Source organism: Streptomyces griseoviridis (assembly GCF_005222485.1).
Taxonomy (GTDB): domain Bacteria; phylum Actinomycetota; class Actinomycetes; order Streptomycetales; family Streptomycetaceae; genus Streptomyces; species Streptomyces hintoniae.
In genome coordinates, this window is sequence record NZ_CP029078.1 from 7,475,488 (window position 1) to 7,530,958 (window position 55,471).

Annotated in this window: 52 protein-coding genes, 1 tRNA gene and 2 pseudogenes (2 of these 55 running past the window's edge); 32 read left to right on the forward strand and 23 right to left on the reverse strand. The window is 72.3% G+C overall.

Annotated features, from left to right (window positions below):
* The 7 genes and pseudogenes from DDJ31_RS32375 to DDJ31_RS32405 all read left to right on the forward strand — a co-directional run.
* A protein-coding gene (locus DDJ31_RS32375) for an SCO3242 family prenyltransferase (RefSeq protein WP_253302960.1) crosses the window boundary here: on the forward strand, nt 1-892 show its 3' portion. Its footprint begins 254 nt before the window's first position; only the last 892 of its 1,146 coding nucleotides appear in the window; the start codon falls outside the window, past its left edge; the stop codon is at nt 890-892.
* Nucleotides 889-1,824, forward strand: a complete 936-nt coding sequence (locus DDJ31_RS32380; protein ID WP_127176863.1) for a sugar phosphate isomerase/epimerase family protein — start codon at nt 889-891, stop codon at nt 1,822-1,824. Before DDJ31_RS32375 ends, DDJ31_RS32380 begins: the two co-directional genes overlap by 4 nt.
* Nucleotides 1,825-2,054: 230 nt before the next feature.
* Nucleotides 2,055-2,768, forward strand: a pseudogene (locus DDJ31_RS32385) (EboA domain-containing protein); the annotation flags it as partial.
* On the forward strand, nt 2,768-3,616 hold the full coding sequence (locus DDJ31_RS32390; RefSeq protein WP_127176861.1) for a TatD family hydrolase: 849 nt from the start codon (nt 2,768-2,770) through the stop codon (nt 3,614-3,616). The pseudogene DDJ31_RS32385 and the gene DDJ31_RS32390, both read left to right, overlap by 1 nt.
* 3 nt (nt 3,617-3,619) lie before the next feature.
* Complete coding sequence (gene eboE, locus DDJ31_RS32395; RefSeq protein WP_127176860.1) at nt 3,620-4,789, forward strand: metabolite traffic protein EboE; 1,170 nt, start codon at nt 3,620-3,622, stop codon at nt 4,787-4,789.
* Nucleotides 4,786-6,183, forward strand: coding sequence for a nucleotide pyrophosphatase/phosphodiesterase family protein (locus DDJ31_RS32400; RefSeq protein WP_127176859.1), 1,398 nt, complete (start codon nt 4,786-4,788; stop codon nt 6,181-6,183). The genes eboE and DDJ31_RS32400 overlap by 4 nt, the downstream gene beginning before the upstream one ends.
* A 60-nt stretch (nt 6,184-6,243) precedes the next feature.
* The gene (locus tag DDJ31_RS32405) at nt 6,244-7,320 is read left to right on the forward strand and encodes a sugar phosphate isomerase/epimerase family protein (protein ID WP_127176858.1); all 1,077 of its coding nucleotides are present in this window, start codon (nt 6,244-6,246) and stop codon (nt 7,318-7,320) included.
* A gap of 72 nt (nt 7,321-7,392) precedes the next feature.
* On the opposite strand, the gene DDJ31_RS32410 is transcribed toward DDJ31_RS32405, so the two are convergent.
* The 5 genes from DDJ31_RS32410 to DDJ31_RS32430 form a co-directional block, all read right to left on the reverse strand.
* On the reverse strand, nt 7,393-8,799 hold the full coding sequence (locus tag DDJ31_RS32410) for an OFA family MFS transporter (RefSeq protein ID WP_127176857.1): 1,407 nt from the start codon (nt 8,797-8,799) through the stop codon (nt 7,393-7,395).
* Between the two features lies 1 nt (nt 8,800).
* Nucleotides 8,801-10,189 (reverse strand): MFS transporter, encoded by a 1,389-nt coding sequence (locus tag DDJ31_RS32415; protein WP_127176856.1) that lies wholly within the window; start codon nt 10,187-10,189, stop codon nt 8,801-8,803.
* Between the two features lie 121 nt (nt 10,190-10,310).
* Nucleotides 10,311-12,455 (reverse strand): acetate--CoA ligase family protein, encoded by a 2,145-nt coding sequence (locus DDJ31_RS32420; protein WP_127176855.1) that lies wholly within the window; start codon nt 12,453-12,455, stop codon nt 10,311-10,313.
* Between the two features lie 4 nt (nt 12,456-12,459).
* Nucleotides 12,460-13,701, reverse strand: a complete 1,242-nt coding sequence (gene frc / locus DDJ31_RS32425) for a formyl-CoA transferase (RefSeq protein ID WP_127176854.1) — start codon at nt 13,699-13,701, stop codon at nt 12,460-12,462.
* Between the two features lie 10 nt (nt 13,702-13,711).
* Entirely contained in the window at nt 13,712-15,394 is a 1,683-nt protein-coding gene (locus DDJ31_RS32430) for a thiamine pyrophosphate-binding protein (RefSeq protein WP_127176853.1), read from the reverse strand.
* Between the two features lie 143 nt (nt 15,395-15,537).
* Between DDJ31_RS32430 and sucC the strand changes: the two genes are divergently transcribed.
* From sucC to DDJ31_RS32460, 6 genes are all read left to right on the forward strand, one after another.
* On the forward strand, nt 15,538-16,668 hold the full coding sequence (gene sucC / locus DDJ31_RS32435; RefSeq protein ID WP_127176852.1) for an ADP-forming succinate--CoA ligase subunit beta: 1,131 nt from the start codon (nt 15,538-15,540) through the stop codon (nt 16,666-16,668).
* A 14-nt stretch (nt 16,669-16,682) separates the two neighbouring features.
* The gene (gene sucD, locus DDJ31_RS32440; protein ID WP_127176851.1) at nt 16,683-17,582 is read left to right on the forward strand and encodes a succinate--CoA ligase subunit alpha; all 900 of its coding nucleotides are present in this window, start codon (nt 16,683-16,685) and stop codon (nt 17,580-17,582) included.
* A gap of 365 nt (nt 17,583-17,947) precedes the next feature.
* Nucleotides 17,948-19,540 (forward strand): aldehyde dehydrogenase family protein, encoded by a 1,593-nt coding sequence (locus DDJ31_RS32445; RefSeq protein ID WP_127176850.1) that lies wholly within the window; start codon nt 17,948-17,950, stop codon nt 19,538-19,540.
* Between the two features lie 188 nt (nt 19,541-19,728).
* A tRNA-Leu gene (locus DDJ31_RS32450) sits at nt 19,729-19,816 on the forward strand.
* A 294-nt stretch (nt 19,817-20,110) separates the two neighbouring features.
* Nucleotides 20,111-21,211, forward strand: a complete 1,101-nt coding sequence (locus DDJ31_RS32455) for a helix-turn-helix domain-containing protein (RefSeq protein ID WP_127176849.1) — start codon at nt 20,111-20,113, stop codon at nt 21,209-21,211.
* Nucleotides 21,212-21,413: 202 nt separating this feature from the next.
* Nucleotides 21,414-21,860: an RICIN domain-containing protein gene (locus DDJ31_RS32460; RefSeq protein ID WP_127176848.1), complete on the forward strand. Its 447-nt coding sequence runs from the start codon at nt 21,414-21,416 to the stop codon at nt 21,858-21,860.
* A 140-nt stretch (nt 21,861-22,000) separates the two neighbouring features.
* Here DDJ31_RS32460 and DDJ31_RS32465 read toward each other — a convergent pair whose 3' ends face one another.
* Entirely contained in the window at nt 22,001-22,939 is a 939-nt protein-coding gene (locus DDJ31_RS32465; protein ID WP_127176847.1) for a GlxA family transcriptional regulator, read from the reverse strand.
* A 211-nt stretch (nt 22,940-23,150) separates the two neighbouring features.
* On the opposite strand from DDJ31_RS32465, the gene DDJ31_RS32470 reads away from it, so the two are divergent.
* The 3 genes from DDJ31_RS32470 to DDJ31_RS32480 all read left to right on the forward strand — a co-directional run bounded on the left by DDJ31_RS32470 (nt 23,151) and on the right by DDJ31_RS32480 (nt 25,002).
* On the forward strand, nt 23,151-23,840 hold the full coding sequence (locus tag DDJ31_RS32470) for a DJ-1/PfpI family protein (RefSeq protein WP_127176846.1): 690 nt from the start codon (nt 23,151-23,153) through the stop codon (nt 23,838-23,840).
* A gap of 57 nt (nt 23,841-23,897) precedes the next feature.
* The gene (locus DDJ31_RS32475; RefSeq protein WP_127176845.1) at nt 23,898-24,224 is read left to right on the forward strand and encodes a hypothetical protein; all 327 of its coding nucleotides are present in this window, start codon (nt 23,898-23,900) and stop codon (nt 24,222-24,224) included.
* A 391-nt stretch (nt 24,225-24,615) separates the two neighbouring features.
* Complete coding sequence (locus tag DDJ31_RS32480; RefSeq protein WP_127176844.1) at nt 24,616-25,002, forward strand: hypothetical protein; 387 nt, start codon at nt 24,616-24,618, stop codon at nt 25,000-25,002.
* A 107-nt stretch (nt 25,003-25,109) separates the two neighbouring features.
* Here the strand turns inward: DDJ31_RS32480 and DDJ31_RS32485 are convergent, their stop codons facing one another.
* The 3 genes from DDJ31_RS32485 to DDJ31_RS32495 form a co-directional block, all read right to left on the reverse strand.
* Nucleotides 25,110-26,201: an ArsR/SmtB family transcription factor gene (locus DDJ31_RS32485; RefSeq protein WP_127176843.1), complete on the reverse strand. Its 1,092-nt coding sequence runs from the start codon at nt 26,199-26,201 to the stop codon at nt 25,110-25,112.
* A gap of 929 nt (nt 26,202-27,130) precedes the next feature.
* On the reverse strand, nt 27,131-28,396 hold the full coding sequence (locus tag DDJ31_RS32490; protein ID WP_127176842.1) for a M20 family metallopeptidase: 1,266 nt from the start codon (nt 28,394-28,396) through the stop codon (nt 27,131-27,133).
* Complete coding sequence (locus tag DDJ31_RS32495) at nt 28,380-29,111, reverse strand: trimeric intracellular cation channel family protein (protein WP_127176841.1); 732 nt, start codon at nt 29,109-29,111, stop codon at nt 28,380-28,382. Before DDJ31_RS32495 ends, DDJ31_RS32490 begins: the two co-directional genes overlap by 17 nt.
* A gap of 709 nt (nt 29,112-29,820) precedes the next feature.
* Between DDJ31_RS32495 and DDJ31_RS32500 the strand changes: the two genes are divergently transcribed.
* The gene (locus tag DDJ31_RS32500; RefSeq protein WP_164784852.1) at nt 29,821-30,549 is read left to right on the forward strand and encodes a methyltransferase domain-containing protein; all 729 of its coding nucleotides are present in this window, start codon (nt 29,821-29,823) and stop codon (nt 30,547-30,549) included.
* A gap of 249 nt (nt 30,550-30,798) precedes the next feature.
* The gene (locus DDJ31_RS32505) at nt 30,799-31,011 is read left to right on the forward strand and encodes a hypothetical protein (protein ID WP_127176839.1); all 213 of its coding nucleotides are present in this window, start codon (nt 30,799-30,801) and stop codon (nt 31,009-31,011) included.
* Nucleotides 31,012-31,051: 40 nt separating this feature from the next.
* Here DDJ31_RS32505 and DDJ31_RS32510 read toward each other — a convergent pair whose 3' ends face one another.
* Nucleotides 31,052-31,906, reverse strand: a complete 855-nt coding sequence (locus DDJ31_RS32510; RefSeq protein WP_127182495.1) for an alpha/beta fold hydrolase — start codon at nt 31,904-31,906, stop codon at nt 31,052-31,054.
* A 132-nt stretch (nt 31,907-32,038) separates the two neighbouring features.
* On the opposite strand from DDJ31_RS32510, the gene DDJ31_RS32515 reads away from it, so the two are divergent.
* Nucleotides 32,039-32,452 (forward strand): winged helix-turn-helix transcriptional regulator, encoded by a 414-nt coding sequence (locus tag DDJ31_RS32515; protein ID WP_127176838.1) that lies wholly within the window; start codon nt 32,039-32,041, stop codon nt 32,450-32,452.
* Between the two features lie 392 nt (nt 32,453-32,844).
* Here the strand turns inward: DDJ31_RS32515 and DDJ31_RS32520 are convergent, their stop codons facing one another.
* Nucleotides 32,845-33,222 (reverse strand): hypothetical protein, encoded by a 378-nt coding sequence (locus DDJ31_RS32520; protein ID WP_240677989.1) that lies wholly within the window; start codon nt 33,220-33,222, stop codon nt 32,845-32,847.
* Nucleotides 33,223-33,872: 650 nt separating this feature from the next.
* Entirely contained in the window at nt 33,873-34,307 is a 435-nt protein-coding gene (locus tag DDJ31_RS32525) for a hypothetical protein (RefSeq protein WP_127176837.1), read from the reverse strand.
* Between the two features lie 285 nt (nt 34,308-34,592).
* Here DDJ31_RS32525 and DDJ31_RS32530 point away from each other — a divergent pair, with 285 nt between their 5' ends.
* Nucleotides 34,593-34,970, forward strand: coding sequence for a nuclear transport factor 2 family protein (locus tag DDJ31_RS32530; protein WP_127176836.1), 378 nt, complete (start codon nt 34,593-34,595; stop codon nt 34,968-34,970).
* Between the two features lies 1 nt (nt 34,971).
* Here the strand turns inward: DDJ31_RS32530 and DDJ31_RS32535 are convergent, their stop codons facing one another.
* Together DDJ31_RS32535 and DDJ31_RS32540 are read right to left on the reverse strand one after the other, a co-directional pair.
* Nucleotides 34,972-35,202: a hypothetical protein gene (locus tag DDJ31_RS32535; protein WP_127176835.1), complete on the reverse strand. Its 231-nt coding sequence runs from the start codon at nt 35,200-35,202 to the stop codon at nt 34,972-34,974.
* Between the two features lie 123 nt (nt 35,203-35,325).
* Nucleotides 35,326-35,691 carry a hypothetical protein gene (locus DDJ31_RS32540; RefSeq protein ID WP_127176834.1) on the reverse strand — a complete coding sequence of 122 codons (366 nt, stop codon included), beginning with the start codon at nt 35,689-35,691 and terminating at the stop codon, nt 35,326-35,328.
* Nucleotides 35,692-36,136: 445 nt separating this feature from the next.
* On the opposite strand from DDJ31_RS32540, the gene DDJ31_RS32545 reads away from it, so the two are divergent.
* Nucleotides 36,137-36,694, forward strand: a complete 558-nt coding sequence (locus DDJ31_RS32545; protein ID WP_127176833.1) for a DUF3291 domain-containing protein — start codon at nt 36,137-36,139, stop codon at nt 36,692-36,694.
* 139 nt (nt 36,695-36,833) lie between these two features.
* On the opposite strand, the gene DDJ31_RS32550 is transcribed toward DDJ31_RS32545, so the two are convergent.
* Nucleotides 36,834-37,319, reverse strand: a complete 486-nt coding sequence (locus DDJ31_RS32550) for an RICIN domain-containing protein (RefSeq protein WP_127176832.1) — start codon at nt 37,317-37,319, stop codon at nt 36,834-36,836.
* Nucleotides 37,320-37,537: 218 nt separating this feature from the next.
* Here DDJ31_RS32550 and DDJ31_RS32555 point away from each other — a divergent pair, with 218 nt between their 5' ends.
* Together DDJ31_RS32555 and DDJ31_RS32560 are read left to right on the forward strand one after the other, a co-directional pair.
* The gene (locus tag DDJ31_RS32555; RefSeq protein WP_127176831.1) at nt 37,538-38,218 is read left to right on the forward strand and encodes an AfsR/SARP family transcriptional regulator; all 681 of its coding nucleotides are present in this window, start codon (nt 37,538-37,540) and stop codon (nt 38,216-38,218) included.
* Between the two features lie 21 nt (nt 38,219-38,239).
* A pseudogene (locus tag DDJ31_RS32560) lies at nt 38,240-38,422 on the forward strand (tetratricopeptide repeat protein); the annotation flags it as partial.
* Nucleotides 38,423-38,719: 297 nt separating this feature from the next.
* On the opposite strand, the gene DDJ31_RS32565 reads toward DDJ31_RS32560, so the two are convergent.
* Entirely contained in the window at nt 38,720-39,655 is a 936-nt protein-coding gene (locus DDJ31_RS32565) for an SDR family oxidoreductase (RefSeq protein WP_127176829.1), read from the reverse strand.
* A gap of 230 nt (nt 39,656-39,885) precedes the next feature.
* On the opposite strand from DDJ31_RS32565, the gene DDJ31_RS32570 reads away from it, so the two are divergent.
* Together DDJ31_RS32570 and DDJ31_RS32575 are read left to right on the forward strand one after the other, a co-directional pair.
* Complete coding sequence (locus DDJ31_RS32570; protein WP_127176828.1) at nt 39,886-40,623, forward strand: VOC family protein; 738 nt, start codon at nt 39,886-39,888, stop codon at nt 40,621-40,623.
* A gap of 3 nt (nt 40,624-40,626) precedes the next feature.
* Nucleotides 40,627-41,481: an alpha/beta hydrolase gene (locus tag DDJ31_RS32575; protein WP_127176827.1), complete on the forward strand. Its 855-nt coding sequence runs from the start codon at nt 40,627-40,629 to the stop codon at nt 41,479-41,481.
* Nucleotides 41,482-41,504: 23 nt separating this feature from the next.
* Here DDJ31_RS32575 and DDJ31_RS32580 read toward each other — a convergent pair whose 3' ends face one another.
* Both DDJ31_RS32580 and DDJ31_RS32585 read right to left on the reverse strand, forming a co-directional pair.
* Nucleotides 41,505-42,740, reverse strand: a complete 1,236-nt coding sequence (locus tag DDJ31_RS32580; protein ID WP_127176826.1) for a metal-dependent hydrolase family protein — start codon at nt 42,738-42,740, stop codon at nt 41,505-41,507.
* A gap of 38 nt (nt 42,741-42,778) precedes the next feature.
* Nucleotides 42,779-44,284 (reverse strand): glutamate--cysteine ligase, encoded by a 1,506-nt coding sequence (locus DDJ31_RS32585; protein ID WP_127176825.1) that lies wholly within the window; start codon nt 44,282-44,284, stop codon nt 42,779-42,781.
* A gap of 189 nt (nt 44,285-44,473) precedes the next feature.
* On the opposite strand from DDJ31_RS32585, the gene DDJ31_RS32590 reads away from it, so the two are divergent.
* From DDJ31_RS32590 to DDJ31_RS32610, 5 genes are all read left to right on the forward strand, one after another.
* Complete coding sequence (locus DDJ31_RS32590; protein WP_127176824.1) at nt 44,474-45,436, forward strand: polysaccharide deacetylase family protein; 963 nt, start codon at nt 44,474-44,476, stop codon at nt 45,434-45,436.
* 189 nt (nt 45,437-45,625) lie between these two features.
* Nucleotides 45,626-46,303, forward strand: a complete 678-nt coding sequence (locus DDJ31_RS32595) for a GNAT family N-acetyltransferase (protein ID WP_127176823.1) — start codon at nt 45,626-45,628, stop codon at nt 46,301-46,303.
* Between the two features lie 2 nt (nt 46,304-46,305).
* Nucleotides 46,306-47,760 carry a pyridoxal phosphate-dependent decarboxylase family protein gene (locus DDJ31_RS32600; protein ID WP_164784851.1) on the forward strand — a complete coding sequence of 485 codons (1,455 nt, stop codon included), beginning with the start codon at nt 46,306-46,308 and terminating at the stop codon, nt 47,758-47,760.
* Nucleotides 47,761-47,830: 70 nt separating this feature from the next.
* The gene (locus DDJ31_RS32605) at nt 47,831-48,523 is read left to right on the forward strand and encodes a M24 family metallopeptidase (RefSeq protein WP_127176821.1); all 693 of its coding nucleotides are present in this window, start codon (nt 47,831-47,833) and stop codon (nt 48,521-48,523) included.
* A gap of 257 nt (nt 48,524-48,780) precedes the next feature.
* Nucleotides 48,781-49,578, forward strand: a complete 798-nt coding sequence (locus tag DDJ31_RS32610; protein WP_127176820.1) for an SAM-dependent methyltransferase — start codon at nt 48,781-48,783, stop codon at nt 49,576-49,578.
* 24 nt (nt 49,579-49,602) lie between these two features.
* On the opposite strand, the gene DDJ31_RS32615 is transcribed toward DDJ31_RS32610, so the two are convergent.
* Nucleotides 49,603-50,943, reverse strand: coding sequence for an MFS transporter (locus DDJ31_RS32615; protein ID WP_127176819.1), 1,341 nt, complete (start codon nt 50,941-50,943; stop codon nt 49,603-49,605).
* 120 nt (nt 50,944-51,063) lie between these two features.
* On the opposite strand from DDJ31_RS32615, the gene DDJ31_RS32620 reads away from it, so the two are divergent.
* On the forward strand, nt 51,064-51,423 hold the full coding sequence (locus tag DDJ31_RS32620) for an ArsR/SmtB family transcription factor (RefSeq protein WP_127176818.1): 360 nt from the start codon (nt 51,064-51,066) through the stop codon (nt 51,421-51,423).
* Nucleotides 51,424-51,599: 176 nt separating this feature from the next.
* Nucleotides 51,600-51,815 (forward strand): twin-arginine translocase TatA/TatE family subunit, encoded by a 216-nt coding sequence (locus tag DDJ31_RS32625; protein ID WP_127176817.1) that lies wholly within the window; start codon nt 51,600-51,602, stop codon nt 51,813-51,815.
* 58 nt (nt 51,816-51,873) lie between these two features.
* Here DDJ31_RS32625 and DDJ31_RS32630 read toward each other — a convergent pair whose 3' ends face one another.
* The 4 genes from DDJ31_RS32630 to DDJ31_RS32645 form a co-directional block, all read right to left on the reverse strand.
* Nucleotides 51,874-52,527, reverse strand: coding sequence for a hypothetical protein (locus tag DDJ31_RS32630; RefSeq protein WP_127176816.1), 654 nt, complete (start codon nt 52,525-52,527; stop codon nt 51,874-51,876).
* A gap of 83 nt (nt 52,528-52,610) precedes the next feature.
* Nucleotides 52,611-53,630 carry a hemolysin family protein gene (locus DDJ31_RS32635; protein WP_127176815.1) on the reverse strand — a complete coding sequence of 340 codons (1,020 nt, stop codon included), beginning with the start codon at nt 53,628-53,630 and terminating at the stop codon, nt 52,611-52,613.
* Nucleotides 53,627-54,976 carry a hemolysin family protein gene (locus tag DDJ31_RS32640; RefSeq protein ID WP_127176814.1) on the reverse strand — a complete coding sequence of 450 codons (1,350 nt, stop codon included), beginning with the start codon at nt 54,974-54,976 and terminating at the stop codon, nt 53,627-53,629. Before DDJ31_RS32640 ends, DDJ31_RS32635 begins: the two co-directional genes overlap by 4 nt.
* A gap of 124 nt (nt 54,977-55,100) precedes the next feature.
* Nucleotides 55,101-55,471, reverse strand: partial view of an acyltransferase family protein gene (locus tag DDJ31_RS32645; protein WP_127176813.1) — the end only. The gene runs 850 nt beyond the window's last position; 371 of the gene's 1,221 nt are visible here — the last part of the coding sequence; the start codon falls outside the window, past its right edge — the gene reads right to left on this strand; it ends in the stop codon at nt 55,101-55,103.

Sequence of the window (55,471 nt, forward strand, 5' to 3'; positions counted from 1 at the left end):
CGCCGCGTCCTGCGTCCTCACGGCCGCTGGACTGACCCTCGCGGCCCGCGCGGGCCGCCCCGCACTCGCGGTCGCCGCACCCCTGGCGGCCACCATCTGGGCCTACGACCTCGCCCTGAAGCACACCCCGGCCGGTCCGGTCGCCATGGCCGCGGCCCGAGGACTCGACCTTCTCCTCGGCGCCGCCGCGACCACCGGCCGCGCCCGCGACGCCGTCCCGTCCGCGACCCTGCTCGCCACCCACACCCTCGCCGTGACGACCGTCTCCCGCCGGGAGACAACCGGCGGCTCACCCCTGGTGCCCCTGGCCGCCCTGGTCACCACCGGCGTCCTGACCCACCTGCTGACCCGCCGCCCCCGGACAGGCCACCGGGAGAAGCCGAGCCCCGCTCAGCCGGGCCCACAGGCCGCGCGCCCACTGGCCCCGACCTCTGACGCGCCGCCCCTCGACCATTCGGGCACACGGGCCTCGCGTCGACCGGCCTTCACCTCCGACGCGCCGACCCCACCCCGGGCCACCGACACGCACCCCCGGGCCACCGACACGCACCCCCGGGCCTCCGACAGGTACCCCCGGGCCACCGACACGCACCCCCAGACCACTCCGGCCCCTTCCTCCAGCCGGACCCCGCGTCCCCTCGACCGCACCTCCCAGGCCCTGCGTGTCGCGCTCGCCGTCGCCTACCCGGCCACCGCCGCCCGCCCCTACCTGCACGCGGCTCTCAACCCGTCGCCTCCCCTCACCCAACGAGCCGTCGCAGGCGGCATCCGCGCCACGATCCCCCTCCAGGCCGCCCTCACCGCCCGCGCCGGCTCCACCCCCACCGCCCTCCTGGTCGCGGCCCTCGCCCCGCTCGCCAGGAGGTTCGCGAGAAAGGTGAGCGTCACATGACCCCGCAGCGGCCCCCCACCTCCCTCCGTTTCGGCTACGGCACCAACGGACTCGCCGACCTCCGTCTCGACGACGCCCTCTCCCTCCTGGCCGACCTCGGTTACGACGGCGTCGGCCTGACCCTCGACCACATGCACCTGGACCCCTTCGCCCCCGACCTCCCCACCCGCGTCAAGCACGTGGCCCGCCGCCTGGACTCCCTCGGCCTGGACGTCACCGTCGAGACCGGTGCCCGCTACGTGCTCGACCCGCGCCGCAAACACGGCCCCTCACTGCTCGACCCTGACCCCGACGACCGGGCCCGACGCGTCGACCTGCTGCTGCGCGCGGTCGACATCGCCGCCGACCTCGGCGCCCACGCCGTGCACTGCTTCAGCGGCGTCACGCCCGCCGACACCACGTCCGACACCGCGTGGAATCGCTTGGCCGACGCCCTCGCCCCCGTCCTGGCAGCCGCCGCCACCGCGGGCGTCCCGCTCGCCGTCGAACCCGAACCCGGCCACCTCCTCGCCACCCTCGCCGACTTCCACCACCTCCGCCGCACTCTCGGCGACCCGGACCACCTCGGTCTCACCCTCGACCTCGGCCACTGCCAGTGCCTCGAACCCCTCCCTCCCGCCGACTGCGTCCGCGCCGCCGCCCCCTGGCTGCGCCACGTCCAGATCGAGGACATGCGGCGCGGTGTCCACGAACACCTCCCGTTCGGCACCGGCGAGATCGACTTCCCGCCCGTCCTCGCGGCCCTCGCCGCCACCGGCTACCAGGGCCTCACCGTCGTCGAACTGCCCCGCCACTCCCACGAGGGCCCACGCCAGGCAGAACGCTCCCTCCCCTTCCTCCACCATGCGGCAGCCCAGGCGGCCTCCACGCCCGACGCCTCCGCATCCCGCGGCGCCCCGACGGCCACCCCCGAAGGGAGCCGCACCCCATGACCCACCCCCGCACCACCCGGTCGACCGACCCGACCCCGCCGACGCGGACAACCCGGCCGTCCCCGGAGACGCCCGCCACCGCCACAGCCACCACCCAGGCTGACCCGTCAGACCCGTCAGACCCGTCAGACCCGTCAGACCCGTCAGACCCGTCAGCCGCGGAGACGAGCACTCCCGCCGTCCCAGCCACCCCTGGGGCCACCGCGCCCGCCCTCCCCGCCACCCCGGAGACGCCCGCCTGCACCACCAAAGCCACTCCGGGGGCCCCCGCCCCCGCCCCCCTCCCCACCCCCTCCACCCTGTACGCCGACCTCACCCCCCACCTCACCCCGCCCGCCCGTGCCTGGCTCGACCAAGCCCTTCGCGAGGCCGACTCGCAGCCCGGCCTGCACGGTCCGCTCGCTGTGTGGGAGTTGCGGCTCGCCGAGGCCGGTCGCCGGTGCGGGCACGATCACGCCGACGCCGTCCGCGTCCTGATCCTGCACGCCGCCCGCGCCGGGACCGACGCCCTGACCCGCGTCTACTCCCAGGGCACCGCCGCCGAACGCCGCGCCGTGCTGCACGCCCTGCCCCACCTCGTGGCGGGACCCGACGCCCGCCCGCTCGTCGAGGACGCCCTGCGGACCAACGACACCCGCCTGGTCGCCGCCGCCGTCGGCCCCTACGCCGCCCGGCACCTCCCTCCCCACCTCTGGCGCCACGCCGTCCTGAAGTGCCTGTTCACCGGGGTGCCCGTGACCGGGATCGCCGACCTGGAGCGCCGCGCCCACGGTGACGTGGAACTCGCCCGGATGCTCGGCGACCACGCCGCCGAACGGACCGCCGCGGGACGCCGCGTGCCCGAGGACCTGTACCGCGTGCTGGCCCTCACCGACCCCACCGCCACCCCACCCGCGCAGGCCGCCGACCACGGCCCGCACGGCACCGACGGCAAGGAGTCCTGATGCGCATCTTCGACCCCCACATCCACATGACGTCACGGACCACCGACGACTACCGGGCGATGCGCGCGGCCGGCGTCCGCGCCGTCGTCGAACCCTCCTTCTGGCTCGGCCAGCCCCGCACCTCACCCCACTCCTTCTTCGACTACTTCGACTCCCTCCTGGGCTGGGAGCCCTTCCGCGCCGCGCAGTACGGCATCGCCCACCACTGCACGATCGCCCTCAACCCCAAGGAGGCGAACGACCCGCGCTGCTTCCCCGTCCTCGACGAACTGCCGCGCTATCTCGTCAAGGACCAGGTCGTCGCCGTCGGGGAGATCGGCTACGACTCGATGACCCCCGCCGAGGACACCGCCCTCGCCGCCCAGCTCCAACTCGCCGCCGACCACGCGCTTCCCGCGCTCGTCCACACCCCGCACCGCGACAAGCTCGCCGGACTGCGCCGCACCCTCGACGCGGTCCACGAGTCCGCGCTGCCCCCGGACCGGGTCCTGGTCGACCACCTCAACGAGACCACCGTCAAGGAGGCCAAGGACAGCGGCTGCTGGCTCGGCTTCTCCGTCTATCCCGACACCAAGATGGACGAGGAGCGGATGGTCGCGCTCCTGCGGACCTACGGCCCCGAACAGGTGCTGGTGAACTCCGCCGCCGACTGGGGCAGCAGCGACCCCCTCAAGACCCGCCGGGTCGGCGACCTGATGCTCGCGCGGGGCTTCACCGAGGACGACGTCGACCAGGTGCTGTGGCGCAACCCCGTCGCGTTCTACGGGCTCAGCGGCCGGCTCGCCCTTGACGTCACCGCGACCGACGCCACCCACGAGGGCAACTCCGTGCTGCGCGGCGGGGAGTGAGCCATGCGCTTCCGGCACCCCGACGGCTCCGTCGTCCACCTCGCGTACTGCACCAACGTCCACCCCGCGGAGACCCTCGACGGCGTGCTCGCCCAACTCCGCGACCACTGCGAGCCGGTCCGCAGGCGCCTGGGCCGCGACCGCCTCGGCATCGGACTCTGGCTCGCCAAGGACGCCGCCCACGCCCTGGTCACCGACCCGTCCGCACTGCGCGGCCTGCGTGCCGAACTGGACCGGCGCGGACTCGAGGTCGTCACTCTCAACGGCTTCCCCTATGAGGGCTTCGGCGCCGAGGAGGTCAAGTACCGCGTCTACCGCCCCGACTGGGCCGACCCCGAACGTCTGCACCACACCACCTCCCTCGCCCGGGTCCTCGCCCATCTGCTGCCCGACGACGTCACCGAGGGCAGCGTCTCCACCCTGCCGCTCGCCTGGCGCACCGCCTACGGCGAGCCGCGCGCCGAGAAGGCCCGCGCCGCTCTCGCCACCCTCGCCGAACGCCTCGACGCCCTCCACGAACTCACCGGCCGCTCCATCCGCGTCGGCCTGGAACCCGAACCGGGCTGTGTCGTCGAGACCACCGCCGACGCCCTCACCCCGCTGACCGCGCTCGCCCACCCGCGGATCGGCGTGTGCGTCGACACCTGCCATCTCGCCACCTCCTTCGAAGACCCGCACACCGCCCTCGACGCTCTCGTCGCCGCCGGTGTGCCCGTCGTCAAGTCCCAGCTGTCGGCGGCCCTGCACGCCGAGCACCCCCACCTGCCCGAGGTCCGCGCCGCGCTCGCCGCCTTCGACGAACCCCGCTTCCTGCACCAGACCCGCACCGCCACCGCCGCCGGCCTGCGCGGCACCGACGACCTCGGCGAGGCACTCGCCGCGGACACCCTCCCGGACGCGGCGCCCTGGCGTGCCCACTTCCACGTCCCGCTGCACGCGGCCCCCGCCGCGCCCCTCACCTCCACGCTCCCCGTCCTGGAGGCCGCCCTCGCCCGGCTGGTCGGCGGTCCGCACCCGCTCACCCGCCACCTGGAGGTCGAGACCTACACCTGGCAGGCCCTCCCCGCCGCGCTGCGGCCCCGCGGCCGGGCCCAGCTCGCCGACGGCATCGCCGCCGAACTCATCCTCGCCCGAGACCTGTTGACCGACCTCGGCCTGAAGGAACTCCCATGAGCACCCCTGCCGCCGAGCCGCGGCCCACCCCGCTCCTCGTCCTCGACGTCGTCGGCCTCACCCCCCGTCTCCTCGACCACATGCCCCATCTCAAGCGGCTCGCGGGGGCCGGCTCGCGCGCCGCCCTCGGTACCGTCCTGCCCGCTGTCACCTGCGCCGCCCAGTCCACCTTCCTCACCGGCACCCACCCGTCCGAGCACGGCATCGTCGGCAACGGCTGGTACTTCCGCGAGCTGGGCGACGTCCTCCTGTGGCGCCAGCACAACGGCCTCGTCGCCGGCGACAAGCTCTGGGACGCCGCCCGCCGCGCCCACCCCGGCTACACCGTCGCCAACATCTGCTGGTGGTACGCGATGGGCGCCGACACCGACCTCACCGTCACCCCCCGTCCCGTCTACTACGCCGACGGCCGCAAGGAACCCGACTGCTACACCCGGCCCCCCGAGCTGCACGACGAACTCACCGAACTGCTCGGCACCTTCCCGCTGTTCCACTTCTGGGGACCCGGCGCCGACCTGGTCTCCAGCCGGTGGATCATCGACGCGACCCGGCACATCCTGCGCACCCGCCACCCGGACCTGGCGCTCTGCTACCTCCCTCACCTCGACTACGACCTCCAGCGCTTCGGCCCGGACGACCCGCGCTCCCTGCGGGCGGCCACCGACCTGGACACGGCCGTCGCCCCGCTCCTCGACGACGCCCGAGCCGAGGGCCGTACCGTCGTCGTCCTCTCCGAGTACGGCATCACCCGCGTGGACCGGCCCGTCGACATCAACCGGGCCCTGCGCCGCGCCGGACTCCTCGAGGTCCACACCCAGGACGGCATGGAGTACCTGGACCCGATGGCCTCCCGCGCCTTCGCGGTCGCCGACCACCAGATCGCCCATGTGTATGTGCGCAGACCCGAGGACGTCGACGCCGTGCGAGCCGTCCTCGCCGAGCTGCCCGGGGTCGAGCGACTCCTCGACGACGAGGGCAAGAAGGCCCATCACCTCGACCACCCGCGAGCCGGCGAACTCGTCGCCGTCGCGGAACCCGACGCCTGGTTCACGTACTACTACTGGCTCGACGACAGCCGTGCGCCCGACTTCGCGCAGCTCGTCGAGATCCACCGCAAACCCGGCTACGACCCGGTCGAACTGTTCATGGACCCGCTCGACCCGTACGTCAAGGTCAAGGCGGCCGGCGCGCTGGCCCGCAAGCGACTCGGCATGCGCTACCGGATGGCGGTCGTGCCGCTCGACCCGTCACCTATTCGAGGCAGCCACGGCCGCCTTCCGGCGAGCGACGACGACGGTCCGCTCCTCATCTGCTCCACCCCCCGTGCTGTCGGCGACCGCCTCGCGGCCACCGACGTCAAGTCGCTCCTGCTCCAACTGGCCGGTCTCTCCTGACTGGTCACCAGTGAAGCACTCACCACTGACAACGGCCCGCGATCCCGAGGAGTTCCAGACATGAGCCGCATTTCGCACTCCGACCCCGAACTCACCCACCGCCTGACCAGACGGGGCATGCTGGGCGTCGCCGCGGGCGGCACCGCGGCCGCGCTGCTGGGCGCCGCGGCCACCCCCGCCGCCGCGTCCCCGTCCTCCGCGTCCCGCGCCCCCGCGGAACCCGCCACCTCCGCCGCCGGGCACGGTCACGGCCGGGGCCGCGCCCTGCTGCCCCCCGGCCGGCTCGGGGTGCAGCTGTACAGCCTGCGCGACAAGGTCTCCACGCTCGGCTTCGCCGCCGTCTTCGCGGAGTTGGAGCGGTACGGCTACGACGAGGTCGAGTTCGCCGGATACACCCAGGGCTCCGCGGGGGCCATCACCCTGGCCCAGCTGCGCCGGCTGGCCCGGGACCACGGCCTCACCCCGATCGGCAGCCACGTCGGCTACTACGCGAACGACCCGAACGCCTACACCTTCGCCGAGAACCTCACCAAGGTCCTCGACGACGCCCAGGCCCTCGGCCTCAAGCACATCGGCACCGCCTCGGGCCCGTTCCGCTACGGCGACACCGTGGACGCCTGGAAGCGCGCCGCCGCCGACTTCAACAGGTACGGCGCGGCGGCGCGGGCGCGCGGCATGAAGTTCTACCAGCACAACCACTCCGACGAGTTCGGCTTCGCCAGCGACAACCCCAAGGTCAGGCTCTACGACGTCCTGCTCGCCGAGACCGACCCCGACCTGGTGTTCCTGGAGATGGACATCTTCTGGGCGTACGCGGGCCAGTTCCGTTTCTCCACCCGGCCCGACGGCAGGCCCGCGCCGTTCGATCCGCTCGCCTACGTCCTGCGGCAGCCGCACCGCTACCCCCTCTTCCATGTCAAGGACGGCGTCAGTGACCCGCAGAACCAGTTCGGCTACCGGATGGTCGACGTCGGCGACGGCGACATCGACTACCAGAAGTTCCTGTCCGCGGTGACCCGGCTGCGCGGCGAGCGCCTCGCCCACCACTGGCAGACCGAGCACGACCAGCCCACCGACTCCCTCCGCTTCGCCCGCCGCTCCAGCGCCTATCTGCACTCCCTGCGCGAGAAGTGCTGAACCGCGCCCAGCCGTGAGGAGGCCCTCCCCGCAACCGGGGAGGGCCTCCTCACGCGCGCGTGCGCGCCGTCGTCAGCCGGAGGTGCGCGGCCGGGCGACCGCCGTCACCTCGCCGCCGCGGCCCGGCTGCCGCAGCAGCAGCGCGATGCCGGCCGCGACCATCGAGACGCCGCCCGCCAGCGCGTAGGCGCCGTTGTAGCCCCAGGCCGCGACCACCATGGAGCCGAGGCCGCCGCCGAAGAGACCGCTGATCAGCTTGCCGCTGTACACGAGACCGTAGTTGGAGGCGTTGTAGTTCTCCCCGAAGTAGTCCGGTGTCAGGGCCGCGAACATCGGGTAGAACGCGCCGCCGCCGAACCCGGACAGGAACGCGAAGACCAGGAACAGCCACTCGCTCCGCACCTCGCCCGCCAGGATCACGCCGAACTGGGAGAGCCCCAGCACCACGATGACGAACACCAGGGTCGACTTGCGGCCCCACTTGTCCGACAGCCAGCCCACGACCCCGCGCCCGACACCGTTGATGACCGCCATGACGCCCATGGAGGAGGCGGCCACCAGCGGCCCGAAGCCGACCTCCTTGGCGTAGTCGACCTGGAAGGAGATCCCGAAGATCGACACCCCCGCGGTCATCACGATGGCCACCCACATCAGCGGCAGCATCCCCGTCCTGACGGCCTCCTTCGGTGTGTACTGCCGCACCGCTGGGGGGTTCTTCGCGAGGCTCGCCGCGTTCTTCGCGTCACCGGCGAACGTCAGCGGGTCGATGTCGGCGGGCCACCAGTTCTTCGGCGGGTCCTTGAAGAAGAACGCGCACCCGAAGACCACGATCAGGATGTAGCAGCCGATCAGATCCAGGACCCGGTGGTAGTTAGCCGTGTCGAAGGCGTAGTTGAAGATGAAGATGAACGGCAGCGACCCGTACGCGAAGCCGCCGTTGACGAAACCCGTACGGGCACCCCGGCGTTCCGGGAACCACTTGCCGACCATGTTGATGCAGGTCGCGTAGATCAACCCGGCGCCGATGCCCCCGATCACGCCGAAGCCGAGCACGGCCAGCCACACGTTGCTCAGATGCGACAGGGCGAAGAACCCGACCAGACACATCGCGGAGCCGGTGAACATGGCCCTGCGGGCCGTCAGGACGCCCTTCTCGCGCAGCCAGCCCGCTGGGAAGGCGATGCCCGCCTGGAAGAACACCCAGACGCTGAGGATCCAGAAGGTGTTGCTCTGCGTCCAGCCGTGCGCGTGGGACAGGGTGTCCTCCGCCGAGCCGTACGCGTACTCGAAGACACTGATCGCCATCATGGCGAGCCACGGCAGGTACACCATGATCTTGCGGGAGTGGCCGAGGATGTCCCGGTCGCTCTCGCCGACGCGGTACACGCGGCCTCGGGTGTCGGTCACTTCACGGTAGGGACGGTGGGCTACGTCGGGTTCTGCCGACGACGTGCCTGCTGCGGTGGGTTCCGCGGACATGTCAGGCCATCTCCTCGCCGAGCGGTTGCGGGTTGGGGACGACGCGCCGGACCTTCGGGCGGCCCGGAGCGGTCAGGAAGAGCGCCAGTACGGAGGAGGCGAGCCCCAGGGAGCCCGCCAGGACGAACGCGCCATGGAAGTCGCGCGCGCCGAGCGGCCCCGCGCCGAGCGCCGCGACGGCCGGGCCGGCCGCCGCCGTCGCGCTGTGGACGAGGCCGTGGTGGGCGGCGAGGTCGTTCTCGCCGAAGCAGTCGGCCGTCATGGACGCGAGCAGCGGGAGGACCGCCGCGCCGGTGAGGCCGGACAGCAGGACGCAGACCAGGAAGAACGGCTGGCTGCCGAGCCGGCCCGACAGCGGCACACCGAACTGCGCGGTGCCGAGCGCGACGCACACGACGACCAGCGTGGCGCGCCGCCCGTAGCGGTCGGAGAGGAGGCCGACGGCACCGAGCCCGACGCCGTTGACGACCGCTCCGGCGAACAGTGCCGCGGAGACGACCCCGCCCCCGAACCCCGCGCTCCGACCGAACGGCACCTCGAAGGCGAGGCCGAGGACGCCGACGCCGCCCGCGCAGAGCAGACAGCACCACAGCAGCCACAGGACGGGCGTCCTGGCGGCCTCTCCCGGCCCGAACTGCCGGACGGCGGGCGGGTTCCGTGCCGTCCCCGGGCGCACGGCCGCGGCGCCGCCGGGGCGGAGCGGATCGATACGCGCGGGCCACCAGTTCCTCGGCGGCTCCTCGAACAGCCGTCCGATCGATGCCGTCGCCAGACACCCGACGGCGCCCAGCACGGCCGGGACCGTCGCGTGCCCGTGCACCTCCACGCGCGGAGCGAGCAGGAACGCGGGCGGCACGAGCCCGTACGGAAATCCCCCGCTGACCAGGGCCGTCGCGGCGCCCCGACGGTCCGGGTACCACCTGCCCGCCGTCGTCACACAGGTCGCGTGGACGATCCCGGCGCCCGCGCCCCCGAACACCGCGAAGCCGAGCCGGGCGGGCGCCGCGTCCGGTACGCACACCAGGAGCAGACCGGCCACCATGGTGGCCGCGGCACCGAGCGGCAACGCCACGCGCGCGGGGAGGCCGCCGCTCGCCCGCAGCCGCCCGGTGGAGAGGGCCACCGCCCCCTGGCAGGACACCCAGACGCCCAGCGGCCACAGGAGCCGCCCGTCGCTCCAGGGACGCGCCCCGTGCAGCACCTCACCCGCCACCGCGAACGCGCACCCCGCGAGAGCGACGGCCGCCATGCCCGCCCAGGGCAGGACGGCCATCCAGACACGTGCCCGGCCCATGAGGTCGACGTCGGACTCGCCGATCCGGTACGCCCGGCCGTGGCGGTCCGTCACCTCGCGGTACGGGACGGCCACCTGGCCATCGGTGGTTCTCATCGTGCAGCACCCCCTTGCGTCGAAAGATCTGGCAGGCGCCCCCTGTCCCATGCCTTCCGTGCACGCGCGGGTCCCCGGGGCGGGCCGGCGCGCACCGCCGCCCGGCCCCTCACCCCTCACCTCATGAACCGCCCCCCAACAGGCCCGCCGCGCGCGCCCAGCGGTACTTCGCGCCGAGCACCTCCACCGGCCGCTCGGTCGTGTACGGGTACGCCACCACCCCGCGCGCGTAGAGGTACTGGCAGGCTTCCTCGACCTCCACGTCACCGGCGAGCGACGCCACCACGGGCTTCTCGATGCCCCGCTCCCTGAACTCGGCCACCACGCGCGCGGTGAGTTCGGCGAAGACCATCGGGGGAGTGACGATGGTGTGCCAGTAGCCGAGGACGAGCGCGTGGACGCGCGGATCCTCGAGCCCCAGACGGATCGTCGCCTCGTACGTCGACGGCGGCTCGCCCCCGGTGATGTCCACCGGGTTGCCCGCCGCCCCGAAGGGCGGGATGAACCGCCGGAACGCCGCGTCCAGGTCCGGCGGGATCTCCATCAGGGAGAGGCCGTTGTCGGTGACGGCGTCCGAGAGCAGCACCCCGCTGCCGCCCGCCCCGGTGATGATGACGACGTTGTCGCCGCGCGGAGTGGGCAGCACGGGCAACGCGCGCGCGTACTCCAGCATGTCGTTCAGACCGGGCGCCCTGATCACCCCGGCCTGCCGCAGGATGTCGTCGTAGACGGCGTCGTCGCCCGCGAGCGCCCCGGTGTGCGAGCCCGCCGCCTTCGCGCCCGCCGCCGTACGCCCCGCCTTCAGGACGACGACCGGCTTCCTCGGCACGGTCTCGCGCGCCGCCGCCACGAAGGCCCGCCCGTCCTTGAGGTCCTCGAGGTGCATCGCCACGCAGTCGGTGTGCGGGTCCTGGCCGAACCAGGTCAGCAGGTCGTCCTCGTCGAGGTCCGACTTGTTGCCCAGCCCGACGATCGCCGACACACCCGTCCTCGTGGTCCGCGCGAAGCCCAGGACGGCCATGCCGATCCCGCCCGACTGAGAGGTCAGCGCCACCCCGCCCTTGACGTCGTAGGGCGTGCAGAACGTGGCACAGAGGTCGTGCCAGGTCGAGTAGTAGCCGTAGATGTTAGGACCGAGCAGCCGGACGCCGTGCCGTTCGGCGATGGCCACGATCTCGTCCTGGAGGGCGATCTCGCCGGTCTCCGCGAACCCCGAGGGGATCAGCACGGCGTTGGGTATCTTCTTGCGGCCCACCTCTTCCAGGGCCGCGGCCACGAACCTGGCGGGGATCGCGAAGACCGCCACATCCACCTCACCGGGCACGTCGATGACGCTCCGGTACGCCTTGCGGCCGAGGATGTCGTCGGCCTTCGGGTTCACCGGATGGATCTCACCGGCGAACCCGCCGTCGACGAGGTTGCGCATCACCGAGTTGCCGATCTTGCCCGGTTCGTTGGAGGCGCCGATCACGGCGACCGACGACGGTTCCATCAGGCGCCGCATGGAGGCGAGGATCTCCTCGCGCGCGTACCTGCGCCGGGGCGGCGGCTGCCGTTCGGCGAGGATGACGCGGATGTCGGCGGCGACCGCGCCCTCCGGGGTCGCGATCACCGGGTTGAGGTCGACCTCGCCGATCTCCGGGAAGTCCGTCACCAGCTGCGACACCCGCCTGATCTGCTCGGCGACCGCCCACCGGTCCACGCCCGCCTGTCCCCGCACCCCGCGCAGGACCTCCGCCGCCCGGACGGAGTCCAGCATCGACAGCGCCTCGTCGGCGCTGACGGGCGCCAGCCGGAACGTGACGTCCCTCAGGACCTCCACGAGCACCCCGCCGAGCCCGAACGCGACGACCTTCCCGAACGTCGGATCGGTGACCGCCCCGACGATGACCTCCTGCCCCTGCGGCAGCAACTCCTGGACCTGGACGCCCTCGACGCGCGCGGTCGCGTCGTACGCGCGCGCGTTCGTGACGATCCGGTGGAACGCGGCCCGGACGTCGGCTGCGCCCTCCACGCCGACGACCACACCGCCGGCGTCGGTCTTGTGGAGGATGTCCGGCGAGACGATCTTCATCACGACGGGCCCGCCGAAGCGCGCCGCGTACGCCACCGCCTCGTCGACGTCGCCGGCCACCTCCTCGCCCGGCACGGCGATCCCGTAGGCGTCCGCGATCACCTTGCCCTCGGGCGCGGTCAGCGCGAGCCGTCCCTCGGAGCGCACCGCGTCGAGGAGCGCGCGCACCTTCTGCTTCCGGTCTTCCGCCATCACGTCAGATCACTCCGTCCGAGACGAGCAGGCGCAGTTCGTCGTCGCCGAGCCCCAGCTCACCGCCGTACACCTCCGCGTTGTGCTCGCCGAGCAGCGGCGAGCTCGTCACGTCCACGGGGGAGTCGGAGAGCTTGAGCGGGCTGCCCACGGTCACGAACTCGCCGCGTTCGGGGTGCGGCACGGTGACGACCATCTCGTTGGCGACCAGCGAGGCGTCCTCGATGATCTCCCTGGTCGACAGGATCGGCCCGCACGGGATGTTGTGGCCGTTGAGCTTCTCCAGCACCTCCCACTTGGGGAGCGTCGAGGACCATTCCTCGATCAGCTGGAACATCTTGCCGAGCTTCGGCAGCCGGGTCTCCGGTGTCGCCCAGTCCGGGTCGTCGGCCAGTTCGGGCCGGCCGATCAGCTCGCTCAACGGCCGCCAGCCGACGGGCTGCACGATGACGTACACGTAGTCGTTGGGGCCGCCCGGCGCGCACTTGACCGCCCAGCCGGGCTGGCCGCCGCCGGACGCGTTCCCGGACCGGGGAACTTCGGCGCCGAAGTCGTCGTTGGGGTATTCGGAGAGCGGGCCGTGGGCCAGGCGCTGCTGATCGCGCAGCTTCACCCGGCAGAGGTTGAGCACAGCGTGCTGCATGGCCACGTTCACCCGCTGACCACGCCCGGTGCGCTCACGCTGGAACAGCGCGGCGAGTATCCCCGCCACGGCGTGCACACCCGTCCCCGAGTCCCCGATCTGGGCTCCCGTCGCCAGCGGCGGCCCGTCCTCGAAACCGGTGGTCGACATCGACCCGCCCATGGCCTGCGCGACGACCTCGTACGCCTTGAAATCGGTGTACGGGCCCTCGCCGAACCCCTTGATGGAGGCATAGACGATCCGTGGATTGATCTCCTGGACCCGGTCCCAGGTGAAGCCCATCCGGTCGACCGCGCCCGGCCCGAAGTTCTCGACCAGGACGTCGGAGCGGCGGATCAGCTCGGTGAGGATCTCCTTGCCGCGCGGGGTCTTGGTGTTGAGGGTGATGCTCCGCTTGTTGCAGTTGAGCATCGTGAAGTAGAGGGAGTCGACGTCGGGGAGGTCACGCAACTGCCTGCGCGTGATGTCACCCGACGGTGCCTCCAGTTTGACGACGTCCGCGCCGAGCCAGGCGAGCAGTTGGGTCGCGGAGGGTCCGGACTGGACGTGCGTCATGTCGAGGACGCGGATTCCTTCGAGTGCCTTGGCCGCTGTGCCGGTCATGAGGGTCACCTCACTTGTACATCGTCTGGTTCATGGTTCCGGGGGCGTACGCGTCCGGGTCGACCCAGACGTTGATCAGCGACGGCTTGCCGGACTCGCGGGCACGCCGGAGCGCGGGGGCGATGTCGGCGGGGTCGCGGACCTCCTCGCCGTGGCCGCCGAGCATCCGGGCGAACTCGTCGTAGCGGACGTCGCCGAGGGTGTTGCCGACCCGCTCGCGCTCCGGGCCGTACTTCTGGGCCTGGCCGTAACGGATCTGGTTCATCGAGGAGTTGTTGCCGACGATGCCGACGAAGGGGAGGTCGTAGCGGACGAGCGTCTCGAAGTCCCAGCCGGTGAGGGAGAAGGCGCCGTCCCCGAAGAGGGCGACGACCTCCTTGTCGGGGCGTGCCTGCTTGGCGGCCAGCACGAAGGGCACGCCGACGCCGAGGGTGCCCAGCGGACCCGGGTCCATCCAGTGTCCTGGCGACTTGGGCTGGACGACCTGCCCGGAGAAGGTGACGATGTCGCCGCCGTCGCCGATGTAGATCGAGTCCTCGGTGAGGAAGTCGTTGATCTCGCTGACCAGCCGGTACGGGTGGATCGGCGAGGCGTCGGAGCGCAGGCTCGGCAACCGCTTCGCGAGGGCGGCCTGTTCGACCGCGCGCAGTTCGTCGAGCCACTCCTTGCGCCGCGACGCCCCGCCGTCGATCCGCCCGGAGGCGGCCTCGGCCACCGACGAAAGCACCAGTCCGGCGTCGCCGACGATCCCGAGGTCGACGTCGCGGTTCTTGCCGACGGTGCGGTAGTCGAGGTCGATCTGCACGACGGTCGCGTCCGGCGAGAGGCGTTTGCCGTAGCCCATCCGGAAGTCGAAGGGGGTACCGACGATGACGATCACGTCGGCGTGCGAGAAGGCGTACCGGCGCGAGAGCTGGAAGTGGTGCGGGTCGCCGGGCGGGAGGGTGCCGCGTCCCGCGCCGTTCATGTAGGCGGGGATGTTGAGGGTCCTGACGAGGTCGACGGCGGCCTCGGTGCCCCGGGTCGTCCACACCTGACTGCCCAGCAGGACGGCCGGCTTCTCCGCGTGCACCAGCAGGTCGGCGAGTTTCTCGACGGCGTCCGGGTCGCCCGCGGACCGGGTCGAGGCGCGGTAGGCGCCCTGCCGGGGCACGCGCGCCGCGGCGGCCGGGACCTTGGCGTCCAGCACATCGCGCGGGATCTCCAGGAAGGAGGGCCCCGGCGCCCCGTGGTAGCACTCGCGGAACGCCATGGAGACCATGTCGGCGGCGCGCGCGGTGTCGGGGACGGTCGCCGCGAACTTGGTGATCGGCGCCATCATGTCGACGTGCGGGAGGTCCTGGAGGGAGCCCATCTTGTGCTGGGTCAGGGCGCCTTGGCCGCCGATCAGCAGCATCGGGGACTCCGCGCGGAAGGCGTTGGCGACGCCGGTGACGGCGTCGGTGGTGCCGGGGCCCGCGGTGACGACGGCGCAGCCCGGCCTGCCGGTGATCCGGGCGTAGCCGTCGGCGGCGTGCGCGGCGACCTGTTCGTGGCGGACGTCGACGACCTCGATGCCCTCGTCGACGCAGCCGTCGTAGATGTCGATGATGTGGCCGCCGCACAGGGTGTAGATGCGGTCGACCCCCTCGGCCTTCAGCGCCTTGGCAACGAGATGACCACCGGAAATGACGTCCTGGGTGTCGTCGGGCATGGCGAAGTCCTGTCCCTTCGTAGGGGGTTGGAGCTCTCTCGCGGTAGATTGCATACAGTCGACGAATACTGTATGAAGCTTGTTATCCCGCATCCGGTGGGTGGTGTCCAGGGGGCGTGCGGCACTTTCAGACAGGAGCCGAGATGGACCTGTACGAGCACCAGGCAAGGCAACTCTTCGACGCGCACGGCATCGTGGTACCGAGGGCCGAGGTCACCGACTCGCCCACGGAGGCCCGCGCGATGGCCCGCGGCCTCGGCGGCCGGGTCGTGGTCAAAGCGCAGGTGAGGACCGGTGGACGAGGCAAGGCGGGCGGAGTGAGGTTCGCCGCCGACCCCGCCGCGGCGGAACTGACGGCACGCCGCATCCTCGGCATGAACATCGACGGGCACCAGGTCCGCACCGTGATGCTGGCCCAGCCCGTCGCCGTCGAGAGCGAGTTCTACGTCTCGTACGTCCTCGACCGCACGGCCGGAACCTTTCTCGCGATCGCCTCCGCCGAGGGCGGCACGGACATTGAGGAGGTCGCCGCGGCCCACCCCGAGGCCGTGGCCCGGGTCCCCGTCGACCCCGCCGAGGGCGTCACCTCGGCGAAGGCACGCGAGATCGCCGACGCGGCGGGACTGCCCCCGCAGACCGTCGACGTCCTGGTACGGCTCTGGCAGGTACTGGTCCGCGAGGACGCCCTCCTCGTCGAGGTCAACCCGCTGGTGCGCACCGAAGAGGGCCGGATCGTCGCTCTTGACGGCAAGGTCACCCTCGACGACAACGCCCGCTTCCGGCACGCGCGGTGGAGAGGCCCCGACGCCGAACCCGAGGACACCCTGGAGGCGAAGGCCGCCGCCAAGGGCCTCACCTACGTGAAACTCGACGGCGAGGTCGGCGTCATCGGCAACGGCGCGGGACTCGTCATGTCCACCCTCGACGTGGTCGCGGGCTGCGGCGCCCGCCCCGCCAACTTCCTCGACATCGGCGGCGGCGCCTCCGCCAGGGTCATGGCCGACGGACTGTCCGTGATCCTCTCCGACCCGGACGTCAGAGCCGTCCTCGTCAACGTCTTCGGCGGCATCACCGCCTGCGACGCCGTCGCCGAGGGCATCGTCACGGCGCTCGACACCGTCCGGCTGACCAGACCGCTCGTCGTCCGCCTCGACGGCAACAACGCGGCCCGCGGCCGGGCCGTCCTCGACGCCCGCGCCCATCCGCTGATCGAGCAGGCCACCACCATGGACGGCGCCGCCCGCCGGGCCGCCCGACTCGCGACCACCGCCTAGGGAGACGCGACCGCATGGCCATCTATCTCACCGAGAAGAGCAAGATCCTCGTCCAGGGCATGACAGGCGCCGAAGGCATGCGGCACACCCGGCGCATGCTCGCCGCCGGCACGGACGTCGTCGGCGGCGTCAACCCGCGCAAGGCGGGCCGCACGGTCGACGTCGACGGCCGTGCCCTCCCCGTCTTCGGCACCGTGCGCGAGGGCATCGACGCCACCGGCGCCGACGTCACGGTCGTCTTCGTGCCGCCCGCCTTCGCCGGAGCGGCCGTCATGGAGGCAGCCGACGCCGGGATCGGCCTCGCCGTCGTCATCACCGAAGGCGTCCCCATCCACGACGCCGTCGCCTTCCACGCCCACGCGAGGTCCAGGGGCACGCGCGTCATCGGCCCCAACTGCCCCGGCCTCATCACGCCAGGCCGCTCCAACGCGGGCATCATCCCCGCCGACATCACCAAGCCAGGACGGATCGGCCTCGTCTCCAAATCGGGCACCCTCACCTACCAACTCATGCACGAGCTGCGCGACGTCGGCTTCTCGACCTGCGTCGGCATCGGCGGCGACCCCGTCGTCGGCACCACCCACATCGACTGCCTCACCGCCTTCCAGGACGACCCCGACACCGAACTGATCGTCCTCATCGGAGAGATCGGCGGCGACGCGGAGGAACGCGCCGCCGCCCACATCCGCGACCACGTCACCAAGCCGGTCGTCGCCTACATCGCCGGATTCACCGCCCCCGAGGGCAGGACGATGGGTCACGCGGGCGCCATCGTCTCCGGCTCGTCGGGCACCGCCCGCGCGAAGAAGGAGGCGCTGGAGGCGGCAGGCGTACGGGTCGGCCAGACACCGACGGAGACGGCGGGGCTCGTCCTCGCGCACCTCGAAGGTGGGATGCGCACGGCGATCGTTTGACGGCAGCGGCAGCGGCAGCGGCAGCGGTGACGGTGAGGGGGCGCGGGGAAGCGGAAGCGAGGAGCGCGGACGACGCCGGCGCCCCTGCACGCGCCCATGGGCGCACCTGGGCGCGCGTCTTCCCGGGCGCTCCGGCGCACGATCTCCGCGCGCGCCTTGTCCCGCATCTCCGGCACCGATCTCCCCGCGCGCCTTGTCCCACATCTCCGTCACCGGTCTCCCCGCGCGCTCTGTCCCGCGTCTCCCTCTCCATCTCCTCGTGCACCGCGCCGCACCCACCCCGCGCACACAGCCAAGCCGCCTCACGCCCGCCGCGCCACGCACCTCCCGCCCCCGACCGTGCACCGAGAGCGGAGCAGCACACGATGGCAACCCTCACCCCGACCGACCCACCGACCTCGACCCCCGCCCCGACGCCACCCCCGACGCTCACCCTCAAAGCGGGCACCGCCTGGTCCGACGCCTGGAGCCGCTGCCTCGCCGTCGCCCCCGAGGCGTTCCGGGACGACCACGTCCTCAACCTCTGGGGCGCGGCCTGGCGGCCGGGCGGAAGAACCCTGCCCGCCGTCAGCCCGGTCGACGGCACCCCCGTCGCCGGTCCGCCACGGCTCGACGGCGACACCGCCCACCGGGCGGTCCGCGCCGCCCTCGACCAGCACCGCGCCTGGCGGCACGTCCCGCTCGCCGAACGGCGGGCCCGGGTCACGGCCACCCTCGACGCCCTCACCGAACACCGAGACCTCCTCGCGCTGCTGCTGGTCCGGGAGATCGGCAAGCCCTGGCGGTCGGCGCGGGCCGACGTGGACCGGGCCGTCGACGGCGTGCGCTGGTACGTCGACGGCATCGAACGGATGGTCGCCGGACGGGCCCCGCTGGACGGTCCTGTATCCAACATCGCGAGCTGGAACTACCCGATGAGCGTGCTCGTTCACTCACTGCTGGTACAGGCACTGGCGGGCAACGCGGTCATCGCCAAGACCCCGACCGACGGCGGTCTCGCGTGCCTCACCCTGGCCGGCGCGCTCGCCGCGCGTGAGGGAATCCCGGTGACCCTCGTCAGCGGCGGCGGAGGCGAGCTGTCCCGCGCGCTGGTGCGCTCGCCCGAGATCGGCTGCGTCTCCTTCGTCGGCGGCCGTGACACCGGGGCCGCTGTCGCCACCGCCGTGGCGGACCTCGGCACCCGGCACGTACTCGAACAGGAAGGACTGAACACCTGGGGCATCTGGAACTATTCGGACTGGCCAGCGTTCACGGCCGTCGTCCCCCGACTCTTCGACTACGGCAAACAGCGTTGCACGGCCTACCCGCGCATCGTCGTGCAACGGCGGCTGTTCGACGCGTTCCTGGCCGCGTACCTCCCGGCGGTCCGCACGCTCAGGGTCGGCCACCCGCTGGCCGTCGAGCACCCCGACGACCCGTACCCGGAGCTGGACCTCGGGCCGGTGATCAACGCGGCCAAGGCGGCGGAGCTGCGCGCACAGGTCACCGACGCCGTCGAACGCGGCGCCGTCCCGCTGCACCGCGCGGACCCGGCGACGGCGCGCTTCCTGCCCGGCCAGGACACCTCGGCCTACGTCCAGCCGGTCACCCTGCTCAATTCGCCCCCGTCCTCACCGCTGCACCACGCGGAGCCGTTCGGCCCGGTCGACACCGTCGTGCTGGTCGACACGGAGGCGGAGCTGCTGGCCGCGATGAACGCCTCGAACGGCGCGCTGGTGGCCACCCTGTCCACCGACGACCGGGCCACCTTCGACCGGCTCGCCCCGCAGATCAGGGCGTTCAAGGTCGGCCACGGCAGCCCCCGCTCCCGAGGCGACCGCGACGAACTGTTCGGCGGCCTCGGCGCGTCCTGGCGCGGCGCGTTCGTCGGCGGTGAACTCCTCGTCCGCGCGGTGACGCGGGGACCGCGGGGGGAACGGTTGCCGGGGAACTTCCCGGAGTACCACCTGATGCCGTGATGCGGTGGGCTGCGGGCGGTGGGTCGTGAGGAGGACGCGGCCACCTCGGGTGATCGTCCACGGCCTCCCGTCCGCACCCTGCCGTCCCCGCCCGCGAGGCGGAAACGCAGGTGAAAGGCGCTCCGAAAGCTTGGTATTGTTGTCCATGTCGCCGCGGGGAACACCCCCGGCCAGGCGGCAGACACCTAGTCCGGGTGGCGGAATGGCAGACGCGCTAGCTTGAGGTGCTAGTGCCCTTTATCGGGCGTGGGGGTTCAAGTCCCCCCTCGGACACCATCGCGGGTATCTCACGCAAGTACCCAGGTCAGTCTCACAGAACTCCCAGTACGGATTCGTCCGGGCTGGGAGTTCTTCTGTGTTCGGGGTCTTGCTCGGCGAGGGGTGGCTGACGGGATTCCCGGCGAGCGGCGGGAGGCGGGCGGCAGGCGGCGGGCAGAGGGCTGGAGACAAGGGGGGCCAAGCCATCTAGCCATCTCCGGCACCGCCTCGGCCATATCGGGGATGCCGATTGCGTCGTGGGGACCCGTTGGCGACGGTGGGCAGGCAGACACGTGCTTCCCAGGGGGTCCGATGACGTTCATGGAGTTCGACACGGTGGGGCTGCCGCGGGAGCAGCGCTTCGACTGGTGGTGCGAGGTGGTCGGCGCGGGTGTGGCGCCCACCAGGATCACCAGCGACGAGGCTTCGGACTTCACGGGGAGCATCGGGTCCCTCGGGATGGGGCGGATCCAGCTGACGACGATGGCTTTCCCCACGGTCCAGTCGGAGCGCACCGCGCAGCTCGTCCGCCGGGGGGACCCGGAGACCTATGAACTCACCCTGGTTCTGGGCGGTTCCATGGAGGTTTCCCAGCGTCGCAACGAGGCTCGGTTGTCCGCCGGCGACTTCGCCGTCTGGACGTCTTCGCGGCCCTACCGGGGCCGGGCCGTGAGCGGGCCTGGCGTCGGCTCCGCGCGGGCGATCATCCTGCACCTGCCGAGAGAGATGCTCCCTGTTCCCGAGGCCAGGATGGACCGGTTGCTCGCGTGTGCCGTATCGGGGCGAACCGGTATGGGCCGCGTCCTCGCTGACCACCTCACCTCGGTCGCCCGGGAGGCGTCCGCGCTGGCCCCCCTGGACAGCCCGCGTCTGGGTCTGGCGAGTCTGGACCTGGCCGCGGGACTGTTCGCCGCCCAGGCTGATGCGCTGGACCGCCTCCCTCCGGAAACGCGGCACCAAGTGCTGCTGGCCCGCATCGACCTCTTCGTCCAGGACCACCTGGGCGATCTCCAGCTCGGTCCCGGCGCCATCGCGGCACACCACCACATCTCCGTACGGCTCCTTCACCGGCTCTTCCGCGACCGGGGCGAGACGGTGTCGACGATGATCCGACGGCGCCGACTGGAGCGATGCCACGCGGACCTCGCCGACCCGAGGCTGCTGGCCGTCCCCGTGCACGCCATCGGCGCGCGATGGGGCATGGGCGCTCCGGACCGCTTCAGCCGCGCGTTCCGCGCCGCCTACGGCCTCCCGCCCGGCGAACACCGCCGCAGGACCCTGGGTATGTGTGGTCGGACGACCACGGCGTCGGGGCCGGCTGACATCGGGCCCGGCGTCGGGTGCCAACTGACATCGGGGCCGGTTCCTCGTAGTGCGTCCAGGGACAAGCCTTCATGCGCTCCATGCCAATGACGGACGTCGCGGTCGACTCACACACTGGTCAGGTGCATGAGGAAGCCGGAAGGACGTGTCGCGAGGCGACGTCAACCTCACTCGGCCGCCGGAGCGTTCGGCTGAGTCACGGCGCGGTGATTCCGGGTCCGCCACCGACTGAGGGAGAGCCTTGAACCTTCGTATCAGCAGGGGAACAGTGGTACTGACCGCCGGAATCGCCATGTTCATAGGTGGGGCGAGTGCGCCGTCCGCCGGTGCCGCGCCCGCGATGGCGGGGCCGTACACCTGGGTGAACGGGAACTCGGGCAAGTGTCTGGAGATTCGGGGGGACTCGACCGCCAATGGCGCCGGGGCCAACCAGTGGGACTGCAACGGCTCCGCGACCCAGCAGTGGTACAGCTCCAACCTGTCCGGCTGGGGGACTTTCGTCAACGCGAACTCGGGCAAGTGCCTTGAGATTCGGGGGGACTCGACCGCGAACGGCGCCGGGGCCAACCAGTGGGACTGCAACGGCTCCGCCACCCAGCAGTGGTACTGGACCTCTTCGTACACTCTCGTCAACGGAAACTCGGGCAAGTGCCTTGAGATTCGGGGGGATTCCACCGCGAACGGCGCTGGAGCCAACCAGTGGGACTGCAACGGCTCCGCCACCCAGCACTGGTACTGAGCCACCAGAGCGCGCCACCGTCCCGAAGATCACGCCTGCTCGATCTGGTCGACACGTCATTGCCCCGATCGGCTCCACAGAACTCCCGGTACGGATTCGTCCGGGCTGGGAGTTCTGTGGGGGCGGCCCGGCGCGATGTGTCAGCTGAAGGCGCGGCGGTAGGCGTGGGGGCTGACGCCTGTGGTCCTTTTGAACCGGTCGCGGAAGGCGGTGGGCGAGCCGAACCCGACCTGGGCGCCGATGCGTTCGACGGAGTGGTGCGTGGTTTCCAGGAGGTGCTGGGCCTGGCGGATGCGTGCGCGGTGGAGCCACTGGAGCGGGGTGGATCCGGTCTGTTCGCGGAAGCGCCTGATCAGGGTGCGAGTGCTGGTTCCGGCGTGGGCGGCGATGTCGGCGAGGGTGAGTTCGGAGCTCAAGTTCTCCTGCAGCCAGGCCAGTAGCGGTTCGAGTGTCGATCCCTGGGGGGTGGGGGCGTGCGGGTGGACGATGAACTGCGCCTGTCCGCCCTCGCGTTCCAGGGGCATGACGGACAGCCGGGCCGCGTCGGCTGCGACGGCTGAGCCGTAGTCGCGGCGGATCATGTGCAGGCACAGGTCCAGGCCTGCGGCGGCGCCGGCGGAGGTGAGGATCTGGCCGTTGTCGACGTACAGGACGTCTGGGTCCACCTCGATGTCGGGGTGGGCCGCGGCCAGGAGATCGGCCGCGGCCCAGTGGGTGGTGGCCCGCAGGCCGTCGAGGAGTCCGGTGGCGGCCAGGGGGAAGGTGCCTGAGCAGATGGAGGCGATGCGCGTGCCGTTCTCGGCGGCTGCGCGCAGCGCGTCGCGGACGGCACCGGTGACCGGCGCCGTGGCGTCGGCGACGCCGGGAACGATGATCGTGTCGGCGGCCCTGAGATCGTCCAGCCCCCAGGGCACGCGCACGGTGAAGACGCCGGCGTCGATCTCCGGCCGTTCGGCGCAGACGCGGATCTGGTAGCCGGGGCGCCCGTCGGGCAGGCGGACCCGGGAGAAGACCTCGATCGGGGTGGACAGATCGAAGGGGATCACCTGGTCCAAGGCTAGGACGGCAATGGTGTGCATGGCAGGAATCTATCTGTTCTCCGGCTTCCGTTTCTGGTCTCGGTGCGACTTTTTCTGCGGTTTTGGCAGTTCAGCAGCCTTACCGGCCTCCGTGGCGTTATTCCGTTGGAAGGTGTCACTCATGCCACTGGGGGTGGGGAGGCGGCCCCGTTAGCGTCGGGAGCGACTCCGGCACGGGCCGGATGACGACCACCCGCGAAGGAACCTCTCCGTGCATGCCCAGATCATCCTGTTCGACGGCTTCGACCCGCTCGATGTCATCGCCCCCTATGAAGTGCTGTACGCCGGCGGCACCGCTTCCGGCGGTGCCCTGAGCGTGGAACTGGTCTCCGCCGAGGGGCCGCGTGAGGTGGTCAGCGGTACCGGGGGCCTGGTCCTGCGCGCCACCGCCGCCCTGGATGCCGCACGCCCCGGCCTGATCCTGGTCCCCGGCGCCTCGGGCCGCGTGGGCGAGCCGGGCGAGGTCCCCGACCAGCACGCGGGGGCGGACGAATGGCGACCGGACGAATTCATCCCGGTCCTGCTGGGCCGCACCCTGACGACCGAGCTGCCCGCGCTGCTGAAGGCGGCGATGGACAACCCCGACGTGACGCTCGGCGCGGTGTGCGGCGGCTCGCTCGTCCTGGCCATGGCCGGCCTGCTGGAGGGCCGCTACGCCACCACCCACCACCTGGGCCTCGACATGCTCGACGCCACCGGCGTCCACGCGGTCAAGGCCCGCATCGTCGACGACGGTGACCTCGTCACCGGCGCCGGCGTCACCTCCGGCCTCGACCTGGGCCTGTACCTGCTGGAGCGCATGGTGGGCCCGCGGATCGCCCACGCCGTCGAGGAACTCTTCGCCCATGAGCGCCGCGGCACCGTCTGGCGCCACCAGGGCCCCGCACCCGCCGGCCTGTGACCCAGCGCGCCGGCGCGCACCACCCACCGCACCACACCCGCGAGGAAGAACGACACCATGGCCGCAGAAGGCGTCTGGGACCTGTCCATCTCCACCCCGATCGGCACGATCGAAGCGGTGGTCGAATTCGCCCGTCCCCGTCAGGACGGTGTTCTGACGGGGACGGCCCGCGGGGCCGCGGAGAGCGTCCCGCTCAGCGACATCACCCTGGAGGGTGACCGGCTCACCTGGAAGCAGGCCGTCACCAAGCCCCTGCGACTCAACCTGGCCTTCGCGGTCACGCTCGACGGCGACACGCTGACCGGCACGTCCAAGGCCGGACGTCTTCCGGCCTCGAAGGTCACCGGCCGACGCCGCGCCGTCCCGGCGACCGCGGGCCGCTGACCGCGGGCCGTTGACCGCTGAGCACTGACCACTGACCACGACGGAGCTTTCCTGTCCCCGCACGTCCTGCGGCGGTACCGGCCTGGGCGGACAGCCACATGATCGGTCGGGCAACCTCTCACCGGACACCTCCCTCGGGGCGTGCCGCTGCCCTGCCGCTCACCACCCTTGCGACAGCTCGACGTCCTCACGATGAGGCCGGCGCGATCGTCGGTCTGCCGCCAGGGCGCGGCTGTCCCGTTCCGGGCGGGGCCCCCTTCTCGTCTCTTTCTCGTCACTCGGACCGTTTCGCCGTACCGCAAAGGCTTTTCCGGCTGTCCGCCACCTCGGCAGTATCTGCGCATCGCGGCATCACACGGTGCGGCGGTCCACACGAGATGGGGAGAAAGAGATGCGGTTCAGCAGGCTGGCACAGGCGGCGGCGGGCACGGTTGTGGCCCTGGGGGCGCTCGCGGGGACGGGAACGGCGAGCGCCGCTCAGGGCGCTGTCCCCGCGGGCTCGGTTTCGGCGGTGTGCGGGGAGTCGTACCACGTCGTCGTCCCCGGAGGGGAGGCGCAGTACACGGTGAACTGCGGCAGCAGCATCACCCGGGTGTCCGGATGGATCAAGGACACCGCGGCCGACGGCACGTGCGTGCGGATGAAGGTCTGGTGGCCCGACCGGCAGGGCTACACCTACTCGGCGAAGGCGTGCGAGAAGGGCCAGGTCGAGCACTTCGACCTCGGGGGCCGCACGAACGACGAACCGCCGACCGCCTACCTCCACACCGTGGGCTGACCGCCCCGGAGCGACCCGGAGCGCCCCGGGCGATCCGGCTCAGTCGGCTGCCGGCCGGGTCCGGCCAGCAGCCCGCCACGTCGGGAGGCGGGCTGCCCGGTGTGCCGTCAGAGTTCGTTGACGCGTGCCCACTGGGCGGTGCGCGGCGGTGCGGTCCTGGGCGTGGGTCGCACCGCCGCTGTCGTGGGGCGCCCCTCCAGGAGGGAGGTCCCCATCGCCGTACGGATGTGCACGACGGACTGCCCACGGCGCTCGGAGTCGACCAGGCCGGCGTCGCGGAGGGTGGCCGCGTGGCGGCTGGCGCTCGGAGCCGAGAGCCCGAGGGCCAGCGCGAGCTGGGTGGTGGTCATGGCGTGGTCGAGGGCATCGAGCGTCGCGGCGCGAGCGGGGCCGATCAGCCGCGTGAGATCTCGCCGGGGGCCGGGCGGCAGGGGGCTGTCCGGGCCTGTCGGCCCGGGGAACCAGCCGAGTTCATGAGGCAGGGGACAGGTGAGCGTGACGGGTCGTTCCTGGTCGACCAGCGCCGAGGGGTGGTTCACGCAGAAGAAGGACGGCAGGAACGTCATGGTCCGCCCGCCGACGTGGAACTCCGCATCCACCGGGCAGGGGGAGGAGACGTCCAGCACACCGTCGTGCCAGCTCATCAGCGGGGAGGCGTAGCTGGGGAGGAGTTGGCCGGCACCGTGGTCGAGCACGATGTCCGCCCGGCGGGCCCGCCCGGCGGCGAACGCGCGCCGGAGATGCCCGGCGTAGGGGGCGACGGCGATCTCGTGGTAGCGGCGCACCAGTTCACCGACATGCTTCATCGTCGTGAGGTCCCCGTCCGCCATCTCGCGGGCCCAGGACGGCAGGACGCGGTGGTAGCGGGCCATCAGCGTCAGCTCGTGCCTGAGCCGGGACCGCGGTGTCGCCATCAGCAGATCCAGGCCGCTCTCCGGGTCTGTGAGATCGTCCCCGGGCGTGAGGAAGTCGGGCCAGTAGTCGCCCGGCGGGTACAGGCGGGCGAGTTCGGCGACCGCGCGGGACAGTCCCGCGCGGGCCAGAGCACGTCGCACGGCCTGACGCCAGGGATCGAACAGCAGGACCGCTTCCCGTGTCTGGAGCAGGTGCAGGCTGTAGGAGATCTCCCATATCGGATGCGGGCCCGGCGCCAGCCGCACCCGCAGCAGATCCTCAGTCGCCAGGTGAAAACGCAGCATCCCCGTGCCCCCCTGCTCACTCTCCCGGTCGTCACCACCCCCAGTAGTTCCGGGAGTTCGCGAGCGGGCGGTTCCCGAGGAGGGCAGCACGGAGAGACTTGTGAAAACGGGACGTGACGACTCCGGCCCCCCGCCGGTCACCTCAGCAGACCACGGAAGCACAGGACACCGCGCCCGGCTCACAGGGTGCGCGGAGGCGATACGGGGGAGCACGGAAGCGCTCCCCGGAGCCGCCGCGCAGAAACCCGCCCGTGCCGCACCGCCGTCGGAGAGATCTCCCGTCCGAGCGGTCTGTCGCGCCGGGAGCACACCTTCGATGCTCGCTCCCGGCGCGGTTCGGCCAACTCGCACCCAGTTCGCTCCTCTATGCGGCGGGTTGGCCAGCTCGTGCGGGGGCGGCGGGTGCGCAGTTGGACCGGGCGTCCGGCCGTGCACGCCTGCTGACGTCGTTGACCGCCTCGGCGCGAGAGGGCGGAGCGTCCCCCGGAGCGCGGCGACGACTCGACCGTGTCAGCGGCACCATGCGCCAGGCCGGAAGCCGACCCGTGTGCCGCGTCCGGTGTCCGGTGGGGGAGTCGATGCGCCTGACCGGAACCGGCGTTTCCCCTCGCGCACCCACCGGTGAGCAGGCCGGCTGACAGAACTCCGGCGACCGCGATCGTCACGACCTTGTGTCGACGTGCGTGCCTCGGCATGTTGCTTCCCTCCCGGAACTGACCGGACCGGTCACCGCGTTCGGTGCCACGGCCTCTTTTTAGCGCCGGGAGATTGTTCGGTGTCGGGCGTGAGCGCCGGACAAACAATGACTGGACAACGCGACCGACGAAGCGATGCCGGATCGCTGAATGAGAAGGCGCAGGCAAGGGTGAGGGTGAAGGCGGGGGTCGAGGCCCAACGCCGGTCGCCGGAGCGGTCTCAGAAGAACGCGGTCACGCCTCGGGGGTCTGAAGCCAGGCCAGCGCGGCCACCACCAGGGCCGAGACGCCGGTGTCGAGGGTGGGTTGGATCACCGGGGCGAACGCGGCTGAATGGTTGATGGGGATGTCCTGGTTGACGGTGCCCTTGCGTTCGGCCTCGGCGTAGCGGTCCGGGTCGGTGCCTCCGATGCTCCAGTAGCAGAACGGAGCTCCAAGGGCCCGGGGAATCTCGCTGAAATCCTCACTGGCGGTCTGTAGTTCCGCGGTGCCCGCACGGTCGCCGAAGTGGGCGCGGAACGCCTCGTCCAGCCGCTTCGCCACATCGGCGTCGTTGTGGGTGGGAGGGAACTCCGACAGCTTCTCGATGGTCGGCGCCTCCGGCGAACCGGACGCCTCGGACTCGGCACGGACGCAGCGCTCGATGGCGTCCAGGAGGTGGGTGCGCGTGGCGTCGTCGTAGCTGCGCACGTTGAGTTCGATGACGGCGGAGTCCGGAATGACGTTGGGGCTCGACCCGGCCGTGATGCTGCCGACGGTCAGCACGGCCGGTGTGGTGGGCGCGAGTTCGCGCGAGACGATGGTCTGCAGTCGTACGACGCACATCGCGGCCAGGACCACGGGATCGACGGCGGCCTGCGGCGCCGAGCCGTGAGCCCCGCGTCCGTGCAGGGTGACCCGCAGGCTGTCGGCGGCGCTGAGGAACGCACCGGGCCGCACCGCGACGTGACCGGCCGGGTACGGCAGCACATGCTGGGCGAAAGCGACGTCCGGGCGCGGAACGCGGTCCGCCAGTCCGTCGGAGAGCATCGCGTCCGCGCCGTCGCCGTTCTCCTCGGAGGGCTGGAAGAGCACGACCAGAGTGCCCTGCCACCCGTCCTCGGCCTCGGCCATCAGACGCGCGAAGCCCAGCATGCAGGCGACGTGGACGTCGTGGCCGCAGGCGTGCATGACCGGTACCTCGTTGCCCGACCGGTCGGTGGTGGTCGCGGTCGAGGCGTAGGGCAGTCCGGTGGCCTCCTTCACCGGCAGTGCGTCCATGTCGGCCCGCAGCAGCACGGTGGGCCCGTCGCCGTGTTTCAGGACGCCGCAGACTCCGGTGCCGCCGATGCCGTCGGTGACCTCGTATCCCCAGTCGCGCAGCCGGTCGGCCACCCGCGCGGACGTCCTGGTCTCGGCCAGGCCGAGTTCAGGGTGCGCGTGCAGGTCCCGGTAGAAGTCCTCGACCTGCTGCCTGACGTCGTCCAGGCCCTGAAGAACTCTGTCAGCCGCGGCGGTCATCGGGGGGCTCCTCGTCGTTGGAGCGGTGGAAGGGGCGTCTGCCCTTCGAACGGACCTTGCGCACCGCTTCGGACGGCTCCAGAGGAAGGCCGCCGGGAAGCGCCCAGCCGCGCCGGTTGGCCACCAGGCGCAGCAGCACGGCGCCCAGTACACCGCAGACGATGCCGACGGTGGGCACTCCCAAGCCTGCGCACAGGATGTAGAGCGCCGACACGAGGACGGCGACCGTCGCGTAGAGGCCGTTCCCGCCCAGTACAGCCGGAACCCGGCGGAGCAGCAAGTCGCGGACCGCGCCGCCGCCCACGGCCGTGATGGTGCCCAGCAGCACCGCGGGCAGCCAGCCGAGACCGGCGGCAAGCGTCTTCTGCGCACCCGCGATGGCCCAGAAACCCAGCACGGCCGCGTCCAGCCAGGCGAACATGCGACCCCACTGCTCCTCGCCCAGCACGGCGAGGAAGGCCAGCAGGGCGCCGATGAAGGCAGTGGGCAGGTAGGCCGGGTCGGTGAGTGCCACCGGGGTGCCGTGCTGGAGCAGCGTGTCGCGGATGATGCCGCCGCCGAGGCCGGAGACCGTACCGACGGCCAGGTAGCCGAAGAGATCGAGACCCTCGGCTCGGGCGACCACACCGCCGAGCAGGCCGCAGATCAGCACGCCGGCCAGGTCGAGGTACCCGGTGACCGTGTTCACTTCCGCCGGTGTCAGCCATGAGGTCATGCCTCCTCCCCAACTGTCCACATCGTCGGGCCACGGTCCGGTGTCCGCACCTCCAGATCGACGCGGGCGCCCGCTTGCCACGCCGAGCCGGCCGGGACGACTCCGGCTCCGGCTCCGGCGTCGGCTCCAGCGCCGGCTCGAACAGGTGGCGTGTCTCCAGCCGATCCGATCCGGTCTGGTCCAGTCCGGTCCGATCCGGTCCGCTCTGCCGTCCCGTCGCGGGCGGAGCAGGGCCTCGGTCGCCGTCGCCGTGGGCAGGCGACCGCCGTCCCTGTCTCCCTCGGCGCAGCCATGACATCCGGCGGACGCGGCGACGGCGTCAGGGGAGGCTTCGGCCCCGGTCCTGGGGCGGGGGGGGCAGATCGTTCCTGGTCAGGGTCTGCTTCCGGCGGAGGGGCGGGGCGGCCGGTGCTGCTGGGAGCGGCTGGGGGAGCTGCCTGTGCCCACTCGAAAGTGCGCGGTGTCAGATGAGTGTTCGGGGGTGTTCGGGCGGGCGGGTTTGCCAGGGCCTCAGCCGTCAGGATATTGCTTCCCGTGATGAGGAAGTCACCGTCTGTCGCGTGCGCCGATGGTCGTGCACGGGGGGAATCGAGGACACGTGAGCAGTGCGGCAGCCCCGGTACGGGACGGGGATTCTTCGGGGGACGCCGAGTATCTGCTCGGATCCTCGCGCGCCGAGCGGGAGCGGCTCCTCGCCCAATGTGCACTCTTGCGGCCCGCCTCAGCGACCCTCCTGGACGGAATTCCCCTGCCGTCGAACGCGAAGGTGCTCGACCTGGGCTGCGGCCCGCTGGGCATCCTCGACCTTCTCAGCGAACGGGTCGGCCCCACCGGGGAGGTCACCGGCCTCGACACCGATCATCGGATGATCGGCTGGGCCCGGGAGTCCGTCACCGAACTCGCCCTCGGCAACGTAGAAGTCCGCCACGGAGCCCTGCCGCCCACCACCGCCGCCGAGGCGTTGTACGACCTCGCCCACTGCCGGCTGCTGCTGATCAACACCACTCACCCCCGCCGGATTCTGGACTCGATGGCCGCCGCGGTCAGGACCGGGGGGTGGGTCGCGGTCCAGGAGCTCGACTGGGCCACCTGGCAGTGCGACCCGCCGCACCCCGCGTGGAGCCGGCTCAAGGACCTGCTCGCCCAGGTCTTCGGAGGCGACGTCCACATCGGCGCCCGGCTGCCCGGCCTCGTGCGGGAAGCCGGCCTCACGGACGTCCGCACCAGCGCCCACACCTACTACTGGCAGCCGGGTGACCGCTACCAGACCCTGCTCCTCTCCTTCGCCGGTCTCTTCCGCGACCGGCTCCTGCGCCACACCCCGCTCACCTCCCAGGAACTCGACTCGCTCATCAGCACACTCCGCGACCACCTCGGCCGGCCCCACACCACCGTCCGCGAGAGCCTCCTCGTACAAGTGCGGGCCCGCAAACCCTGACGGCCACAGCCGCGAGGCCGGTCGGGGGCGTTGGGTGATCACGCCCCCAACAACCGCCGGACGCAACCCGGTTGATCAGACGGAAGGCGAAACGCAGAAGCTCGCGGTAGCGACTGGCGTGCGCCGCGAGGTTCTCGTCGGAGACCGTGCGGACGCCGTGGAGGACCAGCGGCTCGTCAAGACGCCTGCCGGTCGGACGGGCGGTGGCGTCGAGGGGCGCCAGCGACTGGGCAGCGGGTCCGCGACTCGATGGGCGACCTGGCGGCCGAGGCCCGCGCCGCCGACCCCGAGCGGCTCGCCGACGGACTGGTCCTCGTCCTCAACGGCGTCTACGTCACCGTCACCGTCACCGCCACCGTCACCGTCCTCGGCCCCGAAAGCCCCGAGGGCCCCGCGCGGTGCATCGCTGAACTCGGCCGCCGCCTCGTCGAGGCCGCCTGCGACGGACCAGGCCGCCCCTGAGGCGGGTACGGCGTCCGAGCGCCGTGATCGTGGCTCCCCGTCACACCGCTGCTGCCGCGTCCGGACCGGCCAGGAACGGACGCAGCAGCGCGAGCAGGGCGCGCGGCCGGTGCAGGGGGATGATGTGGCCGCAGTTCTCGATGACGTGTCCGGTGAGGTCGTCCGTGAACGGGCGGAGCTGGCGTTCCAGCGCGGCGCCGACGGGCTGAGCGCCCAGCGCCATCGTCGGCACCGTCAGGCGGGCGGTGGCGACCGCGCGCTCGATCTGGGCCGCGCTCTCGGGCAGGGCCCGGTAGGTCGAGAACGCGCGGCTCAACGCCTGGCGGCCGGTGTACGCGCGGACGAAGGCGTCCCGGACGGCGGGACGCACCCCGTCGCCGAGGGTGCCCATGCGCAGGAACCAGTCGACGTACTCGGCCTCGTGGCCGTCGAGAACGGTCTCGGCGAGGCCGGGCGCGGCGGAGTGGAAGCCGAACCACCAGGGTGGCCCGCCGGCGAGGAAGTCCTCGGCCCCGGGCAGCCGGCCCAGCAGGGACTCCATCACGACCAGGCGCCGGACCAGGCGGGGGTGGCGCAGGGCGAGGAGGAAGGCCGGCGGAGTGCCCGCGTCGATGCCCACCACCGCCGCCGAGGACACACCGAGCGCGGTGAGCAGCGCCGCGGCGTCCTCGGCGAGGGTGCCCGCGTCGTACCCGGAGGTGGCCGGGCCGCTCGCGCCGAACCCGCGCAGGTCCGGCGCGATGACGCGGTGGCGGGCGGACAGCTCGGCCATGACGTCCGTCCACAGCTCCCAGGTGTGCGGGAAGCCGTGCAGCAGCAGGACGGCGGGGCCCGATCCGGCGAGGGCGACGTTCAGTTCGACACCGTTGACGCGGACGCGACGCAGCTCGGGCACGGTGGACTCCAGACGTGGTGGGGAGCAGAGGTGGTGAGGAACGGTGGCGGTGAGGAATAGTGACCAGGTCACGGTAGGGAACTATGCTGGTCCGTCCAAGACGGCACTTTCCCCTCAGGTGGTGAGCCCCAGGTGACCACGTCGAGACCCGGCGGACCCGACCCGCGGCCCGGTGAGCGCGGTGACCTGTTCGATCCGGACTGCCCGACCCGCCGGCTGCTCGACCGCGTCGGCACCAAGTGGACGTCGATGGTGGTCAAGGTGCTGGCACGGGAGGCGCCGGGCGAGCTGCGCTTCGCGGATCTGCGGCGCCGGGTCCCGGGCGTCTCCCAGAAGATGCTGTCCGTCACGTTGCGGAGCCTGGTCCGTGACGGCCTGGTCGCGCGGCGGGTGGAGCCCACCGTGCCGCCGGCTGTCCACTACCGCCTCACCGAGCTGGGCCTGTCCCTTGAGGAACCGCTCTCCGCCCTGCGCGTCTGGGCCGAGACTCATATGTCGGCGATCGACCGCAACAACCGGCTGGCCGACGAGTCGGCCGTCGACTGAGCGCGGTATCCGGTGACGTCAGCTCCGGGCGCCGGCGCGGCGTCGTGAGACGGCGTTCGTCGGGACGGGCTCCTGCTCGCAGCAACAGGTCCCGGGGCGGCTGCTGCTGGCGGTCCGAGCCTGGTCAAGCCCAAACAGCGTTCCGTCGGAGCCAGTTGGCACGCCGAACGGCCAGTCGACCGGCCCGGCGGCGCCCGTTCGCCGAGGACGATAGGCACTCCGCGCGCAGATAGCAGCGCACCTCGCGCAGCGCGACCGTCTGCCCGGCGACCCACATGTACTCGTGCGAGATCGGCCGGCGACCGGTTGAGGCCGGTCGGAGAGATGAGGCCGACCGGGTCGTCAGGACGGGCCCCGGCACGAGACGAACGCGCCGGACACCGACGCCGGGCTCAGCGTGGCACGGGGGACAGTTGGAGCCTGGCCTTGCGGCCGGAGACCCACTTCACCCAGATCCGCAGGTTGTTGAGCTGGACAGTGCCGCCCGGACTGGTGCTGCCGCTGAGTCCCACTCCGTCCGTGGTGGTGGTCGACATGGCCACGAGTCGGGAGCTGATGTGCGTGACCTTGAACTGCTTGAAGCCGAACTTACGGCTGTTGACCTTGATGGTCTTGGGCGCCGACACCGTGATCGTGCATCGCCCGTCGTAGCAGGGCCCGTTGCGGGCGGCGGACGCCACCGGTGTCATCAGGCCGAACCCCAGTGTGCCCGCCATCGTCAACGTCATGACGGTCTTCACGGCTCGTCGGCGCATACCTGTGTTCATCATGGACCTCCTGTTTCGAGGGGCATTCCTGTGTGGTGGGGAGTTGCTGCCGACGTTTCTCATCCACGGGTCCTGGAATCCCTCCCGAGATGCCGGGTTCCGCGCGAATCAACTGGCGTTCGTCGGACCGCAGTTCACGAGGGCGCCGAGTTCGCACCGGACGGTCGAGGTGCCGCCGGGCGTGGCCCGGTTGCCGTGCTGGGCGGTGGCCGACAGGGAGGCGACGGACGCGATGGAGTCGACGAGCCGGCGTCTCGATGGAGTCGACGCGAGTCGGATTCGGGCCGTCCCTCTTCCGTCAGGGCGGCGGCTTCTTGCTTGATGCAACGCTAGATCGGGCCCGGCTCTCTCCGGCAGAGCGCACTCGACACCTCAACACGGCACGCGCGGCACGCCCCTCACGCGGCGCACGTCAGAGCGCCGACGAAAGGGGCGTATCGGTGTCATACGGGGACGGATTCCGGTGCTCGACGGGCCACTTCCTCGACGGGAGCCAGGGACCGGTCTCGCAGAAGCACCGAGGCAGTGGTTCCCGGGCCTCGCGTGAACGACGGCCCCGCTCCCTCTCGACGCGGGCGAGGCCGTCAGATCAAGTCAGGTCAGATCAGGTCACGTCAGGTCAGATCAAGGGAGTCGCCCCCTCGGCGACCTCGTCAACTCCGGTTACCTACAGGCGCGTTCCTCTGCAACCGGTACCAGACGATCCCGGCGACGGCGACACCCGAGGCGACGTAGAGCCAGCGCGGCTCGGACGCGTCGGCTCCGGTGAGGGAAGACGTCGAGAGGGCGGTGGCGCAGACGACGGCCGCTGTCCAGCCCCACTTGGAGGCGGAACGCCTTCGCGCGCCCTGACGGCCCCGGACGACCGTGACCAGCGCATAGGCGCCGATGGCGAGGGCGAGGCCGATGAGGGCAGACGTCAGGCCCGGCATACCGTTCTGCGGAGCCTGTAGGGCCACGGCAGCGCCGAACAGGACCGCGCACGACGGCGGCACCCAGACGGGCAGGGGCGGGCGCGCCACAGCGCGGTGGGGCGGGTGGGACTGGTGAGTCTGCCCGAGGCTGCTCCTGGCTTCTGCTGCGTCCATATCGGTCATTGTGGCAGCCGTCCGCCGACGCCCCTCATCCGGCATGACCAGGGGAGCGAGCGCGTGTGCAGGGCCTGAGCGGCACATGTTCCTGTTACTACGCCTCGCGCACCATCGCCTTCTGCAACCACTGCGGTCCCACCACTGTGACAGTCGTCCGCAGAGGCCGGATGGAGCCCCCGAGGTCGCGGACCAGGCCGGTACTGTGACCGGGATGATTCACCGCGGTCGGGAGACGGCTCACGGGACGAGCGCGGTCCGCTGGGCGACTGCTATTACTGGTGCATGCAGGAAGAAATCGCACGGTCCGCGATCGACACGTTCATCTCCGCGTTCAACGCCTCGGACGACAGCTATGTGACTGCGCTGCTCGCCCAGGCCCTGACCTCGGACGTGGTTTTCTGGGGGCCGTTGGGCCGCAGTGAGGGGATCGAGGCGGTCGAGCGGTTCGTGCTGGACATCCGGCGCCACCCCGCGGGGACCGGCACGATGGTGCGCTGCTCCGGGGTGGACATGCCGGACGAGTGGGCCCGGTACCAGTGGGTCTTCACGACGCCGGACGGAGGCCCCCGCCTGGCGGGGACGGACGTCGTCCATCTGCGACGGAGCCTCATCGACCAGGTCATCGTCTTCGCGGGGGAGATCGAGCCGTCCGGCTCCTGAGTCATTCTCCTCTTGCGCCTTGCTCTCTCGCGGCCGATTCGGGACGCGCGGTCAGCCAGGACGCCATCGGGTCGGGTTCCGGGTCGGGCGGCTCTGCTTCGCAGAACACGGGTGCTGGCCTCGGGTGACCGGCCGCACGGGCGGTCGCGATCACTCCGCTGGGGGAGTGATCGACGATGAACGGCGGCGGCTCCTCGCCCAGCGTCTCGATCAGTCGGTGGATGTCCTCCACCGACTCGTCGATCGCGTACGGCCCGTTCCCGCGACGCCGGCCCGCCGGGGTGTACCCCCGGCGGGCCGGGACCCTGCCGGGTCCGTGGATCAGGTGGGCCCGTGGATCAGGTGAGCTCGTGGATCAGGTGGGCTCGACCCTCACCGAGACCACGTAGGCGCCCAGGTCGCACCAGACGGTCGAAGTGCCGCCGGACACCGCGCGGTTGCCGAAGTGGACGTACCGGTAGCCCTGCTTGTCGCAGACGATGGACGCCGTGAACGCCCCGCCGGTACAGCTGACCGACGCGCCCTTGTGCCCTCCGCTGCCGGTGAGCGGGCGCGGGCTCCCGCAGTTGAGACCCCTGGCGGTGGCCGGGGCCGACGCGGCGGACGCTGCGGGAGCAGCGGCGGAGACGGCGGCGGTGGCCGGCGCGGCGGTGGCGAGCAGCCCCGCCCCCAGCATGGCCGCCGTCGCGGCGGAGCCGACAAATCGGTTTCGGACAGTCACATTTCCCCCATAGGTGGTGGTTTCTTGCCTGCCACAACGCTAGGTCCCTCCCGGTCCTCTCCGGCAGAGCGCGCGGGGCACCTTGGGACGGCAGACGCGGCACGCCCCTTGCGCCACGCACACCAGCGCGCCGACGAAAGGTGCGCCCCGGTGTCATACGAGGACGGGGGGCAGCGCACGGGCTTCCCGTCCGTGGTCCGCGGGATGCCGCGCGACGCGGCGCTTGTGCGGCAGGCCACTTGGGCAGGAAATACGCAACTTCGACAGGGTCGGCGAAGGCGGCTACCTTCACCTGGTCCTCGGCGATCGCCCACAGCCGCAAGGGAGTTCGCCCAAGCTGAGCTGCCCGCGACGGGGCGAGTCGGTCGCGCCTCCGCGCCACCTCGTCCCGTGCGTGAGCCACCGCACCCGGCCCGCACCGGGCACCCCGACCAGGGAGAGACGCATGCCCCTACTCGCGCTGTACACCTTCGGCACCCTGAAGTCGCCGCTCGTCGATCCCGCGCCTCTCACCCGCGAGTTCTACGACACCGGTGAGGCCGTCTACCGGAAGATCAGTCAGCACCCCGGATACCTCGCGCGGGCCGAAGCGGCCGAAGGCGACCGGGGCATGCTCTTCGGGGCGGACTGGGGTGCGTGGGGGGAGTTCGCCGTACCGGCCTGGTACCGCAAGGGCCGCACGGTCGATACCACCGCCCTGGCCACAACCCTCTCCCTCTGGACCGGCCTGCGCCCCGCGTTCGACGCGGTCTACACCGGTCTCCACCGCGCCGCGCTGAACAGGCGGTACGACTGGTTCGAGAGGACGGGGCACCCGAATCACGTGTGCTGGTGGGTCTCCGAGGGTGCGACACCGACCTGGCGGGACGGGGTGTCCGCGCTGGAACACCTCCACGAGCACGACGTCGCGCCGCACGCCTTCACCTTCCCCCACCCGTTCACCCCGGAGGGAACGCCGGCCCGGCGACCGCCGAGTGGGTGCGACCCCGAGTCCACGAACTGATCGGCAGGCGTGCCGCCGAGGCGCCCGACGGCCGACTGGATCGCCTCCCTCGCTCCGACTCGCCCTCGACTCGGCCCAGCGGGTCCGGCGCGGCGGGCCGTCCACAGTCGCGGCCCGCCGCGTTCACGGGGTCAGCCGGTCACACCCGGCCGATCACCCAGCGGGACGCCGTCCCGGTGCTGGGCCGGAATCCGACCCGGTCCCCGATGCCGCCGCCCGCGTGCAGGTAGTTGCCGCTCTTGACGTGCCTGATGTACTTGCGGCTGCCGGACGTGGTGGTCCACTTCTGATACCCGTCGGTGTTGCACCGCTGCGTGTAGACGGCCGAGCCGTCGCCGTCCAGGCACTGGTTGGTCGCCGGGTTCTTGAAGACGCCACCGGCGATCGTCCACACCTGCTTCGCGCTGCGGTCGCACGTGGCGAGGACGAGGCGGCCCTGGCCCGACTGGGTGATCACCACCTGGAGGTAGGCGTTGCGGCTGTTGCCGTTGACCACCTGGTAGTGCACCGCCCGCGGTGAACTCGCCGTCTGCGCCGAGGCCGTGGTGCCGAACAGCAGCGTCGAGGCGAACGCGCCCGCCGCGCCGGCGCCGGCCAACCGGGCGAGATGTCCCTTGAGTTCCATGGCTGATCCCTTTGGTCGATTGATGGATCGGCCCCTCCTGTCCACCGCTCGGCGGTGCCTTCGGCGACCGGATCGCGGGGATCGGTGGGGACGACGATCACCGTCTCGCGCGCCGTCCCCATGGCGTCCTCACCGCGTCACCACGGCCGTTGGGCGAGCCGCATCGCCAACGCTATGCTCTTGGATGGTTACTTTCGGTGATGGGTGACGTTCGGGGGATGGACTTTCGCGTACTCGGCGCGCTCGAGGTCTGGAGGGGCACCGAGCGGGTGCCGGTGCCCGGAGCGCGCCGTCAGCGGGTGCTCGCCGCGTTGTTGCTGGCACCGAACGCGGTGGTGCCGCTGTCCAGACTCGCCGAGATGACCTGGGACGACGAGCCGCCCGCCAGCGCCGTCAAGCAACTGCGCAACTCCGTCTCGGCGTTGCGTGAACGTCTGGGTGACAGCGCGCAGCGGCTCATCCTCACCGAGGAACCCGGCTACCGGATCCGCGTCGCTGAGCAGGACCTCGACTCGCTCCGCTTCGCCGCTGGCGTCGCCCTGGACCGGTACGCCCTGCACCTCGTCGACGCCCTCGGCTTCCTCGTGCTGATGGGCGGCTGGGAAGAGCGCGTCGACACCGCCACCGCGGGCCTGCGGGCGGCCCGGCGATCCGGCTTGACCGAGCACGAGGCCAACGTCCTGCTGGCCCGCGGAGAGGCCCTGGTGCAGATGCGGCACCCCGATGCGGAGCCCGACCTCACCCGTGCCTCCACCCTCGCCGAGGAGATCGGCAACCTCCACCTCCAGATCGCCGCCCGCACCGAACTCGGCCAACTGCTGCGCAGGCAGACCCGGTTCGCCGAGGCGCTCGGCGACTTCGACGAGGCGCGCGTGCTCAGCAGAGGGTTCGACACCTGACGGTGGGAAGCGGTCGCGGAAGGCAACCTCGCCCGACTCCACGCCGATCTAGGCCACCACCGTCAAGCCGTCGAGCACGGCACCCGCAGCGTGCGGCTGCGCCGCCGGCTCGGCGACACCGACGGCGAGGCGTGCGCGCTCGCGGTCATCGCCAGGGGCTTGCAGGGCCTCGGCGACCACGACACGGCCGTCGTCCACTGCTGACGCGCGGTCGCACTCGGTCGGGCGTCCCTCGGCAGCCACGACGAGACACTCGCCTGGCCCCTCGCCGTCCTCGCCACGTCACTGAACCACCTCGGACGCGTCACCGAGGCCGTCGGCTGCCGGCGGGAGGCCGCCGCGATCTACACCGACCGGGGACTGGACGCCGACGCCGCCGCCATGCGCCACCACATCAGGACGGCGGAACCCGCGCCCGGCGGGCCGCGCCCCGCCGGCCGGGTCGCGGACCGCGGCCTCGCCCGCTGACCGATCCGCCGCACCTCACGGCCGATCCGGTCCTCACCGGTAGCCGGACGCGTCCGCCGGCCTGCCCGCCTCCTCCACCTCGACCAGATAGCGCCAGCAGTCGGGGCGCGAGCCGTCGAGGTCCGTGAAGCCGTACTCCTGGGCGAGTTGCCCGCTGGACACCGACCGCCCGTTCCAGCGCGCGACCTCCGCGTCGCCCGCCAGCGCCGCGACGGCGCGCCCCACGTACGACGGGCTCTCCGAGACGCAGAAGTGCGGTACCTCGGTCAGCGCGTCGCGCCAGGTCTCCTCCGTGACGCCGAGGGTCTCGAGCATCATCTCCGAACGCATCCAGCCGGGCGTGACGGTCACCGCCGTCCCGCCGTACGGCCGCAGTTCGTGCGCGAGGACGAACCCCATCCGCAGGACGGTGTTCTTGACCAGGTCGTAGAAGTACGAGTTGCGGTAGCGGCTGCCGTTGTACGCGGAGGTCCCGTCGGTCATCTCCACCACCAGCCCGCCGGGTTCGCGCACCAGCAGCGGCAGCAGGAAGTGGCTGGAGATCGCGTGGGTGTCCACGCCGAGCCGCAGCAGCCGCAGCCCCGCGTCGAGATCGTGCTCCCACACCGTCGTGTCGAACTCGAACAGCCGCTCCCCGCCCCAGACATCGTTGACCAGCACGTCGAGCCGCCCCTGCTCGGTGTCGACGCGTTCGGCCAGCGCCCTGACCTGCTCGGGCACCAAGTGGTCGGTCGGTACCGCGATCCCGGTCCCGCCCGCCCCGGTGACCAGCTCCGCGGTCTCCTCGATCGTCTCGGGCCGGTCGTACTCCGAGCGGCGCTCCCGAGTCGTACGGCCGGTGACGTAGACCGTCGCGCCCGCCGCGCCCAACTGGACGGCGATGGCCCGTCCGGCGCCCCGCGTCGCACCCGCGACCAGGGCGATCCTGCCCTGGAGGTCCGGGTCCTGTGTGTCGGGCCTGAGTGTCATGAAGTCCCCTTGTCCGTCTGCGCGTTCCTGGCCCGGGTCCGTCGTCGACGCGGGCCGTTCGTGCCATGGTCGGCCGCTGTACCGACACCTTCTGTCGTCTTTTCGGGGCGATGACGGAGACGACGGCGACGGAAACCCGGATGCGGGTGCCGGGCGGCCGGCCCTAGGCTGCGGGCCCGGGGACGGTCAGGCACCGTGCCGACCGGCAACGGAGCGGAGACGTACGGGACATGACCAGCGAACTGTTCGCGATCTGCTTCGACACCGCCAGGCCGTCGCACTCCGCGCGGTTCTGGTCCGGGCTCCTGGACCGGGAGTCCGCCGAAGGGCCGGACGGCGACGTCACGATCCTGCCCCCTGACCCCGCCGGCTTCCGCATCCGTTTCCTGCCGTCCCAGGAGCCGAAGACCGTCCAGAACCAGGCGCACTTCGACCTGACGAGCACCTCCCCCGACAACCAGCGGGAGACGGTGGCCAGGGCGCTCAGGCTCGGCGGGAGCCACCTCGACGTGGGCCAACTCCCCGAAGAGGGGCACGTCGTGCTCGCCGATCCGGACGGCAACGAACTGTGCGTCATCGAGGCGGGCAACAGGTTCCTCGCCGACACCGGCCCCATCGGGGCGCTGGCCTGCGACGGTACGCGGGACGTCGGCCGCTTCTGGAGCGAGGCGCTGCGGTGGCCGCTGGTCTGGGACCAGGACCAGGAGACCGCGATCCAGTCGCCCAACGGCGGCACGAAGATCACCTGGGGTGGTCCTCCGGTGGCGCCGAAGACGGGAAGGAGCAGAGTGCGCTTCGAGTTGGCGGTCCCCGCCGGCGTCCCCCGGGAGGCGGAGGTCGACCGGCTGATCTCGCTCGGCGCCACCCGCACCGGCCCCGGCGGGAGCGACGACGGCCCGCTGCCGCTGCTCGACCCCGACGGCAACGAGTTCCTCTCTTGCCCCGTAGATCGTTCTGCCGGAGGCTGAGGCATGACCAATCCGCCGACCTTCGTCCTTGTCCACGGGGCCTTCGCGAACTCGTTCTCGTTCGCGCCGCTCCAGGCCGAGCTGGCCCTGCTCGGGCACCGCTCGGTGGCCGTCGACCTTCCGGGGCACGGGTTCGAGGCCACTTTCCCCGCCTCCTACCAGGCTCCCCAGGATCTCGACGCCCTCGCCGCGGAACCCGGGAGCATCAAGGGCGTCACGCTCGCCGACAACGCCGCCCGCGTCATCGAGGTCCTCGAACGGGCCCGGCGCAACGGGCCCACCGTCCTCGTCGCGCACAGCAGGGGCGGCATCACCGCCACCGCCGTCGCCAACGCCAGGCCCGAGCTGATCGACCGGATCGTGTACGTCTCCGCCTGGTGCCCCGTCGACCTCGACGCCGGCGGCTACTACGGCCAGCCGGAGATGGCCAGCGTCGACCTGGGAGCCTTCGCCGCCTCGCTCGTCGGGAACCCGGGTGAACTCGGCCTGCTCAGGACCAACTTCCGCACCGCCGACCCGGCCGCGCTCGCCGCGTTCAAGGAGGCGTTCGCCGCCGACCTCACCGACGACGAGTTCCGGACCTTCCTGAACCTCTTCCAGCCCGACGAGAACCTCGACGGCGGTACGTCCGCCGACCGGGCCCAGGCCGCGACCTGGGGCCTGATCCCCAGGACCTATGTCCGCCTGGCCCACGACACGAGCATCCCGCTCGCCATGCAGGACCGCATGATCCGCGAGGCCGACGCCCTCACCCCCGGCAACCCCTTCGACGTCTCGACCCTCGAAGGCAGCCACCTGCGCTGGCTCGTCCACCCGGGCCCCGCCGCCGCACTCCTCGCCCGCCTCACCGCACGCTGACACTCCGGGAGAACCACGCACGGTCACCCACCGCCCCGTTCCTCCCCGTGGACGGGGCGGCCCCCCTGCATCACCCACCGCACCCGTCCCGTCGCGTCGATGTCCTGGAACGGGTCGCCGCGCAGAGCCACCAGGTCGGCCGTGGCGCCCGGGGCGATCCTGCCCAGGTCCGGCCTGCTCAGCAGCTCCGCGGCGACGCCGGTGGCAGCGCGCAGGGCACGCAGCGGGGAGAGCCCGTTGCCGACCAGGGTCGGGAACTCCCGCCAGCTCTCGGCGTACGGGAACATCCCCGCGTCCGTGCCGAAGGCGATCCGCACGTCGGTGCCCGCCGGACGCCGCAGCCCCACGCGCAGTTCCTCGGCGTACCGGTGGTAGGCGCGGCGCATCTTGGGCGGCTGGTCGGCCCAGAGGCGTTCGTCGTCCAGCCGTGCGAGGAAATAGCTCTGGGCGTACTGGGTCGGCACCAGGAAGGTCCCGTACTCGGCCATCAACCCATAGGCCGACGGCGTCGCGAGACAGGCGTGTTCGATGCTGCGCACCCCCGCCCTGACGGCTCGGGTGATGGACTCGTCGTCGAAGGCGTGGGCGGCGCACGGGAGATGGAGGTCCCGCGCGGTCGACGCGAGGGCGTCCATCTCCGCCTGCGAGTAGGCGGTGTCGTCGGGGCCGTCCACCGGTGAGGAGAAGCCCCCACTGGCGACGAACTTGATCCAGTCCGCGCCCGCGCGGGCCTGGAGCCGTACGGCGCGGCGCAGTTCGTCGGGGCCGTCGGCCAGGGTGCCGATCTCGACGCCGTACCGCTCGGCGAGCTCCGGTGACTTGTCGGCGTGGCCGCCGCGCGGGGAGAGGATGTTCGGCGCGACCAGCATGCGGGGGCCGGTGACGAGCCCCTCGTGGACCGCGCGCCGCAGCGCCGTGTTGAGCGGCTTGTGGGCGCCCCCGAGATCGCGCACGGTCGTGAAGCCGCACGCCAGCAGGGTGCGGAGCGCGGGCAGTGCCTGGAGGGTCTGGTAGGCGGCCGAGGAGGTGTCGAGCCGTTCGTCCAGGGTGTGCACATGGCAGTCGATGAAGCCGGGCAGCAGGGTGCAGCCGGGCAGTTCGACGGTGTCGCCGCCGGACGGCGGCGGGGGAGTGGTGGTCAGCTCGGCGACCCGCCCGTCGCGCACCCGGACGCGGAGGCCGTCGACCGGGCGGTCGGACACGCCGTCCCACAGGCGGTCCGCGCGCACCCATACGTCGCGGTGTGGCGTGCTGGGCATGTGATCCTCTCCGGGGGAGGCGGGCGGGTCGGGCGGGCTCACCCGGCGGCCGGGACGGGCCAGCTGTGGACCGGGGCGCCGGAGGTGACAAGACCGGCGTAGGTGTGCGTCAGCAGGCGCAGCGCGCCCCGGCGGTCGCCGTGACCGTCGAGCGCCGTCAGCGCGCGCTGCTGCCACACCGCGCCGGTCTGCCCGCCGGCGACGCGCGCGGCGATCACGGACAGCAGGTGCCCGGCCTCCTCGGCGTCGACCCCCGCGCCGACCAGCCCCTCGGCGGCGAGCGGCAGCAGCCGCGGCAGCAGATCGGCCGCGCGGCTCCAGGTGAGGGCTCCGCCGGGTGACGGCCAGCCGATCCTGGCGCGCAGCCCCGAACGCGCCGCCCGGTAGAAGTTGCCCCGGGCCGTCGCGAACGGCAGCACGGTGTGGGGAGGCGCGGGCCCCGCGGCGAGGTGCAGGGTCAGCCCCAGCAGGAAGGCGGCGTTGGCGGCCATGTCGAGGGAGGTCGGCCCGCTGGGCAGGGCCCTGAACTCGATGCGGACATGGCCGCCCGGGTCGTACACCGGTCGGTTCCACGTCCACACCGTCCCCTGGTGCAGGCGCAGTTCGTCGAGGCACGGCGCCGCGCCGGCCGGCCCGTCGTGGGCGGCCGGCTCCCGGTGCGACAGCACCGGCACCAGCACGTCGTGGTGGTGGACGGCGTCCGCGAACAGGCGCGCCGCACCTCCGTCGAGCCAGCGGTGGCCGAAGGACGCCCGGGGGCGCGGCCTCGCCGACGCGGGCCGCCGAAGGACCCGCGGGGTTCCGCCGCCGTCGCCGAAGCCCTGTTCGTACAGCGGGATGCGGGTCTCCTGCCAGAGCCTGCGGCCCAGCAGCAGGGGCGAGTTGCCCGCCGCCGCCAGCACCGGGCCGGTCGCCAGTTGCGCCGCGTTGTAGGCGCGGGTGAACTCGCCCGGCCTGACGACCAGATGGAGCTGCCAGGAGCAGGTCGCGCCCTGCACCGCGATGGAGTCGGCCAGCAGGGTCGCCGGTTCCTCGCCCGCGAACGCGAGGAGGTAGGGCGTGCCGCGGCGGGCGCGCAGGGCCCGTTCGATCTGGTCGAACCGGCCGCGGGGCGTCAGGGCCGACCGGCACAGGTCGGGGGCGGTCAGGGTGGGCAGCGTCCCGATCGTCACCGGGAGCGCCCCGTGGCGGCGGGCCGCGGCCCCGACCGCGGCCAGCAGCGTGTCGGACTCCGACCGCAGCGCGGTGAACGGCCTGCCCTCGATCCCGACCGGCGTCAGGTTCGCCTCCAGGTTGAACCGGTCGACCTCCAGACAGATGCGGTGGTCCGAGGCGTCCGCGCGGACCTGGTCGTTCAGCGCGGCCGGGCGGCCGTCAGCGCCCATGAGGAACATCTCCAGCTCGGCCCCCACGCTGATCTCCGACTCGCCGAAGCCGGGGACGTCGAGCGTCCGCCTCAGCGTGCCCACGGAGTCCCGCAGGCGTCTGCGGAAGGCGGAGAAGTCGGATTCCGTGAAGGTCTCCTGGTCGATGTCTCGCCCCATGTGCCGCTCCTCGTCGTCCCGGACCAATGTCGGCCCGTGCGCGGCGTCCGGCAAACGCACCGGTCGCCGAGTGGCGGCCGTGCCCCGACGCGACGACACTGGTCAGGAGCCGTGCTCCGGTCCGGGAGCGGCCCGTCCTCGGCACCCGTCCGACTCCTTCTCTCCCCGATCCCGAGGGGCTGATGATCCATGGAGAACCGGCCCGAGGGCACGGAGAGCAGAGCCGTGCAGGACCCGGCGGCCGACCGGCCGTGGCGCTGGCCCGAGGAGAAATGGCGGCGTCTCGCCACCCAGGTAGGGGCCGGACGAGGCGCGGACGTCCCCCACTGGCCCGGCGGAGCGTCCGTCGCCGTCGCCCTCAGCTTCGACCTCGACAACGAGACGGCGCCGCTCTGCCAGAACGGCACGTCCCCCGGGCTCCTCGCGCAGGCGCACTACGGGGCGCGCGCCGGTCTGCCGAGGATCCTGTCGCTGCTGCGGGTACACGGCGTCCGCGCCTCCTTCTTCGTGCCCGCCGTGTCGGCGCTCCTGACGCCCGAGGCCGTCGGGGCGATCGGCGCCGACGGCCACGAGGTGGGGCTGCACGGCTGGATCCACGAGCGGTGCGGCGACCTGACCGGGGCCGAGGAACACGCGCTGGCCGAACGCGGCGCCGAGGTGCTGCGCCGGTGCACGGGCCTCGCCCCCCGGGGCACGCGCACGCCGTGGTGGGACGTCACCGAACACACCGTCCCCGTCGCCCGGCGGCTCGGCCTGCTGTACGACTCGTCGATGATGGCCGACGACGAGCCGTACGAGCTGCTGGAACGCGGCGAGCGGACCGGGCTGGTCGAGATCCCGGTCTCCTGGATCCGTGACGACGCCCCGTACTTCCCCGACGATCCGGCGGCACGGCAGATCCTCGCCCCCCATGAGGTGCTGCGGATCTGGAAGGACGAGTTCGACGGCGCGCTCGCCGAGGGCGGACTCTTCCAACTCACCCTGCACCCGCATGTGATCGGCCACCGGTCACGCGTCCTGGTGCTGCGCGAACTCCTCGCCCACATCCGCGGCCGGCCGGGGGTCTGGTTCGCCACCCACGAGGAAGTGGCGCGGCACCTCGGCGGCCTGATCGGCATCGCGCCGCCGGCCGCGGAGGGGGAGGCCGCCTAGGCCGTCAGCCCCCTGGACCGAAACCGGCCCGCCCGTCCCGCTCCGGCCTCCCCCTGGAGCCCGGCCAACGGACTTGGAGCCGGCCACCGGACACGGAGCCGGCCACCGGTACCGCCCCGCCGCCGTCCCTCAACTCGCTTCCAGTTCCGTCCAGTTCGGTCCCGTTCCGTCTCCTGGAGGAGGGAATCCATGAACGTCCCGCACGTCACCGATGTGGCGACCGAGTTCTCCTGCCGCCCCGCCCGCCCGGACGACCAGGAGGACATCGTCTCCGTCTACCGCCAGTCCTTCGACCGGGACCCGGTGTTCCAGTGGCTGTTCCCGGACGCCGCGTCCCGTCCCTCGCTGCTGGAGAGCTACTTCACGATCATGGTCGGACACACCTTCGCGCAGGGCGGCGCCGTGCTGCGGACCGAGGACTTCGGCGCGGTCAGCATGTACTTCCCGCCGGACGCGGTGGACCAGCCGCAGAACGTCAAGGACCGACTGCTCGACGCGCTGCGCGCGGGGCTCGGCGCCGACTCCGACCGGACCGTGCATCTGATGACGATGCTCGGCGCGTCGCACCCCACCGGCCTCCCCCCGCACTACTACGGCACCTTCGTCGCCGCCCGTCCCCACCACCAGGGCGGCGGCCTCGGTACTCGCCTGAAGAAATGTCTGTTCGCGCTGGCCGACGAGGACCGGGCAGGCGCCTACGCCGAAGCGTCGTCGCCCCGCAATCTGGCGCTCTACGAGAGGCTGGGCCAGCGCAGGCTCGGCCCCGCGCTGACCCTGCCCGACGGACCGCCGATCTTCCCCATCTGGCGGCCCCCCACGACGGCGTCCCGGCCCGCGGGAGCCGGCGCGGCCGACGGCGGGAGCTGACGATGGCCGACAGCCCCCGGCAACAGTGCCTCGCGGACGGCCGGATCGACCCCGAAGACCTGGACCTCCTCGACTCGGTGGCCCGCTACGCCCGCTTCTTCCTGGAGACACCGCGCCCGGTGCGCCCCCGCGACCCCGACCGGCTCGCGGCCCTGCTCGGCGGGGAACTGCCGGGCGAGGGCAACGGGGAACACGCCACGCTGCGCAGGCTCGTCGAGGCGGGCGAGTCGGGACTCCTCCCGTCCGGGGACTCCCGCAGCTTCGGATACGTGGTCGGGGGCGCCCTGCCGATCGGGATCGCCTCCGACTGGCTGGTCAGCCTCTGGGACCAGTGCGCCGCCGTCTACGAGACCAGCCCGCTCGCCTCGGTGGCCGAACAGGTCTGCGAACGCTGGCTGGTCGACCTGTTCGGGCTGCCCACCGGCACCGTCATGGGCCTCACCTCCGGCTGCACCACGGCCAACCTCGCCTGCCTGGCGGCGGCCCGCGAGCACCAACTCCACGCGGCGGGCTGGAACGTCAACGAACAGGGCATGCGGCTTTCGCCGCCCGTGACCGTCCTCACCGGCGAGCACACCCATGTCTCGGGGCTGCGCTGCCTGCGCCTGCTGGGCCTCGGCGACCAGGTCGCACAGGTGGACGCCGGGACCGACGGCCGGATGGACCCGCGCCACCTGGCCGAACTCGCGGCCAGGGCGCCGGGCGGCCTCATCGTGTGCGGACAGGTCGGCTCCACGGACTGCGGATCGGTCGACCCGCTGACCGAGATCGCCGACATCACCCACGACCACGGCGGCTGGCTCCACCTGGACGCCGCCTGCGGCATGTGGGCCGCGGCCTCACCCGTCCTGCGACCCGCCCTCGAAGGACTGGAACGCGCGGACTCCTGGTCCTGCGACGGCCACAAGTGGCTCAACACCCCCTACGACTGCGGGATCGCCCTGTGTGCCCGCCCCGAACCCTTCGTCGACGCGGTGCGGTTCGACGCCGACTACCTCCAGACCGCCGAACGCACCGGCCGCGACCCGATGGACCACCGCGTGGAGATCTCCCAGCGCGCCCGCGCCCTGACGCTCTGGGCGATCCTGCACCACGAGGGCCGCGAGGGGATCGCGCGCATCGTCGAACGCAACTGCTCAGCGGCCCGCGAACTGGGTTCACTCCTCGCACGGGAACCGGGCGTCGAACTGCTGGCCCCCGTCACCCTCAACCAGGTCCTGCTGCACATCGGCGGGGAGGACCGCACCCAGCGGGTCGTGGACACCCTCAACAGCGCGGGCACCTGCTGGGTGACCCCCACGACCTGGAACGGCCGGCCGGCGGTGCGGATCTCCGTGTCCAACTGGCAGACGGGCCGGGAGAGCGCCGACGCCACCGCGGACGCCTTCCTCAGTGCGTACCGCGAGCACGGCGAGCCGGGCACCTCCGCGTCCCGCCCACCCGCCGACAAGCGCTGACCAGCGCGTACCCCGCGCCACCCGGTGCGACCGCGTTGCCGACGGCGCCCTCGCGAACTACGTTCGCCCCATGGCGGACGACGAACCCACGCGCGCGACGCGCCTGCTGGACGCACAGGCGAAGGCCGAGCGCCTCTTCGCGGAGATCGACAGGCGCGGCCTTGTCGCGCCGGGAGAGGGAGAACGGGCGGTCAGCGACCGGGTACGGGACCTGGCGAACGAGATGTTCGGGACCACCCGCCACTGGCACAAGCGGATCGTGCGCTCAGGCCCCAACACCCTCCTGCCCTACAAGGAGAACCCGCCGAACCGGCTGATCGGCGCCGACGACATCGTCTTCGCCGACTTCGGTCCGATCTTCGAGGAGTACGAGGCCGACTTCGGCCGCACCTTCGTCCTCGGCGACGACCCCGTCAAACGCCGGCTGCGCGACGACCTCGCCGACGTGTTCGCCGCGGGCAAGCGGCACTTCGCCGCCGACCCGGAAATCACCGGCGCGCGCCTGCACACCGAGGTCGCGCGCCTCGCGACCGACGCGGGCTGGGAGTTGGGCGGCTGGCACGCCGGGCACCTGGTCGGCGAGTTCCCGCACGAGCGGATCGACGGCGCCGACGTCGAGTCGTACATCACCCCGGCCAACGACACCCCGCTGCGCCGCACCGACAAGGCCGGACGTGTCTGCCACTGGATTCTGGAGATCCATCTCGTCGACCGCGCCCACGGGTTCGGCGGCTTCTACGAGGAACTCCTCACCCTCGGCTGAACCCGGCCGCCGGCCACCCCCGGACACCGAAGGCGAACGCCCTTGCGGGGAGGGGGTGGTGACCCGGTACGAGAGCGCCCACGGCACACCCTGCCTCCCGCTGAACCCCGGCCCGGAGGCGAACTCCCGCGCCTGCGACCATGGTTGACGGACGCCGGCGCGCCCCGACGGCGGTCATGAGCAGCCGAGTCGGTGTGGGAAGCTGTCGGCAGCCGATCACGGCGAGGGGGCCGCACGGCGGCCGAGAGGAGCTGAGGGTGGCACAGGACGGCGTCAGGGCCGACGGGATAGACACCAGCAAGCCGCATCCCGCGCGGATCTACGACTACCTGCTGGGCGGCAAGGACAACTACGACGTGGACCGCCAGGCCGCCGACGCGCTCGCCGCGGCGGCCCCCGAGGTACGCATCGGCGTCCGCGCCAACCGCGACTTCATGCGCCGCGCCGTCCGGTACGTCGTCGGCGACGGCGTCCGCCAGATCCTCGACGTCGGCACCGGCCTGCCCACCTCGCCCAACGTCCACGAGACCGCGCACGAGATCGCGCCGGACGTTAGGGTCGCCTACGTCGACAACGACCCGATCGTCAACGCCCACGCGGACGCCCTGCTCAGCCGCTCGGGCGCCACCAGCATCGTCCTCGGCGACCTCCGCGACCCGCGCGCCATCCTCGACGACCCGGACGTCCGCGCGGTCATCGACTTCGACCGGCCGGTCGCGCTGCTGCTCGTCGCCGTCGTCCACTTCCTCACCGACGCGGACGACCCGGCCGGCATCGTCGCCACCCTGCGCGACGCCCTGCCCGACGGCAGCTACCTCGTCCTCACCCACGCCACCAGCGACTTCGCCGACCGCACCGCCGCGCAGGCCGTCTACAGCAAGGCCAGCGCCAGCCTCAACCTGCGCGCCCGCGCCGAGGTCGAGCGGTTCTTCGACGGCTTCGAACTGCTCGAACCCGGCCTGGCCCAGGTCCCGTTCTGGCGCCCCGACGGACCGCCGCCGCCCCGCTCCCACGAGATCGGCTTCTACGGCGGCGTGGCTCGCAAACGCGCCTGACCGGTAGGACGGGCTGACCTGATATCAACGGTCAACGGCCAACGGGTGCAGCCCGTCCACCTCGTAGCCGTGCCGGTGCCGCCAGCCCGCGGCCACCCGGGTGGCGTCGGCGAGATGCGGGTGCCCGGCGCGCAGATCGGTGTGCTCGTGCTCGACGGCGGCCGACGGCACCCGCCACAGCCGCAGCGCGAGCAGCGAAGCGGCCAGCGTGACGGCCCCGAGCGCCACCCCCGCCGTCAGCAGCCCGGCCGTCGCGCCCAGCCACCCCGCCAGCGGGTACGTCAGCAGCCAGCAACCGTGGGAGAGCGAGAACTGCGCCGCGAAGGCCGCCGTCCGCTGGTCGGCCGGCGCCGAGCGGCGCACCAGCCGCCCCGCCGGGGTGAGGACCGCGGAGCAGGCCGCGCCGAACGCGGCCCACAGCACGAGCAGCCCCGGCAGCCGCCAACTCCCGCCGCCGGACGCCGTGATCACCCCGAGCCCGCCGAACACCAGCGTCATCAGCAGGGCCCCGCGCAGCATCACCGCCCGGTCCGCGACCCGGTCGAGCAGCCGGGGCAGCGCCAGCGCGACGGCCATCGAGCCCGCACCGTACGCGCCCAGCGCCAGCGGCACCACGCCCGCCGACAGGCCGAGCATCTCCCGTACGTAGAGCACCGAGTTGACGGTGACCGTCGCGCTCGCGGCGGCCACCGCCAGGTTCAGGGCGAGCAGCGCCCGCAGCGGCGGCAGGCGCAGGAACAGCCCCATGCCCGCCGTCGGCCGGGCCCGCCGACCGGAGCGCGGCAGCGCCGCGGTCGCCTTCGGGAGCGCCGTCGACACCACCAGTGCGGCCGAGCCGAGGAACCCCGAAACCGTCCCGGCGAACAGCCAGTTGGAGGAGATCACGGTCAGCAGGGCGGCGGCGAGGGCGGGGGAGAGGAGGCTCTCCAGGTCATAGGCGAGCCGGGACATCGACAACGCCCGCGTGTAGGCGCGCTCTTCGGGCAGCACGTCCGGGATCACCGACTGGAACGTGGGCGTGAACGCGGCCGACGCCGACTGGAGCAGGAAGACCAGCGCGTACACCTGCCAGACCTGGTCGACGAACGGCAGCGCGCACGCCACCCCGGCCCGGGTGAGGTCGGCGCCCACCAGCAGTGCCCGGCGCGGCAGCCGGTCGGCGACCGCGCCGACGAGCGGGGCGATCCCCACATACGCCACCATCTTGATCGCGAGGGCGGTGCCGAGCACCGAACCGGCGTCGGCGCCCGCGAGGTCGTAGGCCAGCAGCCCGAGGGCCACCGTGGCGAGCCCGGTGCCGACCAGCGCGATCACCTGGGCGGTGAAGAGTCGGCGGTAGGTGCGGTCGCGCAGGACGGCGAGCATGCGGCGGCTCCCTGACGGGCTCGGGTCGGGCACGGCAGACCGCCAGTGTAATCGTCATGTGCGCATCTGCGCACATGAAGGCGAGATCGTCCGTCGGTCCGCTGGCCCTAGGCTGAGCCCATGTCCCCACGCGACTCCGTTCCACCTGCGCCCCATACGCATCTGCGGGACCCCGACAGCGCGCGGCTGGCCGAGGCGACCGGGGTCTTCGCGCTGCTCTCCGACGCCACCCGGCTCCATCTGCTCTGGCTGCTCGCCCAGGGCGAGTCCGACGTCGGCACCCTCGCCGAACACTGCGACGCGTCCCGCACCGCCGTCAGCCAGCACCTCGCCAAGCTGCGCCTCGCGGGCCTGGTGGAGGCCAGGCGCGAGGGCCGGTACGTCCACTACAGCCTGCGCGACGGCCATCTGCGGCGGCTGGTCATGGAGGCGCTCAGCCACGCGGACCACCGGGTCAGCGGGCAGGCACCGCACGACTGAGACCGACCCGGCGGCCCGCGGGCACCCGGCCACGAGGCGGGGTTGTCGGAGAGCCGGCCACAAGGCGGGGTTGCCGGACACCCGGCCGCAAGGCGGGGTTGTTGTGCGGTCGGCTTTCGGGAGAGACTTCTACAGCACTGTAGATGGCGGTGTCCGCCCGGGAGAGAGCAGACCTGATGTTCGGTTTGAGTGAGCTGGCCGTGATCCTGATCGTCGTCGTGGTCGTGCTCGGCATCAAGAAGCTGCCCGAGCTGACGCGTTCGGCGGGCAAGGCGGCCCGGATCTTCAAGAGCGAGACCAAGGCGCTCAAGGAGCAGGACGCGCCCGGCGCCGAGAAGGTCGTCGAGGGCACGGTCGTGGGCCGGCAGGACGAGTCCGCGCCGCGCGTCTGAGCGGAGCGGGGGCCAGGCCTGTCCTGCGGACCACCGGGTCTCCGCGCGGCGCCCGCCGTCAGCCCCCGTGGCCTGCGCGGCGGCGCAGTCCCGCGCGCAGGACGGTCGCCGCGGTCAGCAGGGCCAGGCCCGCGCCGATGCCCGCCGTGATGTCTGTGGTGCCCCCGCTGTCGGGAAGTCGCGGCTCCAGCACCCCCAGCGGGTCCACCCGGATCTCGACCCGGTCACCGGCCTTCGCCTGACCGAAGCAGTTCTCCGTCTGCGAGACCTCGTACGTCCGCCGCTCGCCGCCCAGTTCGCGCAGCGCGCAGTACCGGAGCGTGTCCCGCACGCCGCGCCGCTCGGACACCGAGGTGACCACGGCGGGCACCGGTTCGCCCGCCGACTTCATGTAGATCTCGTACAGCGCGGGCCCCGCGAACAGGACCAGCCCGAACCCGGCGCAGGACGCCAGCGTCGCGGCTCCCGCCCGGTGCCAGACGCCGCCGACGAGACACGCCGTGACCGCCACGGACGCCATCGCGAGGACGACGCCGATCCACGTCTGCCACTGGGCGGTCGCGGCGCTCAGCACCATCGCGGCGGTGAGCCCCGCGGCCCACGCCAGGGAGCCCGCCGTCCGGCGCGTCCCGGTCGTCCGGGTGTCAGGACCCCGCCGCCTGTCGGACGCGCCGCCGGTCCGCACGGTCCCGGTCGTACCCCACTCGCTCATGTCCCCCGCTCCCGCCGCCTTCCCCGTGCTGCCCGGACACCGTATCCGGCGGTGCGCCCGCCGGGACGCGGTGCCCGGGACGTTCACACGGACTGGGGCTGGAGGAACCGGGACAGCAGGTCGTCCAGGGTCACCATGCCGATGAGGACGCCGTCGCCCGCCCGCACCACGGCCAGCGAGGCACGCCGTCCCCGCAGCAGCTCGATCGCGTCGGCGACGGTGGTGTCCTCGGCCATCTCCGGTACCGGACGGGCCAGTTCACCCGCCGTCGCGGCCCGGCCCCTGGCCCGCGCGACCAGCGCGTCCCGAGCGTGCACCGAGCCCACGAAGCCCGTGCCGCCTCGGACCAGCAGCCGGGTGCGGTCGCTCCCGGCGGCCACCCGCAGCACGGCGTCGATGTCCGCGTCCGCGTCCACCGAGGTGATCCGCGTGGCCGGCACGGTCAGTTCGCGCACCGGCGTCTCCGGTTCGGTCAGCGAGCGGGTGAGCAGCTCCGAGTCGGCCTCGCTGATGAGGCCGAGCCGCTGCGACTCCTCGACCAGATGCGTGAGCTGCTCGCGGTTGTGGACCGAGGCCAGCTCGTCGCGCGGGGTGACCCGGCACAGCCGCACCAGGGCGTTGCTGACCCGGTTCAGCAGCGAGATCAGCGGGCGCACCACCTTCACCACCGCGCGGAAGGCAGGGGAGAGCAGCATCGCCGAACGCTCCGGATGGGCGATCGCCCACGACTTGGGGGCCATCTCGCCGACCACCATGTGCAGGAACACCACGACGACTATCGCCACCGCGAACGCGATGGCGTAGCTGAGCGAGCTGGGCAGCCCCAACCGGTGCAGCAGCGGGTCCAGTTCGTGCGAGATCGCGGGCTTGGACACCGAGCCGAGACCCAAGGTGCAGATGGTGATGCCGAGTTGGGCGCCGGCCAGCATCAGGGACAGCTCGCGCATCCCGGCGAGGGCGGCCTTGGCGCCGCGCCTGCCCTCGGCCGCAGCCTTCTCCACGCGGTGCCGTCTGGCGGCCACCAGGGCGAACTCGGCGGCCACGAAGAACCCGCTGCCGATCAGCAGCAGCACGGTGACGAACAGGGCCATCGGGAAACTCATGACCGCTCCTCGGTCCGGTGCGCGGTCCGGTCCGCGATCCGTTCGATCCGCACCCGCTCGGGCACATGCCGGTCCAGGGTCCGCACGTCGACCAGCACCCGTTCCCCGTCGGCCAGTTCGACGGTGAGGCGGTCGCCGACCGCGGGGAAGCGGCCGAGCCGGTCCACGATCAGACCGGCGACGGTGTCGAAGTCGTCCTCCTCGGGCAGCTCGACACCGGTGGCCTCGGCCACCTCGTCGAGACGCCGCCCGGCGTCGACGAGCCAGCCCGCGCCGTCCGCGACGGCGAGTTCGGTGACCGTGTCGGACTCGTCGGCGATGTCACCGACCAGCTCCTCCGCGATGTCCTCGTAGGTGACGACGCCGGCCACCCCGCCGTGCTCGTCCAGGACGACCGCGAACTCGTCGTCCCGCTCCCGCATCTGCTGCACCGCCTCCGGCAGCGGCAGGGTGTCGGGGAGCAGCAGGGGCGGCCGTCCGAAGGCGCCCGCCGTGGTGCCGGCGAGGGCGGTGGCGGGCAGCCGCATCAGCTCCCGGACGCCGACCACCCCGGCCACGTCGTCCGGATGGTCGCCGAGGACCGGGTAGTTGGAGTGACCGTGCCGGGCGATCAGCCCGACCGCCTCGGCGGCGCTCGCGTCCCTGCGGACGAAGACGGCGTCGGCGCGCGGCACCATCACCTGGTCCAGGGTGCGCTCGGAGAACTCCAGCGCGTGGTCGAGGAGTTCGGCGGTGTCCTTGGGCAACTCGCCCCGCTGGTGGGACTCGCCGATGAGATGGCCCAGCTCCTCCAGGGTGGCGCCGTGGTGCAGTTCCTCCACGGGCTCGATGCCCGCCTTGCGCAGCAGCCGGTCGGCGGCGCCGTCGAAGATCCGTACCACCGGGCCGACGACCTTCAGATACGCCAGGGTGGAACCGGCCAGGGACCGGGCGAGCCGCTCGGGCACCGCGATGGCGAGGTTCTTGGGGGCCAGCTCACCCAGGACCATCTGGACGACGGTGGCGCCGACGAAGGCGAGCACCACGGAGACCGCGCTCACCGCGCCGCCCGGCAGCCCGAGCCCGGACAGGGCGGGCTCGAGGAGCGCCGACACGGACGGCTCGGCGATGAAGCCGACCACGAGCCCGGTGACGGTGATGCCCAGCTGGGCGCCGGAGAGCATGAACGACAGCCGTTCGAGGACCGTCAGCGCGCGGGCCGCCTTGCGGTCGCCCGCCTCGGCGGCGCGGGCCAGGGCCAGCCGGTCGACGGAGACATAGGCGAACTCCTGGGCCACGAAGTAGCCGGTGCCCGCGGTCAGCACCAGCACGGCGAGCAGACCCAGGAGCGCGGTCGCGGCACTCATCGGACACCACCCCGCCGTGTGCCGCGCTCATGCTCGCCGTGACGGGGTGGTCGGGGACTGTGTCCCGGTGGATCGGGGTCCGTGGGTCTGCCGGACAAGGTGGCGCTCCTTCTGGTGGGGTATGTCAGGACAACGTGGGGGTGCGGTCGCGGGTTCCCGGTTCCTCGGCCGGCCGGTCGGCGGCCCGCCGGAACGCCCACTCCATCGTCGGTTCCACGGCGAAGCGGACCAGCCGCCGCACCGGGGGCGCGCAGAGCACCGTCACGACGGAGGCGGCCACCAGGGTGGCGGCGACGGCGCCCGCGGGTCCGTGCATCCATCCGGGGTGGTACCAGCCCCAGTGGTTGGCCAGCTGGGCGACGAACCCGTGCAGCAGATAGCCGGTGAGGGTGCCGGCGCCCAGCACGGTGAACCAGGTCGGGCGCCCCGGCACCCAGGACAGGAAGCAGGCGGTCAGCAGGGTGGAGCAGCCGAACATGGCGAGCGTCATGAGCG

Bases quoted from the DNA above. Each gene is read 5' to 3' on its own strand.
- DDJ31_RS32550 (WP_127176832.1), bottom strand. From the start codon at position 37,319: ATGGAACTCAAGGGACATCTCGCCCGGTTGGCCGGCGCCGGCGCGGCG.
- DDJ31_RS32490 (WP_127176842.1), bottom strand. From the start codon at position 28,396: ATGACCGCCGCGGCTGACAGAGTTCTTCAGGGCCTGGACGACGTCAGG.
- DDJ31_RS32480 (WP_127176844.1), top strand. From the start codon at position 24,616: ATGCGGTTCAGCAGGCTGGCACAGGCGGCGGCGGGCACGGTTGTGGCC.
- DDJ31_RS32570 (WP_127176828.1), top strand. From the start codon at position 39,886: ATGACCAGCGAACTGTTCGCGATCTGCTTCGACACCGCCAGGCCGTCG.
- DDJ31_RS32485 (WP_127176843.1), bottom strand. From the start codon at position 26,201: ATGCTGCGTTTTCACCTGGCGACTGAGGATCTGCTGCGGGTGCGGCTG.
- DDJ31_RS32465 (WP_127176847.1), bottom strand. From the start codon at position 22,939: ATGCACACCATTGCCGTCCTAGCCTTGGACCAGGTGATCCCCTTCGAT.
- DDJ31_RS32640 (WP_127176814.1), bottom strand. From the start codon at position 54,976: ATGAGTGCCGCGACCGCGCTCCTGGGTCTGCTCGCCGTGCTGGTGCTG.
- DDJ31_RS32380 (WP_127176863.1), top strand. From the start codon at position 889: ATGACCCCGCAGCGGCCCCCCACCTCCCTCCGTTTCGGCTACGGCACC.
- DDJ31_RS32525 (WP_127176837.1), bottom strand. From the start codon at position 34,307: ATGGACGCAGCAGAAGCCAGGAGCAGCCTCGGGCAGACTCACCAGTCC.
- DDJ31_RS32625 (WP_127176817.1), top strand. From the start codon at position 51,600: ATGTTCGGTTTGAGTGAGCTGGCCGTGATCCTGATCGTCGTCGTGGTC.
- DDJ31_RS32505 (WP_127176839.1), top strand. From the start codon at position 30,799: ATGGGCGACCTGGCGGCCGAGGCCCGCGCCGCCGACCCCGAGCGGCTC.
- sucC (WP_127176852.1), top strand. From the start codon at position 15,538: ATGGACCTGTACGAGCACCAGGCAAGGCAACTCTTCGACGCGCACGGC.
- DDJ31_RS32635 (WP_127176815.1), bottom strand. From the start codon at position 53,630: ATGAGTTTCCCGATGGCCCTGTTCGTCACCGTGCTGCTGCTGATCGGC.
- DDJ31_RS32630 (WP_127176816.1), bottom strand. From the start codon at position 52,527: ATGAGCGAGTGGGGTACGACCGGGACCGTGCGGACCGGCGGCGCGTCC.
- DDJ31_RS32580 (WP_127176826.1), bottom strand. From the start codon at position 42,740: ATGCCCAGCACGCCACACCGCGACGTATGGGTGCGCGCGGACCGCCTG.
- DDJ31_RS32400 (WP_127176859.1), top strand. From the start codon at position 4,786: ATGAGCACCCCTGCCGCCGAGCCGCGGCCCACCCCGCTCCTCGTCCTC.
- DDJ31_RS32495 (WP_127176841.1), bottom strand. From the start codon at position 29,111: ATGACCTCATGGCTGACACCGGCGGAAGTGAACACGGTCACCGGGTAC.
- DDJ31_RS32565 (WP_127176829.1), bottom strand. From the start codon at position 39,655: ATGACACTCAGGCCCGACACACAGGACCCGGACCTCCAGGGCAGGATC.
- DDJ31_RS32575 (WP_127176827.1), top strand. From the start codon at position 40,627: ATGACCAATCCGCCGACCTTCGTCCTTGTCCACGGGGCCTTCGCGAAC.
- DDJ31_RS32620 (WP_127176818.1), top strand. From the start codon at position 51,064: ATGTCCCCACGCGACTCCGTTCCACCTGCGCCCCATACGCATCTGCGG.
- DDJ31_RS32555 (WP_127176831.1), top strand. From the start codon at position 37,538: ATGGACTTTCGCGTACTCGGCGCGCTCGAGGTCTGGAGGGGCACCGAG.
- DDJ31_RS32605 (WP_127176821.1), top strand. From the start codon at position 47,831: ATGGCGGACGACGAACCCACGCGCGCGACGCGCCTGCTGGACGCACAG.
- DDJ31_RS32585 (WP_127176825.1), bottom strand. From the start codon at position 44,284: ATGGGGCGAGACATCGACCAGGAGACCTTCACGGAATCCGACTTCTCC.
- DDJ31_RS32415 (WP_127176856.1), bottom strand. From the start codon at position 10,189: ATGAGAACCACCGATGGCCAGGTGGCCGTCCCGTACCGCGAGGTGACG.
- DDJ31_RS32520 (WP_240677989.1), bottom strand. From the start codon at position 33,222: ATGATGAACACAGGTATGCGCCGACGAGCCGTGAAGACCGTCATGACG.
- DDJ31_RS32590 (WP_127176824.1), top strand. From the start codon at position 44,474: ATGGAGAACCGGCCCGAGGGCACGGAGAGCAGAGCCGTGCAGGACCCG.
- DDJ31_RS32445 (WP_127176850.1), top strand. From the start codon at position 17,948: ATGGCAACCCTCACCCCGACCGACCCACCGACCTCGACCCCCGCCCCG.
- DDJ31_RS32455 (WP_127176849.1), top strand. From the start codon at position 20,111: ATGACGTTCATGGAGTTCGACACGGTGGGGCTGCCGCGGGAGCAGCGC.
- DDJ31_RS32595 (WP_127176823.1), top strand. From the start codon at position 45,626: ATGAACGTCCCGCACGTCACCGATGTGGCGACCGAGTTCTCCTGCCGC.
- DDJ31_RS32410 (WP_127176857.1), bottom strand. From the start codon at position 8,799: ATGTCCGCGGAACCCACCGCAGCAGGCACGTCGTCGGCAGAACCCGAC.
- DDJ31_RS32390 (WP_127176861.1), top strand. From the start codon at position 2,768: ATGCGCATCTTCGACCCCCACATCCACATGACGTCACGGACCACCGAC.
- DDJ31_RS32405 (WP_127176858.1), top strand. From the start codon at position 6,244: ATGAGCCGCATTTCGCACTCCGACCCCGAACTCACCCACCGCCTGACC.
- frc (WP_127176854.1), bottom strand. From the start codon at position 13,701: ATGACCGGCACAGCGGCCAAGGCACTCGAAGGAATCCGCGTCCTCGAC.
- DDJ31_RS32430 (WP_127176853.1), bottom strand. From the start codon at position 15,394: ATGCCCGACGACACCCAGGACGTCATTTCCGGTGGTCATCTCGTTGCC.
- DDJ31_RS32530 (WP_127176836.1), top strand. From the start codon at position 34,593: ATGCAGGAAGAAATCGCACGGTCCGCGATCGACACGTTCATCTCCGCG.
- DDJ31_RS32600 (WP_164784851.1), top strand. From the start codon at position 46,306: ATGGCCGACAGCCCCCGGCAACAGTGCCTCGCGGACGGCCGGATCGAC.
- sucD (WP_127176851.1), top strand. From the start codon at position 16,683: ATGGCCATCTATCTCACCGAGAAGAGCAAGATCCTCGTCCAGGGCATG.
- DDJ31_RS32615 (WP_127176819.1), bottom strand. From the start codon at position 50,943: ATGCTCGCCGTCCTGCGCGACCGCACCTACCGCCGACTCTTCACCGCC.
- eboE (WP_127176860.1), top strand. From the start codon at position 3,620: ATGCGCTTCCGGCACCCCGACGGCTCCGTCGTCCACCTCGCGTACTGC.
- DDJ31_RS32420 (WP_127176855.1), bottom strand. From the start codon at position 12,455: ATGGCGGAAGACCGGAAGCAGAAGGTGCGCGCGCTCCTCGACGCGGTG.
- DDJ31_RS32475 (WP_127176845.1), top strand. From the start codon at position 23,898: ATGGCCGCAGAAGGCGTCTGGGACCTGTCCATCTCCACCCCGATCGGC.
- DDJ31_RS32460 (WP_127176848.1), top strand. From the start codon at position 21,414: ATGTTCATAGGTGGGGCGAGTGCGCCGTCCGCCGGTGCCGCGCCCGCG.
- DDJ31_RS32545 (WP_127176833.1), top strand. From the start codon at position 36,137: ATGCCCCTACTCGCGCTGTACACCTTCGGCACCCTGAAGTCGCCGCTC.